General features: G+C 66.2%; 60 protein-coding genes and 1 tRNA gene (2 of these 61 cut by a window edge). 14 read left to right on the forward strand and 47 right to left on the reverse strand.

Annotated features, from left to right (window positions below; all coding sequences use genetic code 11):
• Positions 1-463, forward strand: partial view of a PGN_0703 family putative restriction endonuclease gene (locus AC4PTB_RS14070; RefSeq protein WP_097031801.1) — the 3' portion only. Its footprint begins 383 nt before the window's first position; the window shows 463 of its 846 coding nt (coding positions 384-846); its start codon lies beyond the left edge, outside the window; it ends in the stop codon at positions 461-463.
• A gap of 1 nt (position 464) precedes the next feature.
• On the opposite strand, the gene AC4PTB_RS14075 is transcribed toward AC4PTB_RS14070, so the two are convergent.
• From AC4PTB_RS14075 to AC4PTB_RS14105, 7 genes are read right to left on the reverse strand one after another with little or no spacing between them, the layout of a single operon-like run.
• Positions 465-1,478, reverse strand: a complete 1,014-nt coding sequence (locus AC4PTB_RS14075; RefSeq protein WP_492190516.1) for a major capsid protein — start codon at positions 1,476-1,478, stop codon at positions 465-467.
• A 25-nt stretch (positions 1,479-1,503) separates the two neighbouring features.
• Entirely contained in the window at positions 1,504-1,869 is a 366-nt protein-coding gene (locus tag AC4PTB_RS14080) for a head decoration protein (protein WP_097031803.1), read from the reverse strand.
• Between the two features lie 4 nt (positions 1,870-1,873).
• Positions 1,874-2,899, reverse strand: a complete 1,026-nt coding sequence (locus AC4PTB_RS14085; protein WP_492190517.1) for a head maturation protease, ClpP-related — start codon at positions 2,897-2,899, stop codon at positions 1,874-1,876.
• Between the two features lie 4 nt (positions 2,900-2,903).
• Positions 2,904-4,424, reverse strand: coding sequence for a phage portal protein (locus AC4PTB_RS14090; protein ID WP_232525879.1), 1,521 nt, complete (start codon positions 4,422-4,424; stop codon positions 2,904-2,906).
• 4 nt (positions 4,425-4,428) lie between these two features.
• Complete coding sequence (locus AC4PTB_RS14095; RefSeq protein ID WP_093359498.1) at positions 4,429-4,644, reverse strand: phage head-tail joining protein; 216 nt, start codon at positions 4,642-4,644, stop codon at positions 4,429-4,431.
• Between the two features lie 3 nt (positions 4,645-4,647).
• Positions 4,648-6,648, reverse strand: a complete 2,001-nt coding sequence (locus tag AC4PTB_RS14100; protein WP_114348932.1) for a phage terminase large subunit family protein — start codon at positions 6,646-6,648, stop codon at positions 4,648-4,650.
• Complete coding sequence (locus AC4PTB_RS14105; protein WP_099649441.1) at positions 6,596-7,192, reverse strand: hypothetical protein; 597 nt, start codon at positions 7,190-7,192, stop codon at positions 6,596-6,598. The genes AC4PTB_RS14100 and AC4PTB_RS14105 overlap by 53 nt, the downstream gene beginning before the upstream one ends.
• A gap of 113 nt (positions 7,193-7,305) precedes the next feature.
• Between AC4PTB_RS14105 and AC4PTB_RS14110 the strand changes: the two genes are divergently transcribed.
• Both AC4PTB_RS14110 and AC4PTB_RS14115 read left to right on the forward strand, forming a co-directional pair.
• Positions 7,306-7,530: a hypothetical protein gene (locus AC4PTB_RS14110; protein ID WP_068767879.1), complete on the forward strand. Its 225-nt coding sequence runs from the start codon at positions 7,306-7,308 to the stop codon at positions 7,528-7,530.
• Between the two features lie 90 nt (positions 7,531-7,620).
• Positions 7,621-8,193 (forward strand): DUF3489 domain-containing protein, encoded by a 573-nt coding sequence (locus AC4PTB_RS14115; RefSeq protein ID WP_068767878.1) that lies wholly within the window; start codon positions 7,621-7,623, stop codon positions 8,191-8,193.
• A gap of 53 nt (positions 8,194-8,246) precedes the next feature.
• Here the strand turns inward: AC4PTB_RS14115 and AC4PTB_RS14120 are convergent, their stop codons facing one another.
• From AC4PTB_RS14120 to AC4PTB_RS14130, 3 genes are read right to left on the reverse strand one after another with little or no spacing between them, the layout of a single operon-like run.
• Positions 8,247-8,471 carry a DUF7220 family protein gene (locus AC4PTB_RS14120; protein ID WP_492190518.1) on the reverse strand — a complete coding sequence of 75 codons (225 nt, stop codon included), beginning with the start codon at positions 8,469-8,471 and terminating at the stop codon, positions 8,247-8,249.
• Positions 8,453-9,469, reverse strand: a complete 1,017-nt coding sequence (locus tag AC4PTB_RS14125; RefSeq protein ID WP_068767876.1) for a DNA cytosine methyltransferase — start codon at positions 9,467-9,469, stop codon at positions 8,453-8,455. The genes AC4PTB_RS14120 and AC4PTB_RS14125 overlap by 19 nt, the downstream gene beginning before the upstream one ends.
• Positions 9,469-10,794: a site-specific DNA-methyltransferase gene (locus tag AC4PTB_RS14130; RefSeq protein ID WP_492190519.1), complete on the reverse strand. Its 1,326-nt coding sequence runs from the start codon at positions 10,792-10,794 to the stop codon at positions 9,469-9,471. The genes AC4PTB_RS14125 and AC4PTB_RS14130 overlap by 1 nt, the downstream gene beginning before the upstream one ends.
• Before the next feature lie 21 nt (positions 10,795-10,815).
• Between AC4PTB_RS14130 and AC4PTB_RS14135 the strand changes: the two genes are divergently transcribed.
• Positions 10,816-11,061, forward strand: a complete 246-nt coding sequence (locus AC4PTB_RS14135; RefSeq protein ID WP_492190520.1) for a hypothetical protein — start codon at positions 10,816-10,818, stop codon at positions 11,059-11,061.
• Positions 11,062-11,231: 170 nt separating this feature from the next.
• Here the strand turns inward: AC4PTB_RS14135 and AC4PTB_RS14140 are convergent, their stop codons facing one another.
• The 19 genes from AC4PTB_RS14140 to AC4PTB_RS14230 all read right to left on the reverse strand — a co-directional run bounded on the left by AC4PTB_RS14140 (position 11,232) and on the right by AC4PTB_RS14230 (position 25,507).
• The gene (locus AC4PTB_RS14140; RefSeq protein WP_492190521.1) at positions 11,232-11,666 is read right to left on the reverse strand and encodes a DUF6362 family protein; all 435 of its coding nucleotides are present in this window, start codon (positions 11,664-11,666) and stop codon (positions 11,232-11,234) included.
• Positions 11,659-11,862, reverse strand: coding sequence for a hypothetical protein (locus AC4PTB_RS14145; protein WP_476704051.1), 204 nt, complete (start codon positions 11,860-11,862; stop codon positions 11,659-11,661). The genes AC4PTB_RS14140 and AC4PTB_RS14145 overlap by 8 nt, the downstream gene beginning before the upstream one ends.
• Positions 11,859-12,383 carry an HNH endonuclease gene (locus tag AC4PTB_RS14150; RefSeq protein ID WP_099649444.1) on the reverse strand — a complete coding sequence of 175 codons (525 nt, stop codon included), beginning with the start codon at positions 12,381-12,383 and terminating at the stop codon, positions 11,859-11,861. Before AC4PTB_RS14150 ends, AC4PTB_RS14145 begins: the two co-directional genes overlap by 4 nt.
• Complete coding sequence (locus AC4PTB_RS14155) at positions 12,380-12,904, reverse strand: crossover junction endodeoxyribonuclease RuvC (RefSeq protein WP_492190522.1); 525 nt, start codon at positions 12,902-12,904, stop codon at positions 12,380-12,382. The genes AC4PTB_RS14150 and AC4PTB_RS14155 overlap by 4 nt, the downstream gene beginning before the upstream one ends.
• A 432-nt stretch (positions 12,905-13,336) precedes the next feature.
• Positions 13,337-15,895 carry a VapE domain-containing protein gene (locus tag AC4PTB_RS14160; protein ID WP_492190523.1) on the reverse strand — a complete coding sequence of 853 codons (2,559 nt, stop codon included), beginning with the start codon at positions 15,893-15,895 and terminating at the stop codon, positions 13,337-13,339.
• A gap of 9 nt (positions 15,896-15,904) precedes the next feature.
• Positions 15,905-17,224: an ATP-dependent DNA helicase gene (locus AC4PTB_RS14165; RefSeq protein WP_155045846.1), complete on the reverse strand. Its 1,320-nt coding sequence runs from the start codon at positions 17,222-17,224 to the stop codon at positions 15,905-15,907.
• The gene (locus AC4PTB_RS14170; RefSeq protein ID WP_155045845.1) at positions 17,221-17,970 is read right to left on the reverse strand and encodes a hypothetical protein; all 750 of its coding nucleotides are present in this window, start codon (positions 17,968-17,970) and stop codon (positions 17,221-17,223) included. The genes AC4PTB_RS14165 and AC4PTB_RS14170 overlap by 4 nt, the downstream gene beginning before the upstream one ends.
• Entirely contained in the window at positions 17,967-18,764 is a 798-nt protein-coding gene (locus AC4PTB_RS14175; protein ID WP_492190524.1) for a hypothetical protein, read from the reverse strand. The genes AC4PTB_RS14170 and AC4PTB_RS14175 overlap by 4 nt, the downstream gene beginning before the upstream one ends.
• Complete coding sequence (locus AC4PTB_RS14180; RefSeq protein WP_155045843.1) at positions 18,761-18,970, reverse strand: hypothetical protein; 210 nt, start codon at positions 18,968-18,970, stop codon at positions 18,761-18,763. The genes AC4PTB_RS14175 and AC4PTB_RS14180 overlap by 4 nt, the downstream gene beginning before the upstream one ends.
• A gap of 10 nt (positions 18,971-18,980) precedes the next feature.
• Complete coding sequence (locus tag AC4PTB_RS14185) at positions 18,981-19,208, reverse strand: DUF6511 domain-containing protein (protein ID WP_097031834.1); 228 nt, start codon at positions 19,206-19,208, stop codon at positions 18,981-18,983.
• 140 nt (positions 19,209-19,348) lie between these two features.
• Positions 19,349-19,579: a hypothetical protein gene (locus tag AC4PTB_RS14190; protein ID WP_068767866.1), complete on the reverse strand. Its 231-nt coding sequence runs from the start codon at positions 19,577-19,579 to the stop codon at positions 19,349-19,351.
• Positions 19,580-19,661: 82 nt separating this feature from the next.
• Positions 19,662-20,411, reverse strand: a complete 750-nt coding sequence (locus tag AC4PTB_RS14195) for a hypothetical protein (protein WP_492190525.1) — start codon at positions 20,409-20,411, stop codon at positions 19,662-19,664.
• 18 nt (positions 20,412-20,429) lie between these two features.
• On the reverse strand, positions 20,430-21,287 hold the full coding sequence (locus AC4PTB_RS14200; protein ID WP_492190526.1) for an ATP-binding protein: 858 nt from the start codon (positions 21,285-21,287) through the stop codon (positions 20,430-20,432).
• A gap of 101 nt (positions 21,288-21,388) precedes the next feature.
• On the reverse strand, positions 21,389-21,907 hold the full coding sequence (locus AC4PTB_RS14205) for a hypothetical protein (RefSeq protein WP_492190527.1): 519 nt from the start codon (positions 21,905-21,907) through the stop codon (positions 21,389-21,391).
• Positions 21,907-22,299: a hypothetical protein gene (locus AC4PTB_RS14210; protein WP_204840049.1), complete on the reverse strand. Its 393-nt coding sequence runs from the start codon at positions 22,297-22,299 to the stop codon at positions 21,907-21,909. The genes AC4PTB_RS14205 and AC4PTB_RS14210 overlap by 1 nt, the downstream gene beginning before the upstream one ends.
• Positions 22,299-22,655, reverse strand: a complete 357-nt coding sequence (locus tag AC4PTB_RS14215) for a hypothetical protein (protein ID WP_492190528.1) — start codon at positions 22,653-22,655, stop codon at positions 22,299-22,301. The genes AC4PTB_RS14210 and AC4PTB_RS14215 overlap by 1 nt, the downstream gene beginning before the upstream one ends.
• A gap of 13 nt (positions 22,656-22,668) precedes the next feature.
• Positions 22,669-23,262, reverse strand: a complete 594-nt coding sequence (locus tag AC4PTB_RS14220; RefSeq protein ID WP_492190529.1) for a sigma factor — start codon at positions 23,260-23,262, stop codon at positions 22,669-22,671.
• 108 nt (positions 23,263-23,370) lie between these two features.
• Positions 23,371-24,300 carry a hypothetical protein gene (locus tag AC4PTB_RS14225; RefSeq protein WP_492190530.1) on the reverse strand — a complete coding sequence of 310 codons (930 nt, stop codon included), beginning with the start codon at positions 24,298-24,300 and terminating at the stop codon, positions 23,371-23,373.
• On the reverse strand, positions 24,269-25,507 hold the full coding sequence (locus AC4PTB_RS14230) for a hypothetical protein (RefSeq protein ID WP_492190531.1): 1,239 nt from the start codon (positions 25,505-25,507) through the stop codon (positions 24,269-24,271). Before AC4PTB_RS14230 ends, AC4PTB_RS14225 begins: the two co-directional genes overlap by 32 nt.
• A 360-nt stretch (positions 25,508-25,867) precedes the next feature.
• Here AC4PTB_RS14230 and AC4PTB_RS14235 point away from each other — a divergent pair, with 360 nt between their 5' ends.
• The 5 genes from AC4PTB_RS14235 to AC4PTB_RS14255 all read left to right on the forward strand — a co-directional run bounded on the left by AC4PTB_RS14235 (position 25,868) and on the right by AC4PTB_RS14255 (position 34,117).
• A complete protein-coding gene (locus AC4PTB_RS14235; protein ID WP_492190532.1) occupies positions 25,868-26,323 on the forward strand; it encodes a DUF2924 domain-containing protein in 456 nt (151 codons plus the stop codon).
• On the forward strand, positions 26,320-27,627 hold the full coding sequence (locus tag AC4PTB_RS14240) for a recombinase family protein (protein ID WP_492190533.1): 1,308 nt from the start codon (positions 26,320-26,322) through the stop codon (positions 27,625-27,627). The genes AC4PTB_RS14235 and AC4PTB_RS14240 overlap by 4 nt, the downstream gene beginning before the upstream one ends.
• Before the next feature lie 26 nt (positions 27,628-27,653).
• Positions 27,654-28,016 carry a hypothetical protein gene (locus AC4PTB_RS14245; protein ID WP_492190534.1) on the forward strand — a complete coding sequence of 121 codons (363 nt, stop codon included), beginning with the start codon at positions 27,654-27,656 and terminating at the stop codon, positions 28,014-28,016.
• A 73-nt stretch (positions 28,017-28,089) separates the two neighbouring features.
• On the forward strand, positions 28,090-31,320 hold the full coding sequence (locus AC4PTB_RS14250) for a site-specific DNA-methyltransferase (protein WP_492190535.1): 3,231 nt from the start codon (positions 28,090-28,092) through the stop codon (positions 31,318-31,320).
• 4 nt (positions 31,321-31,324) lie between these two features.
• Positions 31,325-34,117: a BPTD_3080 family restriction endonuclease gene (locus AC4PTB_RS14255; RefSeq protein WP_492190536.1), complete on the forward strand. Its 2,793-nt coding sequence runs from the start codon at positions 31,325-31,327 to the stop codon at positions 34,115-34,117.
• 46 nt (positions 34,118-34,163) lie between these two features.
• On the opposite strand, the gene AC4PTB_RS14260 is transcribed toward AC4PTB_RS14255, so the two are convergent.
• The 8 genes from AC4PTB_RS14260 to AC4PTB_RS14295 all read right to left on the reverse strand — a co-directional run bounded on the left by AC4PTB_RS14260 (position 34,164) and on the right by AC4PTB_RS14295 (position 42,054).
• Entirely contained in the window at positions 34,164-34,550 is a 387-nt protein-coding gene (locus AC4PTB_RS14260; RefSeq protein WP_492190537.1) for a hypothetical protein, read from the reverse strand.
• Entirely contained in the window at positions 34,547-34,813 is a 267-nt protein-coding gene (locus tag AC4PTB_RS14265; protein WP_492190538.1) for a DUF6429 family protein, read from the reverse strand. Before AC4PTB_RS14265 ends, AC4PTB_RS14260 begins: the two co-directional genes overlap by 4 nt.
• A gap of 350 nt (positions 34,814-35,163) precedes the next feature.
• Positions 35,164-35,253: transfer RNA gene (locus tag AC4PTB_RS14270), tRNA-Ser, on the reverse strand.
• A 62-nt stretch (positions 35,254-35,315) separates the two neighbouring features.
• Positions 35,316-37,799 (reverse strand): DUF3772 domain-containing protein, encoded by a 2,484-nt coding sequence (locus tag AC4PTB_RS14275; protein ID WP_492190539.1) that lies wholly within the window; start codon positions 37,797-37,799, stop codon positions 35,316-35,318.
• Entirely contained in the window at positions 37,796-38,824 is a 1,029-nt protein-coding gene (locus AC4PTB_RS14280; RefSeq protein WP_492190540.1) for a cysteine synthase A, read from the reverse strand. Before AC4PTB_RS14280 ends, AC4PTB_RS14275 begins: the two co-directional genes overlap by 4 nt.
• A gap of 64 nt (positions 38,825-38,888) precedes the next feature.
• Entirely contained in the window at positions 38,889-40,031 is a 1,143-nt protein-coding gene (locus tag AC4PTB_RS14285) for an NUDIX domain-containing protein (protein ID WP_492190541.1), read from the reverse strand.
• A 28-nt stretch (positions 40,032-40,059) separates the two neighbouring features.
• Entirely contained in the window at positions 40,060-40,506 is a 447-nt protein-coding gene (locus tag AC4PTB_RS14290) for a TrgA family protein (RefSeq protein WP_492190542.1), read from the reverse strand.
• 129 nt (positions 40,507-40,635) lie between these two features.
• A complete protein-coding gene (locus AC4PTB_RS14295; protein WP_492190543.1) occupies positions 40,636-42,054 on the reverse strand; it encodes a cryptochrome/photolyase family protein in 1,419 nt (472 codons plus the stop codon).
• Between the two features lie 135 nt (positions 42,055-42,189).
• Here AC4PTB_RS14295 and AC4PTB_RS14300 point away from each other — a divergent pair, with 135 nt between their 5' ends.
• From AC4PTB_RS14300 to AC4PTB_RS14315, 4 genes are all read left to right on the forward strand, one after another.
• Entirely contained in the window at positions 42,190-43,242 is a 1,053-nt protein-coding gene (locus AC4PTB_RS14300; RefSeq protein WP_492190544.1) for an extracellular solute-binding protein, read from the forward strand.
• Between the two features lie 108 nt (positions 43,243-43,350).
• Positions 43,351-44,379 carry an N-acetylneuraminate synthase family protein gene (locus AC4PTB_RS14305; protein ID WP_492190545.1) on the forward strand — a complete coding sequence of 343 codons (1,029 nt, stop codon included), beginning with the start codon at positions 43,351-43,353 and terminating at the stop codon, positions 44,377-44,379.
• Positions 44,376-45,152 (forward strand): glycosyltransferase family 25 protein, encoded by a 777-nt coding sequence (locus AC4PTB_RS14310; protein ID WP_492190546.1) that lies wholly within the window; start codon positions 44,376-44,378, stop codon positions 45,150-45,152. The genes AC4PTB_RS14305 and AC4PTB_RS14310 overlap by 4 nt, the downstream gene beginning before the upstream one ends.
• A gap of 40 nt (positions 45,153-45,192) precedes the next feature.
• Positions 45,193-46,335: a rhamnan synthesis F family protein gene (locus AC4PTB_RS14315; protein ID WP_492190547.1), complete on the forward strand. Its 1,143-nt coding sequence runs from the start codon at positions 45,193-45,195 to the stop codon at positions 46,333-46,335.
• A gap of 5 nt (positions 46,336-46,340) precedes the next feature.
• On the opposite strand, the gene AC4PTB_RS14320 is transcribed toward AC4PTB_RS14315, so the two are convergent.
• A complete protein-coding gene (locus tag AC4PTB_RS14320) occupies positions 46,341-47,099 on the reverse strand; it encodes a hypothetical protein (RefSeq protein WP_492190548.1) in 759 nt (252 codons plus the stop codon).
• 102 nt (positions 47,100-47,201) lie between these two features.
• On the opposite strand from AC4PTB_RS14320, the gene neuC reads away from it, so the two are divergent.
• Positions 47,202-48,323: a UDP-N-acetylglucosamine 2-epimerase gene (gene neuC, locus AC4PTB_RS14325; protein ID WP_492190549.1), complete on the forward strand. Its 1,122-nt coding sequence runs from the start codon at positions 47,202-47,204 to the stop codon at positions 48,321-48,323.
• 2 nt (positions 48,324-48,325) lie between these two features.
• Here neuC and AC4PTB_RS14330 read toward each other — a convergent pair whose 3' ends face one another.
• The 9 genes from AC4PTB_RS14330 to atpD form a co-directional block, all read right to left on the reverse strand.
• Positions 48,326-49,273, reverse strand: coding sequence for a Gfo/Idh/MocA family protein (locus tag AC4PTB_RS14330; RefSeq protein ID WP_492190550.1), 948 nt, complete (start codon positions 49,271-49,273; stop codon positions 48,326-48,328).
• Positions 49,267-50,058 carry an SDR family NAD(P)-dependent oxidoreductase gene (locus AC4PTB_RS14335; RefSeq protein ID WP_492190551.1) on the reverse strand — a complete coding sequence of 264 codons (792 nt, stop codon included), beginning with the start codon at positions 50,056-50,058 and terminating at the stop codon, positions 49,267-49,269. The genes AC4PTB_RS14330 and AC4PTB_RS14335 overlap by 7 nt, the downstream gene beginning before the upstream one ends.
• 1 nt (position 50,059) lies before the next feature.
• Positions 50,060-50,764: an acylneuraminate cytidylyltransferase family protein gene (locus AC4PTB_RS14340; RefSeq protein ID WP_492190552.1), complete on the reverse strand. Its 705-nt coding sequence runs from the start codon at positions 50,762-50,764 to the stop codon at positions 50,060-50,062.
• Positions 50,761-51,660, reverse strand: coding sequence for a hypothetical protein (locus AC4PTB_RS14345; RefSeq protein ID WP_492190553.1), 900 nt, complete (start codon positions 51,658-51,660; stop codon positions 50,761-50,763). The genes AC4PTB_RS14340 and AC4PTB_RS14345 overlap by 4 nt, the downstream gene beginning before the upstream one ends.
• A gap of 185 nt (positions 51,661-51,845) precedes the next feature.
• Positions 51,846-52,481, reverse strand: coding sequence for a hypothetical protein (locus AC4PTB_RS14350; RefSeq protein WP_492190554.1), 636 nt, complete (start codon positions 52,479-52,481; stop codon positions 51,846-51,848).
• Between the two features lie 8 nt (positions 52,482-52,489).
• Complete coding sequence (locus AC4PTB_RS14355; RefSeq protein WP_492190555.1) at positions 52,490-52,804, reverse strand: DUF2188 domain-containing protein; 315 nt, start codon at positions 52,802-52,804, stop codon at positions 52,490-52,492.
• The gene (locus tag AC4PTB_RS14360) at positions 52,779-53,129 is read right to left on the reverse strand and encodes an H-type lectin domain-containing protein (RefSeq protein WP_492190556.1); all 351 of its coding nucleotides are present in this window, start codon (positions 53,127-53,129) and stop codon (positions 52,779-52,781) included. Before AC4PTB_RS14360 ends, AC4PTB_RS14355 begins: the two co-directional genes overlap by 26 nt.
• 124 nt (positions 53,130-53,253) lie before the next feature.
• The gene (locus tag AC4PTB_RS14365; protein WP_492190557.1) at positions 53,254-53,652 is read right to left on the reverse strand and encodes a F0F1 ATP synthase subunit epsilon; all 399 of its coding nucleotides are present in this window, start codon (positions 53,650-53,652) and stop codon (positions 53,254-53,256) included.
• A 9-nt stretch (positions 53,653-53,661) separates the two neighbouring features.
• On the reverse strand, positions 53,662-54,084 hold the 3' portion of the coding sequence (gene atpD / locus AC4PTB_RS14370; protein WP_492190558.1) for a F0F1 ATP synthase subunit beta. 996 nt of this gene lie beyond the right edge of the window; only the last 423 of its 1,419 coding nucleotides appear in the window; the start codon falls outside the window, past its right edge; the stop codon is at positions 53,662-53,664.

The raw sequence follows: 54,084 nt of genomic DNA on the forward strand, positions 1-54,084 counted from the left end.
GGGCCCCGGCGGCGTGGTCGGGATCGAGTCGAAGCTGACCGAACACCTGTCGCCCCACCGAGCCGAATTCTCACCCGCATACGAGGAGCAGATCAGAGACTCGCGGCGCGACCAGGGATACTTCCGCGAAATGCTGCGCCTCCGGGATCGGCCAGACAAGTACACCTGGCTCGACGCTGCGCAGCTTATCAAGCATGCGTTCGGACTGGCACGCAGCTTCCCCGACCGACCGGTGACGCTGCTTTATCTGTTCTGGGAGCCCGCGAACCCAACCGCCGGTCCCGAGTTTGTGGCCCATCGAGACGAGATCGAGGAGTTCAGGGCGCGCGTGGCAGGATCATCGCCGGCGTTCGAGGCGATGAGCTATCCCGAACTCTGGCGCTTCTGGCAGGATACCGAACCGGCCGACTGGCTGGTCCGGCATCTCAGCGATCTTCACGCCCGATACGGCGTCACGCTCTGACTCAGGTCCGCCGTGCCGAGCGCAACACCTGCGGCCGTGTGCAGATCGGGAGCGGGTTGCTCTCGATCTCCAGCCGCACCCATTCGTCGCGGTCCCGGTCGGGGATCGTCCGGGCATAGAGCGGCTGGCCCAGCGTGTTCACCGTCTCGAAGGTGTCGGCTGGGGCGTAGTAGATCTCGAAGAGCCCCTCGATGCCTTCGGGATAGAAGAACGCCTTGTCGGCCGGGACCGTGAAGCCGACCCCGCCACGATAGCGGCGGAAGGTGATGCCACCGAAGCTGACCTCGTCGGCGACGCGGCCCCGCAGATCGGCCGCCGCGGCGGTGTTGAGGTAGGTCTCCCGCACCTCCTTGTGGGCCACGAGATCAGCAAAGAAGGCCGAGCCGCATTCGGCGCGGACCTGCACGGCGCCGGCCGAGAGCCCGCCCATCGAGTCCTCGACGCTCTCGATCAGCGCCTGGCAGCGCTTGCGGAGCGCCCCCGAGGCCGGGCTTGCGTTGTCGAGGTCAAAGTCGATCTCGGCCGCCGGAGAGATGCCGAACTCGGTGAAGTAGTTCACCACCGTGGCGTGGTCCTTCGGGTCCTTCACCAGCCCCTGGATGCCGTTCAGGAGGTGGTACTCGAAGGTCGTCTCGGCGTCCTGGCGGAGCTTCCTGAGCCGGTAGGCCACTTCGGTCTGCACCTGCTGGGTCGCACTCTCCGAGCCGAAGTCGCGGACGGACTGGATCTCGGAGGCCCAGAGCACGTCCTGCTTCTTGAACTGGCGGCAGACGAAGGCGCGCATCTCGCGCCGGTCGGGCACCTGCTGTTCGTAGGCCGAGCCGCGCTCGGAGAACGGGATCAGCGAGAGTGTGCCATCGCGGCTCTCGATCACCACGGTGCGCGAGCGCACGCCGCGCGGGCTGAAGAGGTTCGAGCCCGAGAGCAGCGCGGGCTTGTAGGGAATGTTCTCGAGCGCGCGAGTCAGCTCGACGATCGTGAAGGCATCGCCTTCGAAGATGTCCATGGTGGCCATGAGGATGCCTCCTGTCGGGATTGGATCAGCGGACGAGGATGCCCGCGGCGAGGAGCGCCGTGTGGGCGGCCGCGATCTCGCCCTCGCTGGGGGTGCCCGCGAAGAAGAGGTCGTGGCGGTTGACGATGGCGGGTCCGCGAACGACGGCGACGGCGGGCGCATCGCCGGCGCTCGCATCCGCATTGCCCCAGAGCACCGCGACGGCTGTCTCGGTGCCGTCGACGGCGGCGGGATCGTGCGCGGCGTATTTGCCGGACGCGGTGATCTTGCCCAGCACCGTGCCGGGCTCAAGCGTGCCCGAGGCGACGGTGATCGTCTCGCGGGTGTAGTCGCGGAAGGCTTCCCAGACGAGGAAACCGCCGGGGTGCGTGCCTTCGACGAGCGTGGTCATGGTGTCATCCTTTCAGCTTGAAGGTGCGGGCGACGATCTCGCCCCAGGGGCGCGCGGCCGAGGAGCGGCCGGGCTGCGGGTGATGGGGCACGATCTCGGGTTCGGCCTCGGCCTTGGCGGCGAGGAGCGCGGCGCGCACCTCGTCGAGGCTCGCGTTCTCTTCGAGGAAGCGGCCGGCCATCTGCGCCTGGCCGGCAAGGAGGCAGAGATCGATGACGGCGCGGGCGTGGCCGATGGCATCGGCCCGGATCGCGGCGGGATCCGGCGGCGCGCCGCTGGGAGGTGGCGTCTCGGCCGGAGGCTGAGCGGTGTCGGCGGCGGCGGCCTGCTCGTTTTCGACATCAGAAAGCTGATCGCCTTCGGCGGCCTCGTCGGTGTCCTCGTCCGCTTCGATCTCGACGCAGTCGGCCGCGTCGTCGGAGTCCTGATCCGTTTCGACCTGCTCTACCAACACCGGCGGCGCATTGCGGAAGCGCCCAATGTCGAAGTTCGCGGCGATGCGGACGGGCTCGATCAGCCGGTCGGCGAAGCCCTGCGCCACGGCGTCCGACGCGTCGAACCATGTCTCGGCGGCCATGAGCGCGGAGACCTCTTCCGGCGTCCGGCCGGATTTCGCGGCATAGCCGGAGACGAGGCTGCCCTTCACCTTGTCGAGCGCCTCGGCCATGGCGCGCATGTCCTCGGCCGTGCCCATCACGAGGCCGGCCGGGTCGTGGATCATCAGGAAGGCGTTCTCGGGCATGACGATCTCGTCGCCCGCCATGGCGACGTAGGATGCGGCGGAGGCGGCGATGCCGTCGATCCAGACGGTGACCGTGCCCTCGTGGCGCTTCAGCGCGTTGTGGATCGCCACCGCGTCGAAGACCGATCCGCCGGGGCTGTTGAGCCGCAGATCGACAGGCGTGCCCTCAGGCAGCGCGCCCAGTTCTGCCAGAAACCCCTTCGCCGAGACCCCGTAGGCGCCGATCTCGTCATAGATTGCTACTTCCGCACCGGTCCCCCGGGCGCGGATCGCATACCAGCTTGCCATGTCGTCACTCCTGTTCGGTGGCCGGATCGGTCGTCGCCGCTCCGTCGTCCGTGTCGTTGCCGGCGCCGTTGCCGGGCTCGGCCCGCGTTGCCGGCGTCGCGCGGGCGCCCTGCGTCTCGCCGGGGCTCGTGCGGTAGCGAAGGCCGAGACCTGTCGCGCGGGCGGCGTCGGCGGCGTTCTCGCGGTCGATTTCCTCGATGTCGTAGCCGGTGGCCTCGACCACTTTGCGCCGCGACGTGATGCCGGCCTCCATCGCCAGCACCTGTGCCTGGATGTCCTTCAGCGGATCGACCCAGTCCCAGCGCGGCGGGATCCACTGCACCGGTCGCACCTCTGCCGGATCGGCCTCCAGCGCGCCCGACAGGACCGCGGTCTCCAGCCAGCGCCGCCAGACTGCCCGGCAGAGCTGGTGCACGATGACGCCATGCTGCAGCTGGCCGATGCGGCGACGGAACTCGACGAGTTCGGCCCTGAGACTCGAGTAGTTCGCTTGCCGGACATCGCCGGTGACGAGGTGATAGGGCAGCCCAAGCGAGGCCGCGACCGAGAGCAGCGTCCGGTACTGGAACGCCTCGTAGCCGCCGCCGACATCCGCCGGGGACGAGAACTTCACGTCTTCGCCGGGCAGCAGCACCTGCATCGTGCCGGGCTCGAGGCTCGCGATGGCCGCCCCGTCGAGATCCGCCTCCGCCTCTCCCATCATGGGCTCTTCCGGCGCGGTCTTGGTGATGAAGCCCGCGAACATCGCCGCGGTCTTCTTCCGGTCGAGCTCGGCGTCGTCGTACTGGTCGAGCAGGAACAGCCGCACCATCGCCGGCGCGATATGCGGCAGCCCCCGGATCTGGCCCGCGTCGATGGGGCGATAGATGTGCAGCACGTCCGCCGCCGGCACGCGCACCGTCTCCGGGATGGCCGCCCCCTGGTCGGTGCTGTCGCCCGGGTGGCGGCGGCGGAAGTGGTAGGCCACGCGGCGCCCGATGGCATCGAACTCGATCCCGCAGCGGATGCGGTTGCCGTTCGCCGCGGTCTCGGTCTTCTCGAAGGGCAGCATCTCGGACTGGAGAAGCTGCAGCTGCAGCGGGACCAGTAGCCCGTCTTCGACCCGACGCGGGCGCATCCGGACGAAGCATTCGCCGGCCACGAACATCTCCCGCGCGACCATGGCCTGCAGGCCGTAGAAGTCCGTCAGCCCGTCCGCGTCGGCCTCGTCTGTCCAGGCGAGCCAGAGCTGCTGGACCCGGTCGCGGAGATCCGCGTCTCCGATGAGCGAGGACGGCTTGATCCCGTCGCCGACAAGGTTCGCGGCGAAGGCCTCGCAGGCGTTGGCGGCATAGCCGTTGGTCACGACCAGCTCTCGGGACCGCGCCAGCAGACGCGGGCCGCCCGAGGCGACCAGCGCGTTGATGTTCTCGAGCGGCGGGTTCCAGCCGCGCAGCCGACGCTTCGCCATGGCGCCCTCAAGGCGAGCGCGCACGGCGGCGGGGCCGCCGGCGGACCGGCGGCGGAAGCGGTCGAAGAAGCCCATGGGTTCAGAGCCCCTTCGCCGTCGTCACGCGCACATGCCGCACGATCCGACGCCCTTCGGCTGCGGCGATCTCACGGTCCAGCGCTTCGATGGCCCGGTCGATCTCGGCGACGCTGCGATAGTCCACGGTCTTGCCGTCGTAGCTGACCCGCGCCACGCCCGAGGACCGCTGCGCGGTCAGCGCGTCGCGGCGGGCGCGGAGCTCTGCGGCCGTGGCCATGGATCACCTCATGTAGCTCGAGCGCACCGCGCGCCGGCGCTGCATCGTTCGTGTCGGGACGGCCGGCGCCGTTGCCGGACCGGCTTCGGATCCGTCCTGCTTCGCCACCCCGAGCTGCGCTTCCAGATCGGCCCACCGCGCCTCGGGCCAGCGATCCGCCCCGAGGATCCACGCGGCGGCGCGGGCATAGACCCGGATGTCCAGCGCCTCGTTGCGCTCGCGGAGCTTCTGCCATTCGAGCCGCGTGAAGCCACGCTTGCCCTTCACCGTCACCAGCTGCTCGGCGGTCAGCTGCTTGAGCCATTCGCCGTCCGCCCAGTCCGGCAGGTGGATCGTGCCGGGCGGGCACAGAGCGCCCGCCGCCTGTTCCTCTCTCGTCGGCCGGTCCTGCCGCAGGAAACGATAGGTCTCGGCCTTGAAGGTCGAGGTGGCCACGGTCCAGAGCCGGGCGCCGCGCCGGAGCCGCTTACCCGCGACGGTCGCGTCGACAAAGGTTGGCCCGGTCACCGGGCTGGTGCGGGTGAACCCTTCGACGCCCTTCACCGGCGCCACCTGCGCGAACCCCACCTGGCGCGACCAGGCATAGACCGCGCTCGTCTCGTAGCCCGTGTCGATCGCGAGCCGGGCGAGCGTCATCCGCTGACCCGAAGCATGCGTCCAGGTCCGCCCGAGCAACTCTGTCAGCTGCTGCCAGCAGGCCGGATCGCCGGGGCCGCCCTCGAGCACGAGGTGATCGACAAGCCAGCTTTCCAGACCCTGACCCCAGGCCCAGACGTCGACCTCGATCCGGTCCTTCTGCACGTCGGCGCCCGCGGTCAGGAACAGCCCCCGCTGCGGCACCGTGCCTGGAGCCCATGCCTCGCGCCGGTCCGCCAGCCTCTGCCAGTCGGGCGCCTCGCCGGTCTCCATCCAGGTCTCGCCGAGGATGGTGTTCCGGAACGCCCGCATCGCCTCGTCGCTGCCCCGTGCCGCCTCATGCGCCCGCGCGATCCGCTGCCAGCTGAGCCAGCCCACCGGCGAATAGAGCGCCGAGAGGTGGTAGCCGACCGTGGTCGGATCGGCGGCCGTCGTGGTCGCGCGCCACTCGCCGCGCTCGAGCATCTGCGTCTTGTGGTGCTCTGCGATGGTCCGCTCGCAGCCCTCGCAGTGATATTCCGCCGTCTCCGGGCGGCCCTTCTCCCAGCGCAGCCGGTCGAACTTCAGCCACTGCATCGCGCCGCAGTGCGGGCACGGAACGAAGAACCGGCGCTGGTCGGACGCCTCGAACTCCCGCTCGATCCGGCTCAGCCCCCGGATCGTCGGGGTTGAGACCAGGAACACCTTGCGCCGATGGGCGAAGGTCAGCGAGCGCGCCTCGGCCAGCGTGACCGGGTCGCCTTCCTCGTCGGCCGACGCCGGATAGGCGTCGACCTCGTCGAGGAAGATGTAGCGCGCCGGGGTCGAGCGCAGACCCACCGCCGAGTTCGCGCCGGTCATGATCAGGATGCCGCCCGCGAACTCCTTGGACAGCATCGTGTTGCCCGCGTCGCGCGAGCGCGCGGGCTTCACCCGCTCCCGTAGCTCGGGGCTTTCGTCGATCAGCGGGTCGATCCGCTGGCGCGAGTTGCGCTTGGCCAGTTCCACGGTGGGCTGGACAGCGAGCATCGGCCCCGGCGCCTGGTGGATGGCGAAGCCGATCCAGTTGTTCCCGGCCTCGGTCGCGCCGACCTGTGCGGCCTTCATGAACACGATCCGCTGCGTCGGATCGCCGGGCGACAGCCGGTCCATGATCTCGCGCATGTAGGGCGTGCGCACCGTGCGATACCGCCCGGGTTCGGCCGAGGCGCGACCCGAGAGCATCCGGTGCCGGTCAGCCCATTCCGAGACGGTCAGGTCCGGATCAGGCCGCAGCCCGTTGCCCCAGGCGCGCAGGATCTCGCCTGCGCCGTCGAAGTCCGTCAGCGCGTCATCATCACCGGAAGTCGGGCCGGACCTCGGCGAGTTCGTCGAGGTGGGCGCGTACATGTCTCTCCAGCACCTTCTGCATCGCGGCTGGCTCCACGGTGATCTGCTGGCCCGTCGCATCGCGGCATGAGGCCGAGAGCTCGGCCGCCATCAGCGCCGCCGCGCGTGCAGGCCAGGTCACCCATGCGTCCCGCTCCTCCCGCGCCAGCCGGAACACCAGCGCCAGCGCGCGTGCCCGCTCGATCAACTCCCCCTTCAGCCTCGAGAGCCGGATGCGCCGCTCCTGCGCCTTCAGCACCTCGTTCGCGGTTTTCGCCTGCAGGAAGGTGCCGCCGCCGCCAACCGCTGGGACCGACAGACCCTGTTCGCGGAGCGTATCGCCAACAGCGGTCACGGCCGCCTCGGGGACGGGCTTCAGCTTCGGCGCGGGCGGCTTTCTCGTCTTCGACGGGTCCGTTGTTTCGGCCCGTCTAGCGTCGCTGGCGGCCGCGTTGATGCTGCCGTCGGGATAGAGGACCAGCCGCTCGGCCGTCTTCGCCTTCTGGATCGCGCCCCGCGACAGCCCGACATGGGCGGCGTACTGGCGCTCGCTCATGCCCTGCATCGACAGCTCCGATTATCATTCAGATTCATGTGCTTATCGAGTTGATAAGCGCGCCGGAGAGAGCGAACGTCACTCCAACGAAGCGATGCAACTCGACACAAGGAGCCACCCCGATGACCCGCCGCGCGACCGACAACACGAAAGCCATCCACGCCTTCATCGCCGCGAAAACCGAGATCGACGCGATGCTGGAGCGGCTCGCCGCCCTCAGCGCGGACCATTTCGAGACCAACCCAGACGAGATCAACTGGGGCCATGTCGGCACCCTGAACCACTACAGCGCCAAGCTGCGTGAGATCACCGACATGGCCTTCAGGGAAGGCGAACACGCCGAGTGAGACGATACGCTCCCGGTCCCGCCCGCCGACTGGCGGGCTCGGCCTCGTAGAAGGGCCCGCATCCTGCGCGCCCCGATACGGGAGACGACGATGACCAAGCTTTCCGACACCCAAGCCCTGATCCTGAGCGCCGCCGCCCAGCGGCCCGAGCTTATCGCCCTGCCGCTGCCCGAGAGCCTGCGCGGCGGGGCCGCCGCCAAGGTGGTTGGCGCGATGCTCGCGAAGGGGTTCCTGCAGGAGGTCGACGCCGACATGCGCAAGGGCGAGCTCGTCTGGCGCGAGACCGGCTGCGGCCACGGCGTCACACTGATCGCCACCGACGCAGGCCTCGCCGCCATCGGCATCGAGCCCGAGGACGCGAACCCCGCGCCTGCGGGCGCGACGGCCGCGCCGACCGAGGAGCCTGCGCCGGAAGCTCCCACCGGACCCGAAGCCGCGCCCAAGACGCGCACGCCGCGCGAGGGCACCAAGCAGGCGACCCTGATCGCCATGCTGCGCGCGCCGGAGGGCGCGACCATCGAGGAAATCGCCACCGCACTCGAATGGACTCACCACACGGTCAGGGGCGCGATGGCCGGGGCGTTGAAAAAGAAGCTCGGGCTCGAGGTGACCTCCGAGAAGGTCGAGGACCGGGGGCGCGTGTACAAACTCCCTGCCGCCTGACGCATCAGACTCCAACAAGTTGATGATCGCCGTCTCGCCGGGGCGGCGGTCGATCATTTGGCGCTCCGAAGCCGGATCGTCTCGAACAGTCGCCGCAGCAGGTACCCGCGTGCCAGCGATACGCCGACGAAGGCGAGGCCGATGGTCAGATGCTCCGCGAGCCCCGTCTCGATACCGAACCATGGGAACACGACGATCTGCGTCGCGATGGCCAGCACATAGCCGACCACGACATTGGTCGTGGATTCGACCAGCGACATCAGGCGGCTCTGCTGCATCGCACCCCCTCCGGCAGGCTCTCCAGAAACGCGATCACGAACTCCGCCGCGAGCGGCGGCACGATCGCATTGCCGTAGCCCCGCAGCAGCCCCATGCGACCGGATACCCCATCAGCCAGCGGGAATGTTCCGGGCTCAACGGGCCGCCAGCGGTCATCGCGGCAGAGGAGCCAGTCCGGATCTCGCCAGACGCCGTCCGTCGTGCCGGTCCCGGCGGGGTCAGCGCCTTCGACCAATCCACCAGCTTCACCGTCCTGCGGCTCGCATCGGTGTTGCCGGCGGCGTTGTATCGCTCCGTCGCGGGCGAGCCCGCCATCGCTGTCGGCCAACCCGCCAGCCAGACCTGACGGCCCAGCAGCGCGTTGATCGGAACGGCCGGACATTCCGATCCATCCTTGTAATCCCGCGCCGAGGCCGTGGCCCAGCCCGCCATGTGTTGGCCCGAGGGCGACGGCGCCGAAGAACAGCCGCTGGCGGATATGCGGAGCGCCGATGCCCGCAGCCGGCAGATCGGCCGCCGCGACGGCGTAAGATGCCGCTTCCAGGTCAGCCGCCAGAGCGTCGAACCACGCCCAGCCAGCCGCACCTTCAGCCGTCGTTCCAACCGTTCGGCCAGATGGTCCGAGCACCGCCGCGCTGGCAACCTGCTCGCCGAAGACGAGTTCCGGGCGGCAGGCGGCAACGAGGCGCAGGAAAGCGGGGGCGAGATGGCGGTCATCGTCCTGTCCCTTGCGTTTCCCGGCCTGGCTGAAGGGCTGGCAGGGCGGCGATCCGGTCCAGACCGGCCGGTCCTCGGCCACGCCAGCGAGGCGCAGTGCGTAGGGCCAACCGCCGATCCCGGCGAAGAAATGACATTGCGCGAAGCCGCGCAGGTCGGACGGCTCCACGTCGAGAATGGATCGTTCGTCCACCTCGCCAGCCGGAAGGTGGCCGGCGGCGATGAGGTCCCGCAGCCAGGCACAGGCCGCGGGGTCGGAATCGTTGTAATAGACGGCCATCAGGCGGCAGCGTCGGTGTCTGTGTCCTCGCCCAGCCGCTCGGCCCTTACGGCTGCGAAGCTCCGGCCATCGCCATCGAGGATCGCCTCGCGCCACGTGTCCGCCTGCCAGCGCTCCACGGCGACATCGACGTAAGCCGGGCTGATCTCCATCGCGAAGACGCGGCGGCCATTGGCCTCGCCCGCCATGATCTGCGAAACCGAGCCCGAGAACGGCTCGTAGCAGAGACCGCCACGCGCCACATGCTGACGCATCGGGATCCCGAACGCGTCCAGCGGTTTTGGCGTCGGGTGGTCGGGGCGCTCGTCCTTGGCGAAACTCGGCATTTCCCATGTCGAGGGCAGCGTCTGCTCGGCCACCTTCGGCGGGCGGTTCGGGCGCCTCCAGCCCATGAAGCAGGGCTCGTGCTTCCAGAGATAATGCGACCGGGTCAGGACGCCGCGATCCTTCACCCAGATGATCTGCTGATGGACGAAGGCCCCGGCCTTTTCCCAGCAGGCTTCCAGCATCGCCTGGCGGCGCGAGGCGTGCCAGCAATACCAGGCGGCATCCTCGGTGATCGCCTCGGCCACGGCGGCGGCGATGAAGCCGTCGTAGAGTTCGGCGCCCTGTGAACTGTCGTCCCAGGTCACGCCGTAGGACTGGCTCCAATCCTTGTTCCGCGTCGGGTGGTTCGAGCCGTCGTAGTCGACGAGGTAAGGCGGGTCGGTCGCGAAGAGCACCGCCCGCTCGCCGTTCATCAGGCGGCGCACATCGGCCGCGCTGGTGCTGTCGCCGCAGAGGAGGCGGTGGTCGCCGAGGATCCAGAGATCGCCGGTCCGCGACGCCGGGTTGCGCGGCGGTTCGGGGATGGTCACCGGCGGCACCGAGCCCCCGGCGCCAGCATCCTCGCCATCGCTCTCCGGCACGAAGGCCAGAAGCTTGTCGAGTTCGCCGTCGGAAAATCCGACCAGAGACAGATCGAAATCCTCGGCCAGCAGTTCGTTCAGTTCCGCCGACAGCAGCGCCTCGTCCCAGCTGCCGAGTTCGGTCAGCTTGTTGTCCGCGATCCGATAGGCCCGCCGCTGCGCCTCGGTCAGATGGCCGAGCACGATCACCGGGGCCTCGGTCAGCCCCAGCTGCGTCGCGGCCAGCACCCGGCCATGGCCCGCGATCAGCTCGCCGTCCTCGCCCACAAGGCAGGGCACGGTCCAGCCGAACTCGGCCATACTGGCGGCGAGCTTCGCGACCTGGTCGGCACCGTGCAGCTTCGCGTTCTTCGCGTAGGGCTGCAGGCGCGCAAGCGGCCACTGCTCGATCCGCTCGGGGGCGAAGGCGAGAGTCATGAGAAGTCCTGTCGATGATGAATGGGCAGCAATCAGCAGCGCTGCGCGGTGGATTCCGGCATGGCGGAGTCCACCGGCCCCGGCTGGATTCCGGAGTCCAGGGTATCCACCCCGGAGTCCACCAGCCAAGGCGCTGTTATTGCGTTGTTATTTCAGATTGCGTGGTGGCTTCCGGCCGGGGTGGCTTCCCAAAAATCCGGCCCTGTCGCTGGCGATATGCCGCGCTTCGCCCGCCAGCATACGTTTCGGCCCGGAAAGGAACCGTAAAACAGAGGCTTGGCGACTTGGACCCCGGCTGGACCCCTCGGTGGACCCCGGAAGCCAGCGGCAGCGGTGTGCCCCGCGCTCCTCTCCCGAGAATATCCCGTTTGTAGGCCTCAGCCGGGGTCCGGTGAACCCTTTCCAGTGTCTCTCCGAAAATCGTCTCACATGACGATTTATCTTGACAGCCGGTCGGCGTTCTCGATCACAAAGCGCTTCGACCGCTTACGGGAAGGCACGCGCCCGTTGAGCCGCCAGGTGATCAGCGCGATGCCGTACTGCCAGTGGCGGTTCGCAGCCGGCCGGCTCAGCCCGATTTCCCAGCCGATCTTCTTCCACTGCGTCAGGTTCGCGCGCAGCCAGACGATCCGAGCGTCGTCCTTCTCCAGCCACCGCAGCCAGAGCATCGCCTCCTCGGCTTCGGTGATCTGGCGCGGAGTTGGGCGCGGCCGGCGCATCTGCGGCTCCTGGCCGACCTGGTCGGCGAAGCAGTGGAGGTACTCGGGCCAGGCGTTGAAGTAGCCCCGCGGCTTCACCTCGGGCAGTGACCGGAACACGTCCGCCGCGCTCTCGAGCCGGTCCTCGACCATAGCGGGTGCCCACTCACCCATGGCGCGCCTCCCGTTCACGCTTGCCGTACAACTTCTCGCCGAGCTGGCGGACCAACTCGCGCTCCGGCCAGGTCAGGCGGTCGTCGTCGATCGCCACGGCGAGCAGCCCCTGCTCCTTCCAGCCCTCGCGCTTGACCTCATCGGGGTTGCGACAACGGCCGCCGTAGCCGGCCGGATGCCAACGCATCGATTTCATGCGACATGCCTCCAGCGCTTCCCGTTGATGATGTCGTCGACGGCCTGACGGGAGATGCCAAAGCCGACCGCTGCTTCCCGTCTCGGAATCCCCAAGGCGTGCATCTTCCGGATCGCGAGCGCGCAGACTTCGTCGATCTTCGCTTGGCCGTTCCTCGAGCCGCGGTTGTGCGTGCCGTGGCGCACGGTGTCGCCGACGTTCTCGCGCTGTGTCGCCCAGCGAAGATTCCAAGGGTGGTTGACGTCCCGCGTGCCATCATCATGCGCGACCACGTGACGTTCGCTGGGCGGACGTCCGAGAAAGGCCATGGCGACAAGGCGGTGAACGGGGACGGCTTTGCGGTGGTTTCCGCGCCACAGCTGAACATAAAGGTACTGGTTCCGGGGATTGCGCCACGGCTTCAGAAGCCGACCGGCACGGGCACCTTTCCCGCCCAACGCGCGCCGGACCTGTCCATCTTCGGAAACATCGTACTCCGGCCAGCCGGGGATCAAGCGCCATTCCGGGTTCAAGTAGATCATGCGACACCCCCGTTCGTCTCGATGACCCAGTTCAGGATCGCAATTGCATCGGCCTCGTTGTCATCGGCAGGGGAGAAGCCGCGAGACCGCGCCGCGGCAATCATGTCCTGCTTGGGTGCATTTCCCCGACCTGTCGCGTGCTTCTTGATCGTTCCGACCGGAACGCCGCTGTACGGAATGCCCCTCAACTCGGCCCATGTCGTCAGCGTCGCGAGAAGACCTCCAAACACATGCGCCGCGTCGGTACCGGCGTGCCGGCGGACCTCCTCAAACCAGATCGCGGCGATGGGCCCGGACAGCCGGTCGAGCTCGGTCAGCCAGTTGGTGAAGCGGAGATAGCGCATGCCGCCGCCGTCGAAGCGTCCCGGCCGGAAGCTGACTGTGCCGCTGGTGATCAGACCGTCATGGCTGCGGAGCGCCCAGCCGGTCGTGGTGCCGAGATCGAGGGCGAGGATGCATGACCTCGAGATCACGCCCTGCTCGGGGAGGATGTCCTGCGCGGGGATCGGTGTGTTCATCATGAAGGCTCACGGATCGTGGGCCTTCGGCTTCGGTCATGAACACGGAATCACGTCGCACCTGCCAGATCAAGGAAAATGCGCTCTGGGGATGGCCGGCCCGACTGTCACCACCTGTCACCACTTGCCCGCGAGGGTGGTGACAGAATTCCGTCCGTAAAAACAAGGGTGTCACCACTGTCACCACCTGTCACCACCTTTTTCCTTACGACACATGAGGAAGAACGGAGCCGGGTGGGGACATACATTCCTATAGGAAAGGGAAGGAAGTTGGTGTCCAAAGTGGTGCCAGTGGTGACACTATTGATATGTATGGCATTTTTATTGTCCCCACCTTGACCCTAAGGTGGTGACAGCGCGAGGTGGTGACAGGCCGGACCGCAAAAGGGGCACCCTTGCGGATGCCCTTGGCGCGTCGATCGGGTGGCGGCTCGGTCAGTCGCTGCCGAGCGGTTTTCGGTACCGCCACTCGCGTCCCCCTCCGGCCCGGCGTTGATGCCGCTCCCATTCTCGCGATTTCAGCCAGGCGCCGACGCGCATCTGATCGCCCTTGGTCCATTTCGCCGGTTCGATGCCGAGCGCGCCTTCGAGGATTTCACCCACGGAGACGTCACGGATCGGCTCGGGGCGCTCCACTTCTTCCTTCTGCCAGTCGTCCCAGCCCGCATGGCCGCGATTGACCCTGCGGGTCTCATGGGTCAGCCAGCGGTCGATGCGGGCATCCCAGGCATCGGCCTGGTAGCGCGCTTCCTGCGCGGCGGCGGCTTCGGCGAGGACTGCCGGATCGTCGATCCACCAGATCGCGCCCTCTCGAAAGCAGTGGGCGGCTTCGGCCCAAATCTGATCCCGGTCGCGGGCGAGCGCCGCGATGTCGATGGTCCCGCAGCGCAGCGGCCAGAAACGGCGGTTGCCGGTCTCGTCACGGAGATAGGTGTCGGGGTTCACGGTGCCGGCGAAGACGCATTGGCGCGGCACCTCGACGGTGTAGCGGCCGTAGGGCGGGCGAAAACGGTCGGTGGTGCGGGTCAGGAACGCCTTGATGCGCGAGACCTCGGCGCGGCCGATGGCGTCGAGTTCGGCGATCTCCACGATCCAGACGCCCTGCATGTGGATGGCGGCATCCTTGGAGCCAAGCTCGGGCAGTTCGTCGGTGAACCAGTCCTCCCCCGCCAGTACCTTGAGTGCGGTGGACTTGCGCGCGCCCTGCGGGCCTTCGAGGATCAGCATGTGGTCCGCCTTGACGCCGGGACGGTAGATGCGGGCCACGGCCGAGATAAGCCAGAGCGCGCCGACGGTATGATGGAAGGCCGTGGGCTCGGCGCCGAGATAGGTGCTGGTCCAGGTCTCGATCCGCGGCGTGCCGTCCCAGCGAAGGCGCTCCAGCCAGCCGCGGACCGGATGGATGCGCAGCTCGCGGGCGACGGCGCCGACGGCGCGGCTGACGACCATCGGGGCGACGTTGAGACCGCGTAGCTGCAACCATTCGGCGGTGCGGATGTCGTCGGCATCCTCCCAGGGGCGCGGGAAAGTGCTGGCCGCGTCGTCCCATGGCAGCGGCTGCCGCACGACGATCTCTTGTGCAAACTCGTCGAAGGCGAGCACGCCTGCGAAGGCGGCATCCGAGTTCAGGGCGATGATCACATTGGCCTCGTTGCGCTCAGGCGTGCCGGACAAATCCTGACAGAGCCGCCCGAACCAGGCAGGGCGCGCGATCCTGCCCTGCGGATCGCCCGTCGCATGCACGCGGCGGCGCAGTTCCGTCAACTGCTTGTCGAGGATCGACATGGAGATGCCGGTCGCAGTCTTGATCCGGGCGAGGATCTGGCGTTCGGGCAGCGGATCTAGCCGGGCCAGCGCAAGGCGGCCGAGGAGGCTCGAGAGCGCGGCGAATTCGGGCGGATTGGTCAGCGCCTCGGCGGCGGCAATCAGAGCGTCCGGATCGCCAGGCGCCAAAGCCGCCACTGTCGTCATGGCCTCCGTGCCGACCGGCTCGTCAGCGGAAATATCCGGTCGATAGTCGGCCCCATGCGCCCCGCGCATCAGATCGTCGTTGAAATCGTCGCCATGGAGCGGGACCACGATTTCGTTCGAAATGTCGGCCCGGTTCAGCCGATCCGACAGGGTCGCAGCGGCCTGACGACCTGCGTCGCCTGCATCGGCGTAGATCGTGACCCGTGTCGTGCCCGCCGGCCACTGAAACCGCGCGAGACCATCGGCAGAGAGCGCCGCCCAGACGGCGGTGCCGAACAGGGCATGCGCCGCTAGGGCGGTCTCGATGCCTTCGGCAATGCCGAGATGGCCGTCCGCAGGCATGGCGAACAGGCGCACGGCCGCATCCGCTACCGATCCCAGCATCTTCTTCCCGGCAGACGCCTTGGCGCTGCCGTCGTCGAGCAGGAAGGTCCGGTGAATACCCTGAGCGCGGGTGCCGTCTGCCAGGCGTGGCAATGCGATCAGGCCCGGCCAACCGCGTCGCGTGTCGAAATCCGGCAGATCGGGGTGGAACAACAGATCCGGGCATCCCGGATCGGCAACGCCGCGGATGCGGAGGTAGGTTTCGCCGGGCGTGCCAGCGAGCGGCTGTGCGCCGTCGATCAGTCGCGCAATCTCGCCGGTATGATCGGGCTTCGCGCGTGGCGCGTTTCGGGGCGCGGGATGATCCATCCCGGCAATCCGCGCCGCCTCGTCGAAGAGCGCGCCATCGCAGAGCCCGGTTGCCTGCGCGATCAGATCGATCGGCCCTGCGCTTTCGCCGGTGGCATAGTCGAAACCCCAGCCGGCATAGGGCCCGTCAAGGTGGATGGCACAAGACCCCTCCTTGCGCGGCGGGCGGCCGGACAGGTCGGCACAGCGCAAGGAACGACGGTCGCGCGCAAGCCGCGCCTTGGGAAAGATGCCGGGGAGCCAGTCGCCTGCGGTCGCCGCCAGCCGGTCCTTTACGGCCGCGAGATCGTGGCGTGCTTTCGGCGTGCCGACATCGTTGAGATCGATCATCGCGCCCCCTCAGGCCAGAAGGACGAGCCCGCGCTCAGCGCGGGTGATAGCGGTATAGAGCCAGCGGCGGCGGTCGATCTCGCTGCGGCCAAGTCCGTCATCCCAGACGATCACATTCTCCCACTGCGAGCCTTGGGCCTTGTGGGCGGTGATCGCCCAGCCGAAGGTCGCCTCGGTCAGCTTGCGCTTTTCCCGCCAGTCGCGGTCATGGCGCTTGGCATCGAAGGCCACATGATCCTCGAAATGCCCCTTGTAGATGCGCAACCGGCCCGGACGGCCGTCGCTGTCAAAGGGGGAGACCCGGCGCCCGTCTTCGTCATGCACCACGGCAGAGAAGTAGAGGCTACCCTCATCGACGATATCCTCGAGGGTCAGGAACATGCCGTTGATCAGACCGAGCGAGTTGTCGTTCTTCAGGCAGATGATCTTTTCCGCCCTGCCGGTGGGAAGATATGTCCCGCCCAGCCCGGCCGCCGCCCGCATCGCATTGTTCAGCTGGAAGCGCGTCGCGTTCAGGCCGCAGATCAACTGCCCACCGCGCAGCGCATGATCCGGCGTGATGTCGCCCTTACGCAGCTTGGCGACATGGGCGTCGTAAACCCCGAACCCGATGGGCTCCCCCATCCGCGCCATGGTGGCGAGACGGATGATGGCGCTCTCGGCCGCCTGACGGTGAATCTCTGTCAGCATCACGTCGGGCGTATCGCGGGTGAAGGCTCCTTCGCCCTTGATGGGCGGCAACTGACCCGGATCGCCCAGAACGAGGATCGGTTTGCCAAAACTCATCAGATCGCGCGCCATTTCCTCGCCCACCATCGACACCTCGTCGAGGACGATCAGCCTTGCATCTGCCGCATCGCTCTGCGGGTTCAGGGCGAAGCGGGGATGCTTCATCGCCGAGAGCGCCTGCCGCATGGCCTCGATCGCGGCCTCGGCAGTGGTGCGGTCAAAGCCGGTCAGCCGCCGCGCGGCAGTCTCGGCTTCTCGGACCTTCTGCGCTGCGGCCTCGATTTCCGCTTCCGTGGCCTCGATCACAGAATAGATCAGGCTGTGGATGGTGCGCGCAGGCGTGCCTTTGCGGGTCAGCACGAGCGCCGCCTTGCCGGTGAAGGTGGCGGTGACCACACCCGGCACACAGGTGCCGTCCTTCGCGCCGCGGTGGGGCGACAGGCCAAGCTCATCGAGCGCGAACTTCAGCACCGTGCTCTTGCCCGATCCGGCATAGCCAAAGAGCCGGAACACCTGTTGCTGCTCGGTGCGGTTCTCGAACCAGTCGCGGACCTCGGCGATCGCGGCGGCCTGCGCAGCCGATGGGGTGAATTCCGTCATGTTCGCCGCGCCTCCACAGCATAATCCTTGACCACCCCGCCGCGCGCGGGATCGCCCACTTCACATTGGCGCACGAAGATGCGCCGACCGTCCGGCAACTGGCGCCAATGCCCCCGGCGCAGGTGCCAGCGCGGGCTGGCATGACTGCCACCGAGCCGCTCGGATGTGGCGCGTAGCCGGGCCGGATCGATGGCGACCTGATGCCAAGTCCAGCCGCGCACGCCATCCCGCGCGAAGGGTGTGCGCCTGATCGGGGCGATCTGGCGTTCGCTGATGCTCGCTGACGATGCGAGGATCGCGAGCCCGCGCCAGACGATGGCGGCCGCCGCCTGACCGCTTTGTTCGGCAAGCCCTGCATCGCGAAGTGCCGGATTGGTGGCAAACTCGGCGATGCCGCCATCGGCGATCCGGACATGGGCATGGATATCGGTCCAGCGTCTGGGCCTGCGCCACAGGGCGAGCCAGACCGCCTCGATGCCGTCGTCGCGCTGCCGTGCATAGACGATCTGGCTGCGGATGGTCCGACTGCGGTCGGCCAACTCAAAAATCGTCTCGGGGTGCGGCAACCGTTGCGGACCTGCCGCGAGGCGGCGGGCCAGCGCATCGACGTCGTCGGAATCGAACTGCGCCTGATCGGCGAAACGCCAGACCGGTGCGAATTCGAACCCTTCGAGCAGGTCCCGCAGCCAGAAGCGCGCGCGATGGGCGCGGACGATCCGCTTGAGATCATAGGCGTCGGGGATCATCGCCGCTCACCCCAGCACCTAGCCGCCCATGCGCAGGGCGCGTGCCACTTGCCGGCCGCCATCCCACCCCGGCAGACGACGGCCGTGGGTTCGGTCGCCGCCCGGGGCAACCATTCGCCCGCCTCGGACGCCTGCACGACGCCGACCGCGCGATCCGACATCTCCTGCGCAAGGCGGGCATCGAAGGGCACGAGTTCCGTGTGCAATTCCATCGTGTCGCGGTTCAGCGCGGTGAAGAGCGCCGGGTTGGGCAGGTCCATATAGGCCTGATAGAGCGCGATCTGGGCGGCGTAGACGGGTCGCGCGATGCTGACGCCACGCTTGACCACATCCTTCCAGCTCGACGCGCCGAGCGCCTTGTTCTCCCAGAGCGCGGGATAATCCATCACCACGGGGCCTGAAACGAAGCAGCCGTCGATATGCCCCTTGAACCGGCCCGCCATGGCCGCGAAGCCGAACTGGCGGCCATCAGGGCGTGCGGTGCGCAGGTCGAACCCTGCGATCCGGAACCAGCCCGCGACAATGTCCTCGGCCCGATGGCCAGCCTCGAAGATCCGCAGGATGCGCGGTTCAAACTCCTGGCCCTCGTCCTTGGGGACAGCGAGATAGTCGAACTGGATCTGACGCAGGCAGTCGCGCCCAAGCCCAGAGGAACTGACATAGGTGCGGGGGCGCTCGGCGCGATTGCGCGCCGTCAGGGCAGAATCGATGGCGGCCGAGACGGCGGTGGCGATCGGTGGACGCGGTGCGCCTTGGCCATAGTTACAGCCGGAGCCGTGGTTCAGGTCGATCATTGGTCACGCTCCCAGAACCCGCCAGCCTGCGCGATGCAGGTCAGCTTGTGATGCTGGGCCTCGGTCAGCCGGGCGCGCGGGCCGGATGTCTCCAGCTTCTGGCGCAGGCTCTCGCAGAACTCGACCTCGAAGTCGGTGATGGCATTTGCCGTCGCGGCGGCAAGAAGGTCGGCCCAGGGGGCGGTCTCATTGTTTAGATCGATCATGACGACCTCCTCAGAACGGAATCGGATCGTCATGGGCCGTGCCGGTGCGCTCCTTGCGCGCGCCTTGCGCCAACATGCTGTCGACATAGCCGGTGACGGCCGCCTCGATCAGCCGGTCGATATCTGCGGCCGTGCGATGGAAGAAAGGCTCCATGAGCCCGAGGTCGGTCAGCGCTTCGGCAAAGAGCGCCCGCGCGTCGCGGATCGCCTGTGCCTCGCGGGCGGTCTTGTCGATCATACCATTCATCCTTTGGGCGATTGCGCTGCCCACGTCCTGACAGCGGAGCGAGCAGAAGCGGTGATAGGGATAGCGGTCGTGCTGGAGGCGATGGACGTAACCAAAGCCGCGGGCCTCCCGCGCGCAGACGGCGCAAAGCGCTACCCCAGCAGGAAATTCGCGATCGGGTCCTCGGGCGGCCAACCCGCCCGCTGGAGCTTCTCGGTCTGCATCACGATCCAGCGCGAGATCGCGTTGCTGGCCATGGCCTCGAGGTCGCCGAGGGTAAGGCTTGCGATGGGTTGGTGCAGTCTTCCTCGGGCCTCGAGCCATGTTCCGATCTCCAGCGCGGCGGCGCGCGTCACATGCGCCTGCCATTCGTCGGGGGTCATGGGCCGGTCTGCCGGCCCATCCCCATCGGGCTCGGCGGCAGGCGACCCTGCGGACCCACCTGACCGCCGCTTCCGCCGCACCTCAGCCATTGAGCCACGCGGGCATCGCCGGGGTGCCCGGTGCTGCGGGTGCCGGTGTTTGGGGCGTGGCCGGTGCAGCGGGTCCGGTCTGTGCGCCCCAGGTCGGAGCGGCCGTCGCAGTGGGCTGCGTTGCCGCGCCCCATGCCGGTGTCGGCGCCTGCCAGCCCGGCGCCGCGACGCTCGCGGCCTTGCGCGGCGGGGCGTTGACGGGTTCCGGCGGGACGGTTTCACCACGCATGACGGCCGTATGCTGCGGCTCGTCGGGCAGAACGACGTTGGCGATGCGGTTCTGGTCGCGGTATTGTGGGTTCGAGGCGGGCTCCACCATGATGCGGGCGGCAAAGACGATGCCGTCGAGATGCTTGAGGCCGGGCAGCACCCGCTTTGCCTTGGTCGCCGGGGTTTCGTCGCGGGGATCGAGCCCGAGGGCACTGTCGACCATGGCGCGAAACGTGGATTTCGAGATCTTCCAGCCGATGGACTGGCCTTTCTCGTCCAGTTTTCCGCCTGCCACGGTGAAGCTCTGCCAGAACTTGCGGCGGGCATGCGGGCCTTCGACCACCGTGAATTCGCAGTCGAGCATGCGCGCATCGCTGGACTGCGAGGCCTTCAGCAGCCCCGCATCCATCGGGGTTGCGCCATTCACCCCGCCGGGGCGGATGATCAGGCGGACCTTGGCGAAGGTGCCGTCCGGGATCAGCTCGCCGATGGGGGCCATCTGAGGCTGGGCGTCGTTCAGATCGTAGCTCATGTCAGTTCCTTTCAGGGATCAGGAGGCAAAAGCGGGTTCATGCGAGGCGCGACCGTCGATCCGGGCGAGCAGCGCGCCGAGGTCGGGCGGTTCGGTCAGGTCGAGACGGCCGGAGCGGTCCTTGGCAGGAAGGCCCCAGGGATTGCCGGACTTGCAGACAAGGCGGCGGTCGGTGGCGGTCTCGTCCAGCACCCAGCCGCCTTCGGCATCGCGGGCGAAAAGCTGCATCGAAACCACTTGGTCCACGATGCCGGGCAATTCCCGCCCGGCCTTGCTGCCTTCCATCTGCGGCTGCCAGGTGACGGTGCCGAAATCGTCGGTCACCTTTTCCAGCACGCCGACGAAGATCACGGTCTTGCCGCGTGCATGCTGGAGGTGCTTCAGCGCCTGGATCACCTCACGCCCAAGAAGCCCGTAGGCACCGCGGACATCCGGCTTGCCGGTCCGGTCCGAGAAGGCCTCGGGCTGCTGGCGGGCATAGGCCATCGCCTGCCGGGTCAGATCGGTGATCGAGTCGACAAAGACGATGCGGCGCGCTGCGAGGAAGGCTTCGATGCCGCTGTCGCGGTGCTGGGCCTGCAGCCAGGCATGCCGTTCGGTCCCATACCAGGACTGAGGATGCTGCGCGGGGTCTGGCCCGCCGATCAGCACCGCCAGATCGCGGAAGTCGGTGAAGCTGCGCACCGGGATCGAGGCGCCGCGCCAGTCCTGCACCGATTTCATGCCAGCCTCGAGGTCGAGGCAGACGGTTTCCTCGGCAGGGAGGGATTTCAGCAGCGTGGTCTTGCCCACGCCGGGCGGGCCGAAGATGGCGAGCGAGGTCTTGTTCTCGGCGGCCGAGAGGCGTTCGTCGGCGGTGATGATGCGGAAGGCCATGGGGTTCTCCGAAGGATTGAAAGGGGCGCGGCAGCGGGGGTGACCGGGTGCCGAAGGGGAACCTGCCCGGCGTTGCCGCTCGGGCGTCCCGCCGCCGCGCGTCACCGGTCTCGCGTCTCGAGCCGGAACACGGGTTTGCCGGTGGTCTCGGACCGGGCGGCTGCGAAGCCTTCGCGCATGGCGTCGGGCCAGGCCCCGAAGCGGCGTTCGGGCACGCGATAGGCGATCTCGAGATACTGGGTCGGATCGTCGCCGGCCTCTCGGATCCGGGTTGCCATGGTGGCCAGCCGGTCCTGATCCCAGGTGACCTTCTTCGGCAGGTCCGCGATGACCACCACGCCCGCATCCTCGATCCGGACCGTGCCGGAGGTCTTGCCCTGACCAGACCGCTCGGCCTCGGTCGCGGAGCCATAACGCTGCGCCAGTGCCGCCTCGAAACGGTCCTTCAGGCGCTTGACCCGCGCGGTCTCGGCCGCTGCTTCTTCCTGCAGCGCAAGAAGCAGCGCCGGCGGCATGTCGGCGATTTCGCCGATGGACAGCCGGTCGAGGTCGTCGAACTTCGGCATGTTTCCGTCGCGCCCCTCGGTCGGCGCATCGGTGCTGGGGAAAGGCATGGCCATTAGCGCCCCTCCCGTTTCAGGGCCGCATCCACGGCGCGGTCCGTGCCGACAGCCCCGGCTTCGCGAGCCAGACGGTGCAGCTTCTCCAGCGCCGAGGATCGCTGGATGGCCGCAGAGAGTTCGGCATTCGCGGCGACGATGGCGATGGCGATATCGTCGACACTCGCGGTCTCGACAGGCAGCGGATCGGTGGCATCGCCGGGACGCCAGGCGGCGGGGATCACCTCCGGCAGATCCTCAAGGCTGCGGAAGGCCTTGCGCAGGCGCGCAAGCGGGCCGTTGATCTCGATCATGTCGGTTTCTCCATTGAGGAATGGGGCCGAATTTCCGGCCAGAAGGAAGTAAAGGGACGGCGGGAGCCGATCCCCGATCCAGGCAAGCGTGGCGCGCATCAGGCGGCCTCCTCTGTCGCGATGAGTTGGGAAAACGGGATCGGCGCATGGCGCGGCTTGGTCCGCGCGATGGCCAGATAGGCGAAGCGGTCGGGGCCGACCCGGACCTGCACCAGATGCACCAGCGCGGCCTCAAATGCGCGGTGGGCGGCACTGGCCAGCGCCCCCAGCCTGCGGCGATCCGGTTCCGGAAGGGTCGAGATCACCGCCGTGGCATCGATGCCGAGGAACCCGCGATGATACTCGAGGCGGTCGCCCGGCATGGCCTGACCGATCCAAGCGCAGAACTCGATGTCGGTGAGCGGCCGGGGCTTGGACGGGGTGAAGGCAGTGGGGTGCATGACGAACATCTCCATGTAGGTCCTCTACTCACGCCGCCTTGGAACCGTCCCACTCCGCCCCGAGCCCGCGCATAGCGAGGTCGAGCCGCAGGCGGGCGATGTGGCGGTAGAGGGCGGAACGGGAAATGCCGGTGCGGCTGACGATTTCGGGAACAGCACGTGTGCCGAGTGCCGCGCAGAGGCCACGCATGTCGTCAGGCAGGTCGCCCAGCGCCCGGGCCAGATCGTGATGGCTCTCGGCATCCTCCACGGCGGAGCGGTCCTGACCATGCCAGGTGGCCAGACCGTCGGCCTCCGCCAGCACGCAACCCAGCGGCTCGGTGCCGCCGGAGATGGGAGCGTCCAGCGAAATCACGGTGCCACCCTGTGCGCGGCGCTGGCGGTGATGACGGATGGCGATGCGCGAGGACTGGTTGCGCAAGACGATGTTGGCGAAAGCGCCGATGCTACCACGGCGGGCGTCAAAACCCGGCAACCGGCAGATCAGGTCGACCAGCAGGTCCTGGCGGAGATCGTCGAGATCGGCGGCGGGCAGCACCAGTTTGCGATGCAGGCGGCTCGCGGCAAAGGCCGCCTCGTCGATCAGAGTAGCAAGGTCGGCGGGGGAAATGGGTGGAAACATTCGGGAGCACCTCGGAACATGTTGCTGTTGTTCCGAATGTGCCGCTCAGACCGCTGCTGCCGGTGTGATTGCCGTGTGTTTGTTATGTGCGGATTGTGTGTGACGGCCTCAGGGCTCGATGACCACTTCGGCAGGGTCGAGGCCTAGCCGATAGCCGCGCGCCCGAACCGTCGCGACCAGCGATTTCGCCTGCGCCTCTGGCATGCCCGAGGAGACGATCGCGTTGCGCAGATCGCGGGCGATTTCATTGGCGGGACGGCCCATCTGCGTCTCGATATCTTGCTTTTTCAGGACTGGATCACGCTTGAGGGATTGCTCGATCAGCAGACGAAACAGCGCGAACATCTGAGTCGGCAGGTCGAGCCGACGCCCGTCGAGAGTGACCGATTGCGCCGAAAGCTTCACGACAAGGCGCGGCACTGAAGATGGCGGATCGAGGACGAGGCGTTCCGTGCCATCCGACCCTGCCTTGAAAACCGCCGCAATTTCGTGGGGCTCGACCCCGACCTCCCGAAGCCTGACGGCGATTGCCGCGGAAAGGTCGTGGACGATTGCCATGATCGGCTTCGGCCCCACGGCCACCCTGATCGCCATCACCGCGCCCGGCGCAACCAGATTGTCGGCATCGACTGACAGGACCACGGTATGGCCGGACGGGGTTTCCCCCAACAGCCAGACGCTGTCCGCAATGCATGCGACTGTGCCGACCAGATTCCCGCTGGCAGCAATCCGGGCCACGAGCCGGTCGACGTCGACCGAAAAGCGGCGCAGATCGTCCTTCTGGAGGATCACGTCTTCGGCCTGATCGTGCGGGCAGCAGGCCCGGAATGCATCACCCAACTGTTCGACGGGGCGCGCATCAAGCCCGCAATCGCACTCCGCGCAGACCGACCAGGTATCGGCCTTCTGCTCTTCGATCAGTACCTGCGCCCGCAAGAGGCGCTCAATATCGTTTGCGGAAAAACGGCTCAGCGCCCGGCCCGATATCGCGACCCGGGCGCCGCCCTCACTCAGCCGCGTCCACAACCATGCCAGCATCGCGGTCCTTTTCGAGCCCATTGCGCTGAACCAGCGTGTGGATCGCCTTTTCGAACCGCGTCCGGCGGAAGGCGAGCGTCCCTGGCGGCTTCAGCCGCACCGTGACCTGTGCCGGCCGCTTGGCGCCGGTTTCGAATGCGACCCGGAAGGTGATCTCGCCCAACCGCCAGCCCCGGCCGAACCGCACCTCGCTGCCCCGAAAGTGGGTCAGCGCGCCGCCGGACGCGTCTTTCGATTCCCAACTGCGCACATGACGCCAGCGCTGATCCTCTTCATCCCGCTCGAAGAGGTCAGCGGCGGCGGCAACGATCCGAACCTCCTTGATGGTCTCGTCATAGCGATGCTGGAACGCGAAATCGGGCCCGGCATCGCTGATCGGATCGAGCGTATAGAGATCACGGGCGTCCCGCCCCGAGAAAAAGCCCGGCCGCCTCAGGATATGCCGGGCGAAAAGATCGGCGATCTCGCCTTGCTGCGCCTTGACCACGCCGCCCACGAACAGGCGCCCTTCCACCGGGGAGTAACGAAGCACCGCATATTTGACCGCGCGAAGGGTGATGATCTCTTCCCGATCCCCGGTGACCACCGGAGTTGTGGTCACTTGCGCGCCGTGGCTGATCACCAGGTTGATTTCGCCATCTTCCTCATAGGGCCCAAGGCGGCAATATTGACCCTGCAGGTCCTGCGAAAACAGATTGATCACCGCGGCCTTGAAAGCTTCGGTCATTTCTTCGGTCAGGTCCGCCCCCACGTCCCGCACTGGCCCGCGGAACTCAGCAGGCGATGTCGGCGCACGCAGCGCATGAAAGTCGGCTGCAGCCTCGAAAACGCGGTGATGCAGCAGGTAGGTGTGAAGCGCGACGTGTTTGGGATCATGGCGCATGGGCGCTGCCTCGGCGTCGTCAGGGCCGGGCTCGGGATAGAGAACCACGCCACGACGACGGGCTTCGTTCAGAATAAGCTGCATGCCCTCGCTGGTTCCAAGCTCGGCAACGCGATGCAAATCGGCGACCATTCCGGCGTTCCAGCCTGCAACGGTTCCTTCGAAATGCGCCGCCAGAGCCGCCCGAATGGTTGAGGCCTCTCCCTCGAATGACACAGGCAGTTCATCCTCGCCGAAGTGCCGAACGAACAAAGTCCGCATCAGGGCCGGATCAATGGTTTTGAGAAACTTCGGATTAACAAATTTCTTGAGATCGGAACCCACGGGAATACCTCGCAAACGGCCGGCCTGTTCTGATTATGTTCTACCTGACGGATCAACCATGAGTTGAGTCCGGCCTTTTGTGTTACCGCCATTTTTCCCTGCGGGACGTTTTTCGGATCGGCTGAGTAGAGGCAGGGCAAGCCAACACGGACTTGCTCGCATGAAACGCCCCAATCCCCTGCCACCCGGCCAGATGACGCCCGCAGAACGCCGTGCCGAGTTGTGCGGCCTGCTGGCGCTCGGGCTGGTCCGGTTGCGGCTGCGCGAACGCTGCAAACCTTCTGACGATACTGGAGAAATTCGCCTACACTATCCGGCCGACCAATGCCGTCATGCAACCCCGAACCCAACGGAGACCGCATGACGACTCATGATCCCATCCCCGCGCAACTGGCGGCGCTGAAGACCACGCCGACGCCCGACCTGAAAAAGCAGTGGCGCGAGTTGTTCGAAAGCGAACCGCCGCCGTTCAACCGGCGCTACCTTGAATCCCGCCTGGCTTACCGCATCCAGGAACTCGCCTATGGCGGGCTGAAGCCCGAGACCGTCCGGCGGCTGGAGCGTCTGGGCGAAGAACTCGACGGCGGCGACAAGAAGAAGCGCGGAATTCGCCTCGACCGCGATCGCCCCATCACCGGCACGCGCCTTCTGCGCGAATGGCAAGGCGTCGAGTATGTCGTCACGGTCACCGCTGACGGCTTCGAATGGCAGGGGCGGCCGTACAAGTCGCTGTCCGCCATCGCGCGCGCTATCACCGGCACGCGCTGGAACGGCTGGGTCTTCTTCGGGCTCAAGAACCACAGGGGGCGGACATGACGAAACCCGTCGTCCGCAAGCTGCGCTGCGCAGTCTACACCCGGAAATCCTCCGAGGAAGGACTGGAGCAGGAGTTCAACAGCCTCCACGCCCAACGGGAGGCCTGCGAAGCCTACATCGCCAGTCAGCGGTCCGAGGGCTGGGTGCTTGTCCGCGATCAGTATGACGATGGCGGCATCTCGGGCGGGACGCTGGAGCGCCCCGGACTGAAACGATTGATGGCCGACATCGAGGACGGACTGGTCGACGTGGTGGTGGTCTACAAGATCGACCGCCTCAGCCGGTCGCTCGCCGATTTCGCCAAGCTGGTCGAAGTATTCGACCGGAACGGCGTGACCTTCGTCTCCGTCACCCAGTCGTTCAACACCACCACCTCCATGGGGCGGCTGACGCTGAACATCCTGCTGTCCTTCGCCCAGTTCGAACGCGAGGTCACGGCCGAGCGCATCCGCGACAAGGTCGCTGCCAGTCGGAAGAAGGGCATGTGGATGGGTGGGGTGCCGCCCTTCGGCTACCGGGTGGAAAACCGGAAGCTGTTAGTCGACGAGGATAACGCCGCGCTGGTCCGCTGGATCTTTGCCCGTTTCCTCGAGATAGGGTCCTGCACGGAACTGGCGCGAGACGTCGGCTCTCGCGGCATCCGGACGCCGCGCGGCAACAGGATCGACAAGAAGTACCTCTACCGGATGCTCAGCAATCGCGCCTACATCGGCGAGGCAGTCCACAAGGGCGACAGCTATCCCGGCGAGCACTCCGCCATCGTCGACCGCGAAACGTGGGACCGTGTCCACGCCATCCTGACGGAGAGCCCCCGCAAGCGCGCCGCCCGGACTCGCGCCGACACGCCCGCGCTGTTGAAGGGACTTCTCTTCGGTCCCGATGGCGCCGCGTTCTCGCCGACACACACCCGCAAGGGCGGCAGGCTCTACCGCTACTATGTCAGCCAGACGGTTCTGAAGCACGGAGCGGGGGCGTGTCCCATCGGCCGCGTGCCTGCGGGCGAGATCGAGGCCGCCGTCATCGACCAGCTTCGCGCCGTCTTCCGCCAACCCGAGATTGTCGCGGGCACGTGGAAGGCAGCGCGGACGCAGGACGACGGAATCACCGAGGCCGACGCTCGCGCGGCCCTCCAGACGCTCGATCCGTTGTGGGATGAACTGTTCCCGGCGGAACAGGCGCGAATTGTGGCCCTGTTGGTCGAACGGGTCGATATCGGCATCAGCGGTCTCAACGTCCGCCTGCGCATGGACGGGCTGGCGGCGCTGGCGAGTGAAATCACCGCCGATGCCGGAGCCGCCGCATGACTCGGAATACGTCGGTCCCCGACACCATGACCATCCATGTCCCGTTCCGCGTCGTGAAGCGCGGCGGGCGGAAGGAGATGGTGCTGCCGGAGGGCGCCGCACAAGCGCCCAAGCCGGATAACACGCTGGTCAAGGCACTGGCGCGCGCGTTCCGCTGGAAGCGGATGCTGGAGTCGGGCGAGTTCGCGTCGATTTCCGAACTGGCCGAGAAGGAAGGGATCGCCTTCACCTACATGGCGCGGCTGATGCGGTTGTCGCTCCTCTCCCCGGAACTCGTCGATGCCGTGATGGACGGCCATCAGCCCGCGAATATTACACTCGCCAATTTGATGGACCCGTTCCCGGCCGACTGGAAAGTGCAGCACGCGCTCTGGTCCGACGTTAACTGATTCCCGCGTGCAAAATGGCAACCGGCGCGATAGGTAATTTAAAACAAGACCTTTTCGTGAGCTCGCGCGCCGCATGTCCGACATTTCCGACCTGATCCTGACCCTTTCACCCGAAGACGGTTCCACCATCGGTAACGGGGCCATGCTGGCGCTGCTACGCGAGCACATGCCCGACCTGGCCGAGGACGACTACATCGCCGCGCGCGATGCGCTGATCGATGAGGGCGTGTTGGGGCATGGCAAGGGGCGTGGCGGGTCGATTTTTCGCGTTACCGACGATCTGGGCGATGAGGATGGCGACCTGGACGAGGATGAGGGCGACGAGGACGATGGGTTCGAACTGACCCATACCGAAGAGGCCGCGCCGCGAATGCCCCGGACCAAAGCCGGGAAGAAGGTCGCGCGCAGGCCGGACGGGCCGGTGCAGGTGCTGTCCTACCGCCACGGAGAGACGCGGGTGAACAACCCCGAGGTCGGGATGGTGCATGCCGGCACCGATCCGGATGGGGACAAGACGGTCTGGGCCTACGACCCGCATCTCGACCCGGTGCTGAATTTCGACTCTGCGCGGGCGGGGATCGAACGGCTCATCGACGAGGCGCTGGCCAGCGGTGATCTCGAAAAGATGCGCGACGCGCTTCAGGAACTGAAGCGGCTGCAGGCGCCCTATCTCAACTGGACGGGAAAGGCGGAGCGGACCAGCGTCGCGGTCGATACCGTCTCGCTGCATGTCCACGAACGGGTGGACCCGGCGACGATTCTCGCCAATGCGGCGAAGCGGCTGAAGGGCAAGGACGCGGCCACGCAGTGGCGGCAGCCGGACCTGTTCGCAGCGCCGTTCGAGAACCTGCCGCTGCGCCAGGCGCTGGACTTCTACCACCACGAAAAGGGCTGGTCGAACCGGCTGGTGGCAGGCGACAGCCTCCTGGTGATGAACTCGCTTTTGACCAAGGAGAGCATGGGCGGCAAGGTTCAGATGATCTACATCGACCCGCCCTATGGCATCAAATACGGGTCGAACTTTCAGCCCTTCACGAACAAGCGCGACGTGAAGGACCGGTCAGACGCCGACCTGACCCAGGAACCCGAGATGATCAAGGCGTTCCGGGATACCTGGGAACTCGGCATCCACTCCTACCTCACCTATCTGCGCGACCGGCTGATGCTGGCGCGGGAACTGCTGACCGAGAGCGGGTCCGTGTTTGTGCAGATTTCGGATGAGAATTTGCACCATGTTCGGGAATTGATGGACGAGATTTTCGGCGTCGAAAACTTCTGTTCAATCATTCAGGTGCAGAAGACCGGAAGCCAAGCTGGGAACTTGCTGGCGACCACCGTAGATTTTCTCGTCTGGTATGCCCAAGATAAGAACGCCGTAAAATATCGGCAGATCTACCTTGAGCGGGTTCCTGGCCATGTCTCGTCTGATCGCTACGACCAGATCGAACTTCCCACGAGCAAAGAAAGGCGGCTGACGAGAGCGGAGCTCAACCGAGAATCGGATATTCCAGAGGGCCGAATTTTTCGGCATACGAGCCTTATCAGTTCTGGTCAATCCAGTTACGAACAAGAATTGCAGTTTTTTGGCAAGAAATTCGACTCGGGCGCGGGCAGCCACTGGAAGACCACAATGGATGGCATGGTCCGGCTGCACAAAGCTGGTCGCGTGTCTGACGGGGCGAGCACGATCAGATACAAGCGTTTTCTCGACGATTTCCCGGTTCTACCAATTTCGGATAGGTGGGAGTCGTTGCAGATCGGCACAGGGCTGCTTTACGTCGTCCAAACCAGTGCGGCCGTCATCGAACGCTGCCTCCTGATGACCACCGATCCCGGCGATCTGGTGCTCGATCCCACCTGCGGCTCCGGCACCACCGCCTTCGTCGCCGAGAAATGGGGGCGGCGCTGGATCAGCTGCGACACGTCCCGCGTGGCGATTACGCTGGCCAAGCAGCGGCTGATGACCGCCAGCTTCGACTATTTCGCGCTCCGCTATCCGCATGAGGGGCTGGGCGGCGGATTCGACTATGAAACCGTGCCGCACATCACGCTGAAAAGCATCGCCAACAACCCCGATATCGACACGATCCATGACGAAGATCACCCCAAGATCGCGGCGGCACTGGAGGGCCTCAACGCCGCGCTGACCGTCGCCCCGCCAAAGCCGCTCAAACCCGCGCAGGGCGTGCGCAAGGGCAAGCCGGTGGACTTCGCCAAGGGCGACACCCTGCACGAATGGGAGGTGCCCTTCGACTGGCCCGACGATTGGCCCGAGGCGACCCGCACGCCCTTTGACGCTTTCCACACCGCCCGTCAGGCGATGCAGCGCCGCATGGACCAAAGCATCGCCGACCATGCCGAGCAGGAGACGCTCTACGACAAGCCGCGCATCGACAAATCCAAGCTGCGCATCTGCGGGCCCTTCTCGGTCGAGGCGGTTCCGGCGCCGACCGTCCTGTCGCTGGACGAGAGCATCCCGCCGCAAGAGGCCAACGAGACCGTCGCCCGCTCCGGCGAGACCTCTCGCCAGGCGCTGTGGCGCGACGAACTCCTGAAAACCGGCGTGCGCGGCAAAGGTGGCGCCATGCTGCGCTTCGCCGAGTTCGAGACGCTGCCGGGGCTGAAGCACATCCACACCAGCGGATCGCTGGCCGAGACGGGCGAACGCGTCGTCGTCAGCTTTGGCCCCGAACACGCGGCGCTGGAGCAGCGGCAGGTGGAACTGGCGCTGACCGAGGCCGAGACCCTGCGCCCGTCGCCGAAATTCATCCTGTTCTGCGCCTTCACCTTCGATCCGGAGGCCGCGAAGGACATCGACGAGGTGAACTGGCCGGGCGTGACGCTGCTCAAGGCACAGATGAACACCGACCTTCTGACAGAGGATCTGAAGAAGGGCCGCAGTTCCAACCAGTCGTTCTGGCTGATGGGCCAGCCCGATGTGGAACTGCGCAAGCGCAAGGACGGGATGTGGGAGGTTCAGGTCAACGGCTTTGACTATTTCGATCCGCGCAAGGGCGATCTGGTCTCGGGCGGCACGAAGCAGATCGCCATGTGGTCGCTGGACGTGGACTACGACAACCGCTCGCTGATGCCCCATCAGGTGTTCTTCCCGATGGCAGATGCCAAGGGCGGCTGGAACCGCCTGCGCAAGACCGTGCGGGCAGAGCTGGACGAGGACCTGCTGGAGCAGTTCCACGGCTCCGTCTCGCTGCCCTTCGAGGCGGGAGAGTACCGCCGGATCGCGGTCAAGATCGTCGATGATCGCGGGATCGAGTCGCTCAAGATCATGTCGCTGGAGGGATAAGCCCATGTCCCTCATCATCAATTCGCCCTTCGAGAGCCCCGCGCAGCATTGGGTCGAGGGCAAGGGCGGCAATCTGGAGATCAAGCCCGAGCGGCGACCGGCGAGCTACGAGGTCTTCGACGCGCGCAACAACACCAAGCGCACCGAGGTATTGGACCTGGTGAACACGATCCGGGCGCGCGTGGATCAGTGGCGCGCGGACGGCTGGCCCGGTGTGACCATCGTTACCCGCAAGCTACTGGAGCACTGGCACGACCGTGAGGCGCGGCAGCATCCATTCTATTTCTGCCAGCTCGAGGCCATCGAGACGCTGATATGGTGGGTCGAAGGCGCCGAGGCCTACAAGCAGGGCATCGCGATCCCCGGCGATGGCGGTGTGTGGGAAAGGCTCTGCAACAAGATGGCGACGGGCGCGGGCAAGACCACGGTGATGGCGATGATCATCACCTGGCAGGTGCTGAATGCGCTGACCTATCCGAAGCGGAACAAGGATTTCAGCCGCGCCGTGTTCATCGTGGCACCGGGGCTGACCGTGAAGGAACGGCTGCAGGTGCTGCTGCCCAGCGAGGGCAGCTACTATGACGAGTTCAACCTTTGCCCGTCCGAGGCCCTGCGCCAGAAGCTGAACCAGGCTGAGGTGCTGATCGAGAACTGGCACACGCTGATGCCGCTGAAGGAAGCGGAGCGATCCGTGGTGAAGAAGGGGCGCGAGTCCGACGAGGCCTTCACGCGGCGCGTGCTGGGCAAGCTGGCGGCGCACAAGGATATCATCGTCATCAACGACGAGGCGCACCACGCCTATCGCAAACCGCCCGAGGTGAAGATCAGCAAGAAGCATGCCGAGGAGCATGGCATCGACCTCGACGAGGCGACGCGCTGGATCGAAGGCCTCGACCGCATCCACAAAACCCGGCGCATCCAGCGCTGCTTCGACCTCTCGGCCACGCCCTTCGCGCCGACTGGCAAGAAGAGCACCGATACGGCTCTGTTCGACTGGATCATCTCGGATTTCGGCCTGAACGACGCGATCGAGGCCGGGCTGGTGAAGACACCGCGCGTGGTCGTCCGCGACGATGCGGTTCCGGATGCGAAGACGCTGCGTTCAAAGCTCTACCACATCTACCGCGACCCGACCGTTTCCGAAGACCTGAACCGCAAGGCCGAAGCGCACGAGGCGCTGCCAAAGCTGGTCCAGGACGCGTATACGTTGCTCGGTGCCGACTGGCGGGAAACCCGGGCGCAATGGCAGGAGGCCGGGCATCATTCCCCGCCGGTCATGTTGACGGTCTGCAACCGCACCGAAACCGCAGCCCGCATCGAGACCTATTTCAACAAGGGCGATGCGCACTGGCCCGAACTGCACGCACCGACCCGAACGCTCCGGGTCGATTCCAAGGTGCTGGAAAAGGCTGAGATCGGCGAGACCGCGACATCCGACAAGGATTACGAGGCGCGGCTGAAGGCAATCATCGACGCCGCGACCATCCCCGAGACCCGCCGCCAACAGTTCCGCGCCCTGAAGAAGGAAGAACTGCTGCGCGAAATCGTGGACAATGTCGGGAAGCGGGGAGCGGCCGGACAAGACCTGCAGAACGTCATATCGGTCGCGATGCTGTCGGAGGGATGGGACGCCAAGAACGTCACGCACATCATGGGTCTCCGCGCCTTCACATCCCAGCTACTCTGCGAACAGGTCGTCGGGCGAGGATTGCGTAGGGTGTCCTACGACACTGACGAGAATGGCCTGTTCCTGCCCGAATACGTCAACGTCTTCGGTGTGCCGCTTTCCATTTCGGAAACAGGCGAAGGCGGGGAGGCTCCGCCGCCTCCCAAGCCGACCACGCAGATCGAAGTCGTGCCCGAGCGGGCCCATCTGGAACTTCGCTGGCCGAACGTGCTGCGGGTTGAAACGGTCGTGAGACCGCAACTTGCCATGGACTGGGGCAAGGTAGCGCCGCTTGTGCTCGACCCTGCCAGCACGCCAATCAGCGCGGAATTGGCTCCGGCGCTCGGCGGCGCGACGGACATGGGCAAGGTGACCGCCATCGACCTCGAGAAGCTGCCAGACGGCTTCCGCCTGCAACGTCTCGTCTTTCAGGCGGCACGGAAGGCCTTCGCCGAACTCAGCCACGGCTTTTCGGGTAGCCACGAGTATCTGGCGGCGCAGCTGGTCAGGATCGTTGAGGCGTTCCTCAACTCCGACCGCCTCGACATCCCGTCGCTGTTCCACTCCGACCCGCTTCGGCGGCGGATTCTGATCGCGCTCAACATCGACCTTGTCGTTCAGCATGTGCTGAGCAACGTGACCGAGCAGAACACGGAGCGTCTGACGCCGGTGTTCGACGAGGAAAACCCCATCGGCGCCACCGGCCAGATGCGGACCTGGTACACCACCAAGCCGTGCTTTCCGACCACCAAGTCGCATATCAGCCACCTGGTCGGAGATTCGTCTTGGGAGGGACATGCAGCGAATATCTTCGAGAAGCGCGAAGACGTCATCGCCTATGCCAAGAACGATCACCTCGGGTTCCAGATCTACTACATGTGGGCCGGTTCACGGCGCCGGTATGTTCCGGACTTCCTCGTGCGCCTTACCAGCGGCACCATTCTGGCGCTTGAGATCAAGGGCACCGACAGCCCCCAGAACAAGGCCAAGCGGGACGCGTTGAACGAGTGGGTGAAGGCGGTCAACGCGGGGGGCGGCTTCGGCCACTGGGCATGGGATGTCGCGTTCAAGCCCGCGGAAATTCAGGACATTGTCACGAAGCACTCGGCCGTTGTGGAACCCGTTTCATAGTTGGATCCGGCGACCATCCGTCGAAGCCCGACCTGACCGCGAATGGCTAACTGGGCAGTTTGGCTTCCCCGCGGGAGATGGTCGCAAGGAATGACTCATCCAGCTTCGGTTCGTCCCATCGTTCGGCGACGGTCAGCCAACGGTCGAGGTGGTCGCGGAACCCCTGATCGTCAGCCTTGAGGTGAAAGGTGTAGAGCCGGTCGACGATCTGCCGCATCAGGCTTCGCATCTGGTCGTCGTCGAGATGGGACGCGTCAGACCATCGAATCTGGCGGCCGTCGGCGTCGGTGATGAACACGTCCGAATAATCGCCCGTGTGGGTGACCGGGACGGTCCCCGCGTGCAATTCCTCGATCCCCGTGTTGCGCACACAGATCATCGCCATCAGCTTCGCCAGCCGGGCGGCGATGCGCTCCTCGTCGGCCGATTTCATGGTTCGCGCCTCTTTGGATCGTTCGACAGGGGCTTCACGAAGAACTTGGCGAGAGCCAACTCCGCTCGCGCCAGTCCATCTTCCGTCAGGGCGAGCGATTTCGCCTTGCCGATGGGATCGTGGATCAGCCCCTTGGCGTGCAGCCGGTCGGTGATCGACCAGTCGATCCCTTTCCAGACGCGATTGCCGTCATGCAGGGTCAGGCTGAGGATCGCCAGCGCCGCGTCGTCGAGATTATCGGTGTCGAGGTCCGGTTCCGCCATGTATGGCCTCCTTCACCGACAGGATGCCGTCGTCTCCGGAAATTCTCAATGGCGGAAGGGGCTTGCGAAGCTGCAGGGAAAAAGAACGGTTGGATTTCTGTTCCTTTCCACAAACGCCACTGGCATCGAAGTGTTCAGGTGGCGTGAGGAACTGACCCTATATTTTCAAATGGTTACGGGCTCTACACCGAATGCGCGCAGTCGAGAGGTTCAGAGAATATCGGGGGCAAGAGAACCTGTTCGGTCGCTGTAGTGAGGACGCCAGTGCAAAGCCACACCCACATAACCCCCGAATACAACGGAAAAATCCGGCCGCAGCCGGATCGGGAGAACGCTTTCGCGGGGGCGAGTGGCGGACGGGATGGGATTCGAACCCACGAGACGGTTCCCCGCCTACACACTTTCCAGGCGTGCGCCTTCGACCACTCGGCCACCCGTCCGCGACCGGGTTTAGCGGCAAATCTCCCCCCTCGCAAGGGGGGAGATCACCCTGGAGACCGTCTCAGCGATCGTCGCCTTCCTCGGCGCCGTCATTGTCCGAAAGCACCGCGATCCCCTCGCCCGGCTCGGGACGCGCGGGCGCAGGCGCCACCGCGATCGTGCCGTGGCCCACCACCGTCTTTTCCGCAGGCGGCACGTAATCCGACCGCAGCATCTCGGGGTTGCGGATCCAGACATCGCGCTGCGGGAAGGGAATCTCGATCCCCTCGCGCGCGAAACGTTCCGCGATCTGGTGGTTCATCTCGGAATGCACCCGCAGCTTGAAGTTCACATCCGACAGGATCGCCCGGATCTCGAAATTCAGACTGTCCGCCCCGAAGCCGGTGAAGACGGCAAAGGGCGGCGGCGTCATCATCACCAGCGGATGCGCCTGGGCGATCTCGGCCAGGATCGCCTCGATCCGGCGGGTGTCATTGCCGTAAGCCACCCCCACCGGCACGATCAGCCGCCCCGTCTTGTTGCCGCGCGTCCAGTTCGTCACCGCGCCCGAAATCAGATCCGCATTCGGCACGATCACATCGGTGCGGTCGAAAGTCTCGATGATCGTCGCGCGCACCGAGATGTTCTTCACGATGCCCTGACGGCCGCCAACCTCGATCCAGTCGCCCTCGGAAATCGGCCGCTCGACCAGAAGGATGATGCCCGAGACGAAGTTCTGCACGATCGTCTGCAGACCGAAACCGATGCCGACCGACAGCGCCCCGGCGACGATCGCCAGCGACGAGAGGTCGATCCCGGCGGTCGAAATCGCGATCAGCGCCGCCAGCAGGATGCCGACATAGCCCAGACCCGAGACGATGGCGTTCTGGCCGCCCTTGTCGATCGTCGTGCGCGGCAGGATCGAGGTCTTCAGCGCGCCCTGGAAGATCCGCGTCAGCGTGTAGCCGATGGTGAAGACGACGGCGAAGGTGATGAAGGAGGTGGGCGAAATCCGCACGCCGCCCACCGCGATCCCGGCCTGGAACGAGGTCCAGAGTTCGACCAGATCCTCGATCCGCGCGCCCCAGATCAGCGCCAGAACCGGGATCGAGGCCAGCGACAGCAGGAAACCGCCCAGCACCGGCAACAGCGCGTCACGCCGCGCCTCGGGGCCGGAGATGGTGACGTAAAGCTCGGCCAGGAAGCTTTGCAGCGTGATCACCAGCGCCAGCAGCCCCAGCGTCTGCACGGCAGGCCAGATCAGCGCATTGGCGGCGCTGACATAGCCCACGACCCCCAGCACCGGCGCGGCCACCGCGATCAGCAAAAGCGCATTGCCCAGCCAGCGCAGCAGGCTGAGCCGGAAGGCGCCATCCTCTTCCTCGGCCAGGATCGCGCCATTGCCCTGACGACGCAACAGCTGCCCCATGCGGAACAGCGCCAGCGCGGCAAAGACCTGCAGCGGCACCTGCAGCATCGAGAGCGCCGCATCGGCCTTGGCCGCCACAGCCGCCGCCCGTTCCGAGCCAAGCTCGCCCGCACCACCCAGAAAATCCTCGGCCCGGGGCGCGACCCACATTTCGATCAGCCGATACGCCACGAAGGCCAGACCCAGCATCAGCGCATAGACCCGCCCCTCGGCGCCCGGGGTGATCACCCCCTCGCCCGCTTGCGGCGGAAACACCCGCGAGCCCAGCCAGCGCGCCAGCAGCACGACAAACAGCATCCCCGGCGCCAGCAGGTAAAGCGAGGACAGGATCGGCCCGAACAGCGCCGTCCTGTCGAGCGCCGTCGTCGCCATCACCGCGCCCACCGTGGGCAAAAGCACCTGCCCGAAGCTGACGATGCCGGAAATCAGATTGCGCCCGCGCATCGCGGTTTTCGTCAAAAGCCAGCGCGTCAGCCGCGCCATCCAGGCCCCGCCCCGCGTCAAAAGCAAAAGCGCGCCAAGGATCAGACCGATGATCAGGGGGGCATTGTCGCGGGCGGTCTCGTAATTCACCGGCTGGGTGAACCGCCAATGGGTTTCCTCATAGATCCACTCACCCATCCAGCGCAAAAGCGAGGCCCCCGCAGGCCAGTTCACCGGATTGACGACCGAGGGCGACAGCCGCAGCAGCTTGTCCGCCTGCCGTTCGCGGATCAGCTTGTCGATGGCCCGGATGATCGCATCCGAGCGGCTGGCGGCCTCGGTCGCCGAAATCCCCGGCGCCTGCAGTTTCGACAGTTTCGCGGTCAGATCCTCGCGGCGCTTGGCGATCAGCGGATCTTCGGGCGTGCCCTCGGCGGGCAGCGGCCCGAGCGCGGAAAGCTGGCTTTTCAGCGTCTCGATCTGGCTGGCGTTGGTATCCTGCGCCGCGGTGAAGGTGGTGCGCCATTTCACCATCTCGGCGCGCATGTCCGAAAGCCGGGCGTCGGAAATCTCGCCCTTGGCGACGGCTTCCTCGACCTGCGAGGAAGCCTTGGTGAAGGCCTTGTAATTCGGTTCGGCATCGTCCTGCGCCGCGACGGGCAGCGCAAGGAGCAGCGTCAGCACAAGGACGCGCAGCAAGACACGGGCAATCATCCTTCAAACACCTCCGGCACGGTCGCGCCGCGGCCATCCAGCCAGGCGGGCACCGGAAGGCCCTTGGCACGCAGGAATTCCGGGTTGAACAGCTTCGACATGTAGCGGGTGCCGTAGTCACACAGCACCGTGACGATGGTGTGACCCGGCCCCATCGCGCGGGCCATACGAATGGCACCGGCGACATTGACCCCCGCAGAGCCGCCGACGCAGATGCCCTCTTCCGACAGAAGGTCGAAGACGACGGGCAGCGCCTCGGCATCGGGGATGTTGAAGCTCATGTCCGGGGTGAAGCCCTCGAGGTTCGCGGTGATCCGCCCCTGCCCGATGCCCTCGGTGATCGAGCTGCCCGCGGATTTCAGCACGCCCGTGGTGTAGAAACTGTGCAGCGCCGCGCCGTCCGGGTCGGCCAGCGCGATCTTCACGCCCTTGGGCTGCAGCGCCAGACCCACCCCCGCCAGCGTGCCGCCCGAGCCCACGGCGCAGACGAAGCCGTCGACCTTGCCGCCGGTCTGCGCCCAGATTTCGGGGCCGGTGGTTTCCAGATGCGCCTGCCGGTTGGCGATATTGTCGAACTGATTGGCCCAGACGACGCCATTCGGCTCAGTCTCGGCCAGCGCCTCGGCCAGACGGCCGGAATAGCGGACGTAATTGTTCGGGTTGGAATAGGGCGCCGCGGGCACCTGCACCAGCTCCGCCCCGGCCAGGCGCAGCATGTCCTTTTTCTCTTGGCTTTGCGTTTCCGGGATCACGATGACGGTGCGAAAGCCCATCGCCGCGCCGACCAGCGCCAGCCCGATGCCGGTATTGCCCGCCGTGCCCTCGACGATCGTGCCACCCGGTTTCAGCGCGCCGCGCGCGATCGCGTCGCGGATGATGTAAAGCGCGGCGCGGTCCTTGACCGACTGGCCCGGGTTCATGAATTCGGCCTTGGCGAGGATCTCGCAGCCGGTCAGTTCGGACGCCTTCCTCAGGCGGATCAGCGGCGTGTTGCCGATGGCGGCGGCCAGGTCCTTGCAGATCATGTCTCTCCCTCGTGCCGGGACGATGGGCCCGGTCGGGCAAGACTAAAGGGCAAGCGGGGTTGTCTCAAGCCCCGAGGGCGGTTTTGCGCAGCTCTTCGCGCAGACGTGCCAGCCAGAGCGCCAGCACGATCAGCGGCCCGGTCTCGATCTCGCCGCTGTCGATGAGATCCATCATCCGCGCAAAAGGAATGCGGTGGCTGCGGATATCCTCGCCCTCGGCTTCAACGCCCCCCAGCCCCGGGCCGCGCTCGGGCAGGTCGCAAAGCCCGATGAAGCAATAGATATATTCGGTTTTCGCCCCCGGAGAGGGGTAATGCGCGGGCGCCGGGATCAGCCGGTCCAGGGTGATGCCCGCCTCCTCTTCGGCCTCGCGGCGGGCGGCCTCTTCGGGGGTTTCGCCCGCATCGATGCGGCCCGCGACGGTTTCCAGCGCCCAGGGGTTCGTATCGCCGCGCGCAAGCGGCCCGGTGCGGACCTGCTCGACCAGCAGCACGGTGTCGCGCACCGGATCGTAGGGCAGCACCACCGCCGCATCGCCCGACACGAAGGCGGCGCGGTCCAGTGTCGGGCTCATCCCCCCGTCAAAACGGCGATGGCGCAGCCGATACTCCTCGAGGGCGAAGAATTTCGCGTAAGGCGTGGTCAGGCTCTCGATCACCACATCGCCCTCGGCCGGGGTCCGGCGCAGGCTGGCCGGGCGCGGCAGGGCGGCGCGCAGCCGCGAGGCGGCGCGAACCCGGATCATCGGATAGCGGGCAAGCGCGGCCTCTGCCGGGATCTGCCCGCGCAGGGCCATCACCTCGGCCACGGCCAGCGTGGCAAGCTCGCCCTTTTGGGCCGCCCAGTCGTCCAGCCGCCACAGCCGCCCCGGTGTCCAGCGCCGGTCCTCGGGCAGATAGGTCCGCGCCGCGACCGGCCGCCCCGCGGCATCGGTCACCGTCAGCCGTTCCTTGCGATAGCCGATCTCGTACCAGTCAAGCACCTCGGCCTCGGCGGCCGTGATTTCGGCCAGCACGCCCTCGACCCCCGCAGGGCCGGGCACCAGCAGCGGATAGCCAAGCTCGATCCCCGCCGCATCGCAGGCATGGCGGACTTCGTAACCCGCGGCCCGGGCCGGATGCAGCGCCGGGGACCGCCCCAGCACCGCCGCCAAAAGTGGCGGATGCCCCAGGGTGCCGTAGAAGAAATAGAGTTCGCTCAATGACATGACGCCCCGCCCGCGGTTGGGGCGCGGCCTAGTGCCAGCGTTTCCACGCCCATTCGGCCAGCATAGCGGAAAGCAGCGCGCCGCAAAAGAGCGCGCCCAGCACGTCAGGCTGCAGCGCCTCGCCGCCCAGCCGCATCGCCTGGACCGGAACGTCCAGCAGTGCCTCGCTCGGACCGTCGTAGCGGCCGCGGACCATGCTGCGCAGCATCTGCAACGCGCCCAGAAACAGCGCCGTCCAGAGCAGAAGATAGATCGCCGCATGCAGCCCGCGTTCGATCACCTTGCCGAAGCCCCGGCCCGGATTGCGCCCGATCACCCGCCAGCCCAGCAGCAGCCCGACCGCGGCCAGCATCGGCGCCAGCCCCTGCACCGCCGCACCCGGCGGCAGATGGCCCGGGATCAGCGCCGCAACCCCGAACCCCGTCGCCGCCAAACCGACCGCCCCGCACAGCTTCGCCGTCGTGGGCAGCTTCATCTGGGGGTCCCGAAAGAAAGCTTTTTGCATCTCGCACCTCCGACCGCAGGCCCGAAACCTGCCGGAGGCAGGGTATCACAGAAAACTGTGGCCAAATCGGGATACAATCGTGGCAGGGCCGGAGCCGGTCTAGCCCGCCTTCGGCCGCGCCGCATAGGCGGCCAGCGCCCGGTCCCGCCCGGCGGCCAGATCGATCAGCGGCGCCGGCAAGGCCCCCCCCGGCGCAAGCCCCCAGGACCGCGGCACAGCGGCAAAGAAATCCAGCGCCGTCTGCGGCGCGTGGCGGTTGCCCTCGGCCAGCCAGGCCCGGCGATAGCGGCCCTCGGGATCGAATTTCTCCGCCTGAGACGCCGGATTGAAGACGCGGAAATAGGGCGCGGCATCCGGGCCGCAGCCCGCAACCCATTGCCACCCCATCGCATTCGAGGCCGGATCGTGATCGATCAGGCAGTCCTCGAACCAGCGCAGCCCGATGCGCCAATCGGTCAGCAGATGCTTGGTCAGATAGGATGCGACGATCATCCGCGCCCGGTTGTGCATCCGCCCGGTCACATACATCTCGCGCATCGCGGCATCGACGACGGGCTCGCCGGTCTGGCCGCGCCGCCAGCGCTCGGCCGCGGCACTCTCGCCCGCCCAGGGGAAGCTGTCCCAGTCCGGGCGCCAGTTCGCCGTGGCGAGGTTGCGAAAGTGATACATCAGATGCCAGGCGAAGTCGCGCCAGACCAGTTCCTTGAGGAAGGTCTCGGCCCCCGCCCGGCCCTCCTCCATCGCGCGGGCCCCGGCATGCCAGATCACCCGCGGCGAGATTTCCCCCCAGGCCAGGTTTTCCGACAGCTCCGAAGTGGCGTTCTCGGCCAGAAAATCTCGCCGCGCCTGATAGGTCTCGATGCCGTCGCGCAGGAACCGCTCCAGCCGCGCCAGGGCCTGCGCCTCGCCCACCCGGGCATATTTCGCCACAACCGCAGCCCCGCGCCGCATCGCCAGGCCCAGCCCCAGCGCCGAGAGGCTTTCGCCGCGCAAGACCGGCCCCGGGCGCAGCGCGGTGACGGGGGCCAGCGGCGGCGCCACCGCCAAGCCCCGCACCGCGCGCCAGTAGGGCGTGTAGACGCGATAGGGACCGCCCTGCCCGGTCTGCACCGCCCAGGGCGCAAACAGCACCTGCCCGTCGAAAGAGCGCACCTCCCGCCCCTCGGCGCGCAGCGCGGTCTTGATCTCGGTGTCGCGCGCAATCGCCGCCGGGTCCAGATCGCGGCTCCACCAGACCGCACCCGCGCCGCTTTCCGCCAGCACCGCGCGCAGCACCGGCAGCGCCGCGCCGCGGCGCAACACAAGCGGCACACCGCAGGCCGCAAGCGCCGGGGCAAAGGCCGCAAGCGCCTGTTCCAGCCGCCATTTCGGCGCCGCGCCATAGGCTTCGGCCAGCGGGTCAAGGATGAAAAGCGCCAGCACCGGCCGCCCCGAGGCAGCGGCGGCAGAGAGCATCGGATGGTCATTCAGCCGGAAATCACGGCGCAACCAGAGCAGGATCGGGGTGTCATCACGCATTCCCCCCAACTGGGGCAACGGCGGCGGTTCGGCAAGAGGGCGCCCTGCCACAAGGGCGACGAAATATTCCCTTGTTCGCGCGCAACGCGCGGTCTAGCGTTTCGCCAAATCCACATCCAACAGGGAAACGCCACGATGAAGAAAACGTCGCTTCTGCTCGCCTCTGCCGCGGCCGCGCTTGCGCTTTCGCTGCCCGCCAAGGCGGGGGACTCGGGCTTGCTGGTCTTTGACTGGGCGGGTTTCGAGATCGAAGGCATCTATCAGGCCTACAAGGACAAACACGGCGACGCGCCCAGCTATTCCTTCTATGGCGATGACGACGAGGCCTATCAGAAGGTCGCTTCGGGCTTCAAAGCCGATGTCGCCCATCCCTGTTCGCAGATGGTGTCGAAATACCGCGACGCCGGGCTGATCGAACCCTGGGACCCGGCGAAGCTTCCGGCGCTGGCCGACATCGACCCGAAATTCCTCGATTCGCCGATCTTCAAGGATGACAAGGGCGTCTGGTTCATCCCGACCGACTGGGGCGCCGCCGCCATCGCCTACAACCCCGAGGAGGTCCCGGCCGAGGATGTGGCAACGCTGCAGGTCTTCGTGAACCCGAAATATCAGGGCCGGATCTCCCTGCCGAATTCCTCGGATGACGTGTGGTCGCTGGCCTATCTGGCCACCGGCGTCACCGACTGGACCAAGGTGACGGACGAACAATTCGCCGCCGCCGCCGCCTGGCTGCGCGAGGCGCACAAGAACGTGCTCAGCTACTGGGCCGATCCGGGCGAACAGGCGCAGACCATGGCCTCGGGCGAAGTGCTGATTTCCTGGTCCTGGAACGACGGCGTGACGAACCTGCGCAACGAAAACTACCCCGTCGCCTTCCAGCGCGAGGCCAAGGAAGGCTCGGCCACCTTCTTCTGCGGCTATGTGAACCTGAAGGACGGCCCCGGCGACGAGGCGAAAGTCTATGATTTCATGAATTCCTGGCTGCGCCCCGAAGCCGCCCGCGCGCTTCTGGACAATATCGGCTACGGCCATTCCAGCCCGAAGGCGATGGCGACGATCCCGCTGGAGGAACAGGTGACCGCAGGCATCGGCCCGGTCAAGGCGCCGGTGTTGGCGCAGGTGCCGAACGATCCGCAGCAGCGCGAAAAGCAGCTGGCCGAGTTCGAAAAGATCAAGGCCGGGTTCTGAGGGAACGGCAGGGGCGCCTTCGGGCGCCCTTCGCCTGGCCCCCGCCGCTTGACGGGTCGGCCCCGGGGTTCTATCGCCAAGCGGCGAAACCAGCGAAAGGGACAGGCCATGCAGATCGGAACGCGCCAGATCGGACCGGAGCATCCGCCGCTGGTGATTGCGGAAATCGGCATCAACCATGGCGGCTCGCTGGCCGTGGCGAAGGAGATGGTGCGTCTGGCCGCGGCCTCGGGCTGCGAATGCGTCAAGCATCAGACCCATATCCTTGAAGACGAGATGACCGACGAGGCGAAGCAGATCTTTCCGCCCAATGCCGATGTCTCGATCTGGGAGGTGATGGCGCGCTGTGCTTTGTCGCAAGACGACGAGATCGAGCTGAAGCGCTACACCGAAAGCCTGGGGATGATCTATCTCTCGACGCCGTTTTCGCGCGCGGCGGCGGAGTTTCTGGAAAGCATCGGCGTTCTGGCCTACAAGATCGGCTCGGGCGAGGCGGACAACCTGCCGCTCATTCGCCACATCGCGCGACTGGGCAAGCCGGTGATTCTGTCCACCGGCATGCAGACGATCGAGAGCATCCGCGCCAGCGTCGCGATCCTGCAATCTGCGGGGGTCGAGTTTGCGCTGCTGGAATGCACCAACCTTTACCCCAGCCCGCCCGAAATCGTGTCGCTGCGCGGGGTGAAAGACCTGCAAGACGCCTTCCCGGGCGTTCCGGTGGGCTTTTCCGATCACTCGATCGGGCCGGAAATGGCGCTGGCCTCGGTCGCCTTGGGCGCCTGCATTCTGGAACGGCACTACACCGACACGCGCTATCGGGTCGGCCCCGACATCATCAATTCGATGGACCCGTCCGAGCTGCGCCATCTGATCGATCGGTCAAAGGAAATCTGGATCGCTTCGCGCAACCCCAAGGAACGCACCCCGGCCGAAGAGCCGGTTTACCGCTTCGCGCGGGCGTCTGTCGTGGCGGACCGCGACCTGCCCGCGGGCCATCTGATCACCGAAGCCGACATCTGGGCCCGCCGCCCCGGCTCGGGCGAGATCGCGGGCTATGACTTCGACAAGGTCGTGGGCAAGCGCACCACCCGCGCCCTGCCCCGCAACACCCAGCTGAAATGGAGCGATCTGGCGTGAGCGCCCCCCTGCCCGATCTGCCGGTTCAGGTGATCTCGCTCGCCCGCGCGACGGCGCGGCAGGCGCAGCTGGCGCAGGAATTCGCCCGGATCGGGATGCGCTACACGATCTTCGAGGGGATCGACGGCGCCGCGCGTCAGGCGGAATTGCTGGGTCGCACCGATCTGGCCGCCTGGCATCGCAACATGGGGGCGCCGATCTCGGCCGGGCATATGGGCTGCTATGCTTCGCATGTCGAGCTGTGGCGCCAGATTGCGCAAGACGGCCCCGAGATCGTGCTGATCTGCGAAGACGATGTCACCTTCACCGCCGGGTTTCCGCAGGCGCTGGCGGCGGGGCTGGCGATAGCCGACCGCTGGGACATCCTGCGGTTTTCCTGCATCCGCGCCAAGGGGCGGCTGCCGCAGGCGCAGCTTGGCCCCTTCACGCTGATGGCCTATTGGGGGCCCTTCACCGGCAACGGCTGCTATCTGATCAAACGCGCGGTGGCGGCGCGGCTGGCCGAGCGCTTCTATCCGATCCGCCGCGCCCATGACCACGAGCTGAACCGCTTCTTCGATCATGACATCAGGCTGATGGGGCTTGAGCCCTTCACCGCGCCGCCGCGCGACCGGGGCGAAAGCTTCATCACCGGCACCGCCATGGCCGGGGCGAAGAAATTCCCGAAACTCAAGCGCTTGCCGCATTATCGGCAGAAGCTGGCGAATTACGCCCGGCGGCTGATCTGGCTGGCACGGCACGGCTTGCTTTCCTTCCGCGCCGCAGGACAGTAAACCGGGCCAGGTCCGGTCCGTTTTTCAAGGAGTTTTCAGCATGGTCCCCGCCTGGAAGATCAAGCGCGAGCTGAACCGCGTCAAGGATCAGCTTCTGCAACTCCCCCGGACCCTTGCCGCGCTGCCCGGACGCCTGCGCGAACCGGCCCGCCGCAAGGCCTATCTGCGCGATTTCGACCGCGTGACAAAGCGCCATGCGGGGCGGTTACCTGCAGGCGAACGGATCGCGATTTTCCTGCTCTATCAACCGGATGGCATTTCCGCCTCGACGATTGCGACCTGCAACTGGCTGATCTCCGAGGGCTATGCGCCCTTCCTTGTGCTCAACTGCCCGGTGTCCGACACCGACCGGGACCGCTTGCTCGATTTGTGCTGGAGCCTGCTGGAGCGTCCGAATTTCGGCTATGATTTCGGCGGTTATCAGGATGCGATCCGACTTTTGAACCGCGACGGCCTGTGCCCCGAGCGGCTGATCGTGATGAACGACAGCGTCTGGGCACCGCTGCGGACCGACCTTCTGACGCGGATCGAGACCGATTTCGCCGCGGCCGATATCTGCGGGCTGCTGCGGGACGAAAAGGTGATCCACGACACCAACGGCGGGCGGCCGAGCACACGCAGCCATGTCGAAAGCTATTTCTACCTGATCCGCCGCAGCGCCTGGGATCACCCGGCCTTTCAGGCCTTCTGGCGCGACTACAAGATGACCGATTACAAGCCGCATACGATCGAATTCGGCGAGATCGGCTTTTCGCGGCAGATGGCGGCGGCGGGGCTGCGGCTTGATGCCTATTCGCGCCGCGACACCTTTCTGCAGCTTCTGCGCGAGAAGGATGATGCCTTCCTGCGGCAGACCTTGAAATATGCCGCCTATGCCGATTCCGACCGGATCAAGGCGGCGCGGCAGATTGCGGCGCTGGACCCGGCCAGCCCGGGCTGGCGCGAGGCGGTGCTCGATCACATCCGTCGCACGGTGAACCGCAAGCGGTTCAACGCCTCTTTCCCTTTTGCCAATGACCATATCTTCGGCACTGCCTTTCTGAAGAAAAGCAGCGAGCCGATTTTTGCGAACATGCGCGCCGCCTATCTGCGCGCGCTGGAAGATGGCGCGGTGGCCGAGCCCCCGGCCGAAATCCGCGCCGAGATCGCGGCGATGGTCGCGCAAGCGCGCAGCCTTCACTGACCGGCTCAGTTTCCGCCGTAGCGCAGCCAGTAATCGCGCATCCAGCCCACCGGACCGCGGCCGATATTGGGCAGCTCGCCCCACCAGCCCTTGCGGATCAGATCGAGCGGCCGCGGCCGGCCATGAAAGGCCAGAACCTTGGCGCTGGCGGGCGGGCGCCGCACCGGCAGCACAGTGCCCAAAAGCGCCGGCGGGCGCAGGTGGCGCTTGAAGCTGATCACCCAGTCGGCGGGCCAGCAGGTAACGGAATGCGCGAAAGCCGCAACGCAATTCTGTTCCAGCCCGAAACGATGGGCATGGCCGTTGCGATCCTCATTGAAGCGCTCGAAGATCTGCGGCTCGGCGCCCAGGGTGAAGGCGAACAGGCAGGTGCCCGGTTCCTCGGGCCCCTTGCCCGCGCGCGGCTTCCAGTTCGCGCCCATGTCGGTGGCGATGAAGGGGGCGGGATGCTCAAAGAACGGCGTCAGATCGGACAGGATCATCATGTCGAGATCGATGAACAGCGCCCGGCCGCGCAGCCCGTAAAGATCGCGCTGAAACACCCCGATCTTCGGCCAGCCGCCGATCATCCACAGATCGGGGCGCAGACCAAAATCCGGCACCGGGAAGCATTCGACCGCCGGATCGATCCCGGTCGCATCATCGGTCAGGCAGACGAAGCGGAACGGCCCCGGCAGATGCGCCCGCACGGCGTTGTAAAGCACGTTCACGTAATCGGGGCCGTAAAGCGTCCCCCATTTCATGCACAGAACGACGCGATCCATCGCGCTCTCCCCTCTCGCAGCCTTCTGCCGCATTATAACCCTTCCGCCGAGGGCACAAGCAATGTAATGGCGACCCGAACAGAGCAGGAAAGAAAGCCCGGAATGACCCGCGAAATCCTCTTCGTCACCGGCACCCGTGCCGATTTCGGAAAGATCGAGCCGCTGGCGCTGGCTGCCCGCGACGGGGGCTTCAAGGTGTCGTTTCTGGTCACCGGCATGCACATGCTCGACCGCTACGGCCTGACCAAGATCGAGGTGCACCGGGTGCAGGGCGCCACCGTGCATGAATTCCTCAACCAGCGCGAGGGCGACCCGCAGGACACGATCCTGGCGAAATCGATCACCGGCTTTTCCGACATCTTCGCCGAATTGCGCCCCGATCTGGTGGTGTTTCACGGCGACCGGATCGAGGCCCTGGCCTGCGCGCTTGTCTGTGCCACGAATTACATCCGCTCCGCCCATATCGAGGGCGGCGAGGTCTCGGGCACGATCGACGAGGTATTCCGGCACTGCAACACCAAGCTGGCCGCCTGTCATTTCGTCTCCTCCGAGGCGGCGGCGAAGCGGGTGATGACGCTGGGCGAACCGGCCGAGAAGATCCATGTCATCGGCTCGCCGGAGCTTGATTTCCACGCCCGGCCCTCGGGGGTGACCCTGCCCGAGGTGCTGCGCCGCTACGACATCCCGTTTGACGATTACGGGGTGACTTTGTTCCACCCGGTCACGTCGGAAGCCGCAACGATGGGGCGGCAGGCGGCGGATCTGTTTGGCGCGTTGGACGCCTCGGGGAAGAATTTCGTCGTCATCGCGCCGAACAACGATCCGGGCTCGCGCGAGATCTTTGCCGTCTTGGAACAGCTGCCGCGGGAGCGGTTCCGGCTCATCCCCTCGATGCGGTTTGCGCATTTCTCCGAGCTGATGAAACACGCCGCCTGTCTGGTCGGCAATTCGAGCGCGGGGGTGCGCGAGGCGCCGTTTCTGGGCATCCCCTCGCTCGATATCGGCACCCGGCAGACGAACCGGGCCGAGGCGCCGTCGCTGTTTTCGGCGGACGCGGCCGAGCGGGGCAAGATCGGCGATTTTCTGGGCCGCGAATGGGGCAAGCGCTATCCGCCCCACACCGCCTTTGGCGAGGGCCGGGCGGCGGAACGCTTCCTTGAGGTGCTGGCCGACGAAGGTTTCTGGCAGGGCGGGTTGCAGAAGACCTTCGCCGATCACGGCTGAGCTCAGCCCATCTCCATCTCGACCTGCCCGGTGAAGCGTCGGGCAGCCCAGGCGCTGGCGACCATCTCGTTCACCGGCCGCATCGTGGTGAAACGCGGCGCGAGCGGGGACAGATCGGCCCCCGGGCCCTCAGTGATCAGCCGCAGGAAGTCGCGCATCGCCCCCAGGAACATGTCATTGCGTTCAAAGACGTAAGCTTGGCTGGTGCGGCGGCCGGGGGTCTGGAACGTGATCTCGGGCGTCAGGAAATCGACCTCGATGAGCCACTTCAACCCCACCAATCGCGCGCGCCGGATGAAGACCGGCGAGAGGTAATCCATCGAGACGGTGCCAACCGGCCCGCCGGCAGCGGCAAGCATCAGGGTGGTGGCGAAATCGACGCCGGGGAAGGCCGGATGGCCCAGGCTTTCCGCGCCGCGCAGAGCAAGGTCGGGGAAGAGGGTCATCGCCAGATCGACCTCGTGCGAGAGATCCAGCAGCACCCCGCCGCCCTGGGCCCGCGCGGCGTAGCTGTCACCAAAGCGCCAGTTCGCCCGCCATTGCCGCACGTCATGGCCGATCTCGAAGGAAAAGCGGTAGATGTCGGAGAGGTCTTCGGCGGCCAGCGCCTGCAGCGCCGGGTTGTAGCGCATCATGAAGCCGATCAGGCTGCGATCCGCGACCGGGGCGGCGGCGGCGTAGATCGCCGCCACCTGTTCGGGCGTGTAGGCCAAGGGCTTTTCGACATAGAACGGCAGGCCCCTCCGGGCGCAGATCTCGATCAGCTCCAGCCGGATCTGCGTCTCGGTGGCGATCACTACGCCATCGAGATCGGTCCGCGCGGCAAAACCCGCCGCATCGAAGCTGCGCCAGGGCAGATGCGAGACGGTGCAGCCCAGCGTGGTCAGGTTGGCCGCATGCCGCCGCCCGATCGAGCCTGCGCCAATGACGGCGATATGCGCGCTTACCACGCCGAGAACCCGCCATCGACATTGACCAGTTGCCCGGTCATGTAGCCCGCCCCGGCCGAGCACAGGAACAGCATCGCATCGGCGATCTCGTCCGGTTTCGCCATGCGGCCCATCATGATCAGCTCGCCGACGCGGCGCTGGAATTCCTCGGAATGGTTGTTGAAGACTGCCCCGGGGGCGATGGTGTTGACGGTGGCGCCGCGCGGCGCCCAGTAGCCCGCGAGCCAGACCGTCAGCCCGTGGATGCCCGCCTTGGTCACGCCATAGGCCGAGAAATTCTTGAACGGCATGCCGTCATAGATCGGGTGATGCGCCCCGTTCAGCGCATACATCGAGGCGACGTTGATCAGCGCTGCCGGCCAGCGCCCGACGATGTCGCGGTCCATCTGCCGGGCCACCATGAAGGCGCCGGTCAGGTTGGTGCGCAGGGTGCGTTCGAAATCGGCCACGCTCGTATCGGCGAAATCCGGGAAGGGCTTGCCCGCGCCCATCAGCATCTCGCCGGTGATCGCGGCATTGTTCAGAACCACGTTCGGCTCCCAACCATCGGCCAGAACGCGCTTGAAAATCTCGGTCACCTGCGCTTCATCGCCTACGTCCAGATCGTAGAAGCGAAAGGCCTCGTTGCCCGCATGCGCCGCCTGCAGCGCCTCGGCCCGAGGACCCGGCAGATCGGTCGCCACGACCCGGGCGCCCTGATCGAGCATCCGGCGCACATAGGTTGATCCCAGCACGCCGCCCGAGCCGGTGATGAAAATGGTGCGGCCCGCAAGTTGCCCGGTCATGTCAGTTTTCCTCCGTCAGACGGTCGTTCATCAGCATTTCGACCAGCCGGAAATCGAACGGCGTGTCGATGTCAAGGCAGCGCTCGGGCGGCATCTCGAAGGGGATCACCCGGCCTTCGTAGATCGTCTTCGCCCGGCGCAGATAGTCGGCGGACAGCACATAGGTCGAGGCCGCATGTTCCCAGACCTTGGGCGCCGATTGCCGCGACCAGACCCCGCCCGGCAGCGGTTTCGACACATGCAGCGCCCCGGTGTCATCCGCCTCGACCAGGTTGAAATAGGGGTTCTTGCGTGCCTCGCAGACGCTCATCACCATGTCGGGCTGTTCGCGGGCGAACAGATCCAGCGCGCCGTCAAGGTCTTCGGGCAGGCGCAGGGGCGAGGTGCAATCCAGATCGACAAAGGTGGTCACGGGCTTGCCCAAGGCCGCCTGCCCGGCCTCCAGCGCATGTTGCCAGACGCCCCATTTCGGCGCCGCATCGGTGGCCAGATGCGCGGGCCGCAGCCCGATATCCAGCGCGCCCTTCGCCACCGCATGATCGTAAATGCGTTCGTCATCGGTCGAGACGACGACGGCATCGATGCGCGGATTGGCGAAAAGCTGGTCCAGCGACCAGTCGATCAGCGGCTTGCCCGCGATCGGACGGAAGTTCTTGCCGGGCACGCCTTTCGAGCCCTTGCGCGCGCCGATATGGCCCAGAATCATGATTGTTCCCCTTGCCGCAGACGGGCGTTCAGGTCGGTGTAATAGGCGATGATGCGGGCGCGGACCGGCCCCAAAGCGCGGTCCGACCAGATCAGGCGGCGGCCCTTGCGGTCGGTGATCTCGGCGCCTTCGGGAAGGGTCGAGAGTTCGGGGCCCTTGACCTCGTTGCCCGGCAGGGTGATCGCGACCAGCCCCGCCCAGCGACGCCGCAACCAGGGCAGACGCGCCCGCAGATGAATCAGCCAGCGCCAGGGCCACATGAATTCGGTCGGGAATTTCACCGCCAACCGCTTCGGGATCGCCCGCAGCTGCGCCTGGGCGGACCAGGAGATGAACCGTTCATCCGCGATCATCGGGCGCAGGCCGTTGTAGCCATGCGCCGCGTGCAGCCGTTCGTAACTGGTGGCGATATGGGCGCAATGGGCCGGGTGATAGACGACGATCGAGGAATTGCCGCGCGCGTAATGCCGCCCGCCGCTGAGCCGGTGCAGCGCCCGCCCCAAAGGCCCGAAGGGCAGCACGACGCTTTGCAGCATCGCCATGCGGTCCGGCCGGTCAAGCAGGTCAAGGAGCCGCGTGACATCGCCCAGAACCAGCGTGTCGATATCAAGATAGACCGCGGGCAGATCATCGGGCACGACACCCGGCGCGAACATCGCCAGCTTCGCCTGACAGCCGCCCGCCAACATCGGTGGCGACAGGTAGAACTCGGGGAAGCGCCGCAACAGCACCTGCGACAGCAGGCCGGGCCGGTCGCGGTCGGAAATCAGCACGACACGCGGCGGGCTGGAGGCCCGGGCCAGCACGGTCTCGATCAGGGCATTGAGTTCGGCAACCGGATATTTCGTCCCCCACAGGATCACCACGAGCTGCCAGCGGGGGGCATCTTGTTGCACGGGCGGGCCTCATTGGATGGGAAAGTCGTGCGCACCATCGGCGCGGGGGGGTGGAAAGTCAAGCCGGGCACCGAAGAACAGACCTGCCTGCCGCGCCCATCTGGAGGAACGGTTCCGTGAAAAACGGCCCGAACGTCATGGAAAAAGACAGGTTCACATTTGTCGACGAACGCGATCAATGCGGCTTAGTCAAAGACGAACTCGGCAGGTTTGCCCACATCAATCCAGAGCCGCATCGCCTCCAGCCGCTCCGGGGTTGGCAAGGACAGGGCTTCTTGCGCCGTATGCCCCTCATGAATTTTCAGCTTCAGCAGCCAGCCAAGGAACGTGCCATAATCGCCTTCGATCCTCCCCGCCCCGGGGAGAGACAGCCCCGCCTCGACAACGAAAAAGTTCCGAGTCTTCTTGATCACCAGCAGATGATCGTTGCGGTGAAACTCTATGTCTTGCCCGGCGATATCCGAGAGGGTGCGTTTCGTCTCATAAGGCTCGTTTTCAAATATGAGGAACTTCTTTTCACTCGGCAAATCAACGGCGGTGCGCCTGATGCCAACATCCACCCCGAATTCGAACGGCATGTTCATCCGCGCATAGTCACCAACATCCTTTGCCCTGCAACGCGACAGGTCATGGATGGAATACTTCGCCCCTTTCGCAAGGGCATAGATCTTGTCGAGACGGTTCTGACCGCCCTCAAGGCGTTCGGTCGCAAGGCGCGGATTCAAACCGAAGTAAATGACGCAAAATAAAAGTGCCTCCAGCAGGGGAGCGTAGTCTTCGTCGAAAGGACAGTTGATGAAAACGTCATTCTCGAACGGCAACGAGCCCCCTATCCTTTCATCGGAAACGGACGCTCGCCAAAGCTGATCCAATCCCGGATGCGGCCATCGCGCCCGTGGATGAAAAGCTCCGTCCCCTGCGAGCGGGCCAATTCACGGCCACGCTGGATCGCCTCGTCCTGTGTCGCAAACACGGCAGACGCCCGCTCCGACCCGGAACGGCGCACCGCCCATCCTTCCGATGAGGGCACAACATGTTGACCTTTTTGCGCCATGATCGAGTCTCCGCCAGTCTCACCCAGTATATGGTGCCCCCGGACGGTTAAGCAACGGTTTCGCTCAGCGCACGTCCCAGTCGTCCTCATGGGCGCAGCCGCCGATGGCCAGCCAGTCGGCGCGGACGCGGGCGACGCGGGTGTCGCCCCAGGTGCGAAAGACGATCACGAAGCCCTCGGCCGTCACCATGTCGGCGGAAATGTCCATGCGCGGATTGTGCTTCTGGTCGATGTCCCACATCGACAGCGACACCTGCACCGCCGGAATGTCGCGGAAGACTTCGTCAAAGACCACCACCCGGCGCAATTCGCGCGGGCCCTCGCCCGTCCACATCGCCCCGCCGTCCAGATAATCCGAAAACAGCACCAGCGATCCCTGTGCCACGCCGATGCGGGTCGAGGAATACTTCTTCATCCGTTCCTATCGCTCATTCCGGCTTCGCCCCGGCCAAGCTAGACTGCGGCGCCGGAAGACAAAAGCAAAAAGCAAAGGCCCCGGCGCGACGGCCGGGGCCCGGGATCTGAGGCGGGATGTCCCGTCAGAGATTGATATGCGTGCCAAGCGCTTCCATGTCGGCCAGCATCTTCGCAGCGGCGTCCGCCACCGTCGGATGCGCGGCGTCCGCGACTTTCTTGGCCTCGGCCAGCATCTCGGCATGAACCGCGGCGGTCAGTTCCGCCCGGGTCAGACCGCGCTCGGCCAGAACGGTCACCTGCTCGCCCGAAACCTCGGCGAAGCCGCCGGTCACGGCGTATTCGGCCGTGCCCGCGGCGCTGACCACGGTCAGGATGCCGGGACGCAGCGAGAGGATGACGGGCGCATGGCCCGGCATCGCCGTCAGATCGCCTTCCACGCCGGGAAGACGGACCTCGGTCGCGGCAACGGAGGCAAGCCTCCGTTCCGGGCTGACGAGGTCGAACTGCATGGTATCGGCCATGGTTCCCCCTTACGCCGCAGCGGCGAGGCGCTGGGCTTTCGCGATCACGTCATCGATGCCGCCGACCATGTAGAAGGCCGCTTCCGGCAGGTGGTCGTATTCGCCCGCAACCACCGCCTTGAACGACTTGATGGTGTCTTCGAGCGGAACCTGCACACCGTCCGAGCCGGTGAAGACCTTCGCCACGTCGAAGGGCTGCGACAGGAAGCGCTGGATCTTCCGGGCGCGGGCCACCGTCAGTTTGTCTTCTTCCGACAGTTCGTCCATGCCGAGGATGGCGATGATGTCCTGCAGCGACTTGTAGCGTTGCAGCATGCCCTGCACGTCCCGGGCGACCTGGTAGTGCTCTTCGCCGACGACTTGCGGGTCAAGGATCCGCGAGGTCGAGTCGAGCGGGTCCACGGCCGGGTAGATCCCGAGTTCCGAGATCGC

It is taken from the genome of Rhodobacter sp. 4.3.4 (assembly GCF_058724655.1).

What these genes read in the sequence shown, in the direction of transcription:
- AC4PTB_RS14075 (WP_492190516.1), bottom strand. Translation starts at nt 1,478, where the DNA reads ATGGCCACCATGGACATCTTCGAAGGCGATGCCTTCACGATCGTCGAG.
- AC4PTB_RS14080 (WP_097031803.1), bottom strand. Translation starts at nt 1,869, where the DNA reads ATGACCACGCTCGTCGAAGGCACGCACCCCGGCGGTTTCCTCGTCTGG.
- AC4PTB_RS14085 (WP_492190517.1), bottom strand. Translation starts at nt 2,899, where the DNA reads ATGGCAAGCTGGTATGCGATCCGCGCCCGGGGGACCGGTGCGGAAGTA.
- AC4PTB_RS14090 (WP_232525879.1), bottom strand. Translation starts at nt 4,424, where the DNA reads ATGGGCTTCTTCGACCGCTTCCGCCGCCGGTCCGCCGGCGGCCCCGCC.
- AC4PTB_RS14095 (WP_093359498.1), bottom strand. Translation starts at nt 4,644, where the DNA reads ATGGCCACGGCCGCAGAGCTCCGCGCCCGCCGCGACGCGCTGACCGCG.
- AC4PTB_RS14100 (WP_114348932.1), bottom strand. Translation starts at nt 6,648, where the DNA reads ATGTACGCGCCCACCTCGACGAACTCGCCGAGGTCCGGCCCGACTTCC.
- AC4PTB_RS14105 (WP_099649441.1), bottom strand. Translation starts at nt 7,192, where the DNA reads ATGCAGGGCATGAGCGAGCGCCAGTACGCCGCCCATGTCGGGCTGTCG.
- AC4PTB_RS14110 (WP_068767879.1), top strand. Translation starts at nt 7,306, where the DNA reads ATGACCCGCCGCGCGACCGACAACACGAAAGCCATCCACGCCTTCATC.
- AC4PTB_RS14115 (WP_068767878.1), top strand. Translation starts at nt 7,621, where the DNA reads ATGACCAAGCTTTCCGACACCCAAGCCCTGATCCTGAGCGCCGCCGCC.
- AC4PTB_RS14120 (WP_492190518.1), bottom strand. Translation starts at nt 8,471, where the DNA reads ATGCAGCAGAGCCGCCTGATGTCGCTGGTCGAATCCACGACCAATGTC.
- AC4PTB_RS14125 (WP_068767876.1), bottom strand. Translation starts at nt 9,469, where the DNA reads ATGGCCGTCTATTACAACGATTCCGACCCCGCGGCCTGTGCCTGGCTG.
- AC4PTB_RS14130 (WP_492190519.1), bottom strand. Translation starts at nt 10,794, where the DNA reads ATGACTCTCGCCTTCGCCCCCGAGCGGATCGAGCAGTGGCCGCTTGCG.
- AC4PTB_RS14135 (WP_492190520.1), top strand. Translation starts at nt 10,816, where the DNA reads ATGGGCAGCAATCAGCAGCGCTGCGCGGTGGATTCCGGCATGGCGGAG.
- AC4PTB_RS14140 (WP_492190521.1), bottom strand. Translation starts at nt 11,666, where the DNA reads ATGGGTGAGTGGGCACCCGCTATGGTCGAGGACCGGCTCGAGAGCGCG.
- AC4PTB_RS14145 (WP_476704051.1), bottom strand. Translation starts at nt 11,862, where the DNA reads ATGAAATCGATGCGTTGGCATCCGGCCGGCTACGGCGGCCGTTGTCGC.
- AC4PTB_RS14150 (WP_099649444.1), bottom strand. Translation starts at nt 12,383, where the DNA reads ATGATCTACTTGAACCCGGAATGGCGCTTGATCCCCGGCTGGCCGGAG.
- AC4PTB_RS14155 (WP_492190522.1), bottom strand. Translation starts at nt 12,904, where the DNA reads ATGATGAACACACCGATCCCCGCGCAGGACATCCTCCCCGAGCAGGGC.
- AC4PTB_RS14160 (WP_492190523.1), bottom strand. Translation starts at nt 15,895, where the DNA reads ATGATCGATCTCAACGATGTCGGCACGCCGAAAGCACGCCACGATCTC.
- AC4PTB_RS14165 (WP_155045846.1), bottom strand. Translation starts at nt 17,224, where the DNA reads ATGACGGAATTCACCCCATCGGCTGCGCAGGCCGCCGCGATCGCCGAG.
- AC4PTB_RS14170 (WP_155045845.1), bottom strand. Translation starts at nt 17,970, where the DNA reads ATGATCCCCGACGCCTATGATCTCAAGCGGATCGTCCGCGCCCATCGC.
- AC4PTB_RS14175 (WP_492190524.1), bottom strand. Translation starts at nt 18,764, where the DNA reads ATGATCGACCTGAACCACGGCTCCGGCTGTAACTATGGCCAAGGCGCA.
- AC4PTB_RS14180 (WP_155045843.1), bottom strand. Translation starts at nt 18,970, where the DNA reads ATGATCGATCTAAACAATGAGACCGCCCCCTGGGCCGACCTTCTTGCC.
- AC4PTB_RS14185 (WP_097031834.1), bottom strand. Translation starts at nt 19,208, where the DNA reads ATGATCGACAAGACCGCCCGCGAGGCACAGGCGATCCGCGACGCGCGG.
- AC4PTB_RS14190 (WP_068767866.1), bottom strand. Translation starts at nt 19,579, where the DNA reads ATGACCCCCGACGAATGGCAGGCGCATGTGACGCGCGCCGCCGCGCTG.
- AC4PTB_RS14195 (WP_492190525.1), bottom strand. Translation starts at nt 20,411, where the DNA reads ATGAGCTACGATCTGAACGACGCCCAGCCTCAGATGGCCCCCATCGGC.
- AC4PTB_RS14200 (WP_492190526.1), bottom strand. Translation starts at nt 21,287, where the DNA reads ATGGCCTTCCGCATCATCACCGCCGACGAACGCCTCTCGGCCGCCGAG.
- AC4PTB_RS14205 (WP_492190527.1), bottom strand. Translation starts at nt 21,907, where the DNA reads ATGGCCATGCCTTTCCCCAGCACCGATGCGCCGACCGAGGGGCGCGAC.
- AC4PTB_RS14210 (WP_204840049.1), bottom strand. Translation starts at nt 22,299, where the DNA reads ATGCGCGCCACGCTTGCCTGGATCGGGGATCGGCTCCCGCCGTCCCTT.
- AC4PTB_RS14215 (WP_492190528.1), bottom strand. Translation starts at nt 22,655, where the DNA reads ATGGAGATGTTCGTCATGCACCCCACTGCCTTCACCCCGTCCAAGCCC.
- AC4PTB_RS14220 (WP_492190529.1), bottom strand. Translation starts at nt 23,262, where the DNA reads ATGTTTCCACCCATTTCCCCCGCCGACCTTGCTACTCTGATCGACGAG.
- AC4PTB_RS14225 (WP_492190530.1), bottom strand. Translation starts at nt 24,300, where the DNA reads ATGCTGGCATGGTTGTGGACGCGGCTGAGTGAGGGCGGCGCCCGGGTC.
- AC4PTB_RS14235 (WP_492190532.1), top strand. Translation starts at nt 25,868, where the DNA reads ATGACGACTCATGATCCCATCCCCGCGCAACTGGCGGCGCTGAAGACC.
- AC4PTB_RS14240 (WP_492190533.1), top strand. Translation starts at nt 26,320, where the DNA reads ATGACGAAACCCGTCGTCCGCAAGCTGCGCTGCGCAGTCTACACCCGG.
- AC4PTB_RS14245 (WP_492190534.1), top strand. Translation starts at nt 27,654, where the DNA reads ATGACCATCCATGTCCCGTTCCGCGTCGTGAAGCGCGGCGGGCGGAAG.
- AC4PTB_RS14250 (WP_492190535.1), top strand. Translation starts at nt 28,090, where the DNA reads ATGTCCGACATTTCCGACCTGATCCTGACCCTTTCACCCGAAGACGGT.
- AC4PTB_RS14255 (WP_492190536.1), top strand. Translation starts at nt 31,325, where the DNA reads ATGTCCCTCATCATCAATTCGCCCTTCGAGAGCCCCGCGCAGCATTGG.
- AC4PTB_RS14260 (WP_492190537.1), bottom strand. Translation starts at nt 34,550, where the DNA reads ATGAAATCGGCCGACGAGGAGCGCATCGCCGCCCGGCTGGCGAAGCTG.
- AC4PTB_RS14265 (WP_492190538.1), bottom strand. Translation starts at nt 34,813, where the DNA reads ATGGCGGAACCGGACCTCGACACCGATAATCTCGACGACGCGGCGCTG.
- AC4PTB_RS14275 (WP_492190539.1), bottom strand. Translation starts at nt 37,799, where the DNA reads ATGATTGCCCGTGTCTTGCTGCGCGTCCTTGTGCTGACGCTGCTCCTT.
- AC4PTB_RS14280 (WP_492190540.1), bottom strand. Translation starts at nt 38,824, where the DNA reads ATGATCTGCAAGGACCTGGCCGCCGCCATCGGCAACACGCCGCTGATC.
- AC4PTB_RS14285 (WP_492190541.1), bottom strand. Translation starts at nt 40,031, where the DNA reads ATGTCATTGAGCGAACTCTATTTCTTCTACGGCACCCTGGGGCATCCG.
- AC4PTB_RS14290 (WP_492190542.1), bottom strand. Translation starts at nt 40,506, where the DNA reads ATGAAGCTGCCCACGACGGCGAAGCTGTGCGGGGCGGTCGGTTTGGCG.
- AC4PTB_RS14295 (WP_492190543.1), bottom strand. Translation starts at nt 42,054, where the DNA reads ATGCGTGATGACACCCCGATCCTGCTCTGGTTGCGCCGTGATTTCCGG.
- AC4PTB_RS14300 (WP_492190544.1), top strand. Translation starts at nt 42,190, where the DNA reads ATGAAGAAAACGTCGCTTCTGCTCGCCTCTGCCGCGGCCGCGCTTGCG.
- AC4PTB_RS14305 (WP_492190545.1), top strand. Translation starts at nt 43,351, where the DNA reads ATGCAGATCGGAACGCGCCAGATCGGACCGGAGCATCCGCCGCTGGTG.
- AC4PTB_RS14315 (WP_492190547.1), top strand. Translation starts at nt 45,193, where the DNA reads ATGGTCCCCGCCTGGAAGATCAAGCGCGAGCTGAACCGCGTCAAGGAT.
- AC4PTB_RS14320 (WP_492190548.1), bottom strand. Translation starts at nt 47,099, where the DNA reads ATGGATCGCGTCGTTCTGTGCATGAAATGGGGGACGCTTTACGGCCCC.
- neuC (WP_492190549.1), top strand. Translation starts at nt 47,202, where the DNA reads ATGACCCGCGAAATCCTCTTCGTCACCGGCACCCGTGCCGATTTCGGA.
- AC4PTB_RS14335 (WP_492190551.1), bottom strand. Translation starts at nt 50,058, where the DNA reads ATGACCGGGCAACTTGCGGGCCGCACCATTTTCATCACCGGCTCGGGC.
- AC4PTB_RS14340 (WP_492190552.1), bottom strand. Translation starts at nt 50,764, where the DNA reads ATGATTCTGGGCCATATCGGCGCGCGCAAGGGCTCGAAAGGCGTGCCC.
- AC4PTB_RS14355 (WP_492190555.1), bottom strand. Translation starts at nt 52,804, where the DNA reads ATGAGGACGACTGGGACGTGCGCTGAGCGAAACCGTTGCTTAACCGTC.
- AC4PTB_RS14360 (WP_492190556.1), bottom strand. Translation starts at nt 53,129, where the DNA reads ATGAAGAAGTATTCCTCGACCCGCATCGGCGTGGCACAGGGATCGCTG.
- AC4PTB_RS14365 (WP_492190557.1), bottom strand. Translation starts at nt 53,652, where the DNA reads ATGGCCGATACCATGCAGTTCGACCTCGTCAGCCCGGAACGGAGGCTT.